Here is a 57,671-nt window from a genome sequence, read left to right on the forward strand (position 1 = left end):
GAATGGTCACTTGTAAAAGCTCTAAAAAAAGGGGTAGCATTTCATCATGGTGCCGTTCCAAGATATATTCAAACCGAAATAATTGATTCATTTAATAATCAAGAAATCGACATTATTGTTTGTACAACAACAATAACTGAAGGGGTAAATACATCTGCAAAAAATGTAATTTTATATAGTAATGTTCTAGGAAAGAAAGATAAACCTTTAACTGGATTTGAAGTTAAAAATATTAAAGGTAGAGCGGGTAGATTTAGAGTTCACTTCATAGGTAGAGTCTTTTATTTTCATAAAAGTGTTGAAAATGATAAAACAATAATTCTGGTTGATTATTATGATAAAGAAAATTTAAGTTCAGAGGATATTATTCAAATTGATAAAGAAGATTTGAAAGATGAAAATTTAAAAAGAAGGAACAAAATTGAAGAATTATTACATGCTAATAAAATTCCTTTATCACTCATTAAAAAAAATAAATATATACCTATAAACAAGCAAATTACATTTATAAATTTTTTAAGACAAAACCCGATCCTTTTGCAATTAGTTTATTTCAAAAATAAACCTGATAAACAACATTTAGATGAAATTTTCACTCTAACAAGAAATTATTTATTTAGTGATAGAGATTTAAATGATAAAAGTTTTATTTATTGGGAATTAAATAGGCTATTAAAATATTATATCTACTACAATCCAAGTATAAAACAATTAATAACTGAGCAAAAATATTCAAAAACTATTGACGCCAAAATTCGTTCGGCATTTAAATTAATCACTCATTATTTTGAATTTGCTTTCCCTAGATATTTTAGAGCTTTTGAAAATATATATAATTTTGTATATAATGAATATCACAATAATATTCAGAACGGTGGAATTAGTTTGCAGTATATTATTACATTATTAGAATTCGGTTTTGTTAAAGAAAATGAAATTGCTCTTAAAGAAGCTGGTCTTCCAAATGATATTGTCAGAAAGGTATCCGAAAGATTTGGTGATTGCAATTCTCTCGAGCAAGTAAGAAGCAAATACCGATTAAATCCTAATATTATAAATAACCTGACATTGTTCGAACAAAAAATGTTTAGAAAGTATATTTAAATATGACCATCCAAGACTTAAAAAACCAAAACCTCCTCCTCTTCGAAGCTATTTCCGGAAGCCGGGCTTTTGGGCTGGCAACGGAGAATTCTGATACGGATATCCGTGGGGTGTATTATCTGCCGAAGGAAGATTTCTTTGGACTGAATTATATTCCGCAGATTTCCAATGAAACGAATGATATTACGTATTATGAAATCGGGAGGTTTATAGAATTACTGCAGAAAAACAATCCTAATATTCTGGAAATTCTGGCAAGTCCGGAAGACAGTATCCTGTACAAACATCCCTTGATGGATCTGCTGAAACCTGAAGATTTCCTGTCAAAATTATGTAAAGATACCTTTGCAGGTTATGCTGTATCACAGATTAAAAAAGCAAAAGGTCTCAACAAAAAGATCTTAAATCCTATTGATAAAGAAAGAAAATCGATTCTGGATTTCTGTTTTATTCTTGATGGTCAGGGTTCTGTACCGTTGAAAAAGTGGCTGCATGAATTCCCTTCCACTGGCGGGGGAAATGGTCTTTTGCAGGAAAAATGCGGATTGATGGGTATTGATCATACCAAGGGAATGTATGCTTTATTTTATGATGAAGCGGGAACATTGGGATATAAAGGTATTATTCAAAATGAAGAAGCGAATCAGGTTTCCGTATCCTCTGTTCCCAAAGATGAAAAACCGACTGCTTATCTGTTTTGCAATCTGGATGCCTACTCTGTTTACTGTAAAGATTACAGGGAATACTGGAAATGGGTTGCTGAGCGCAATGAAGACCGCTATAACGTCAATCAGCCCCACGGACAAAATTATGACAGCAAAAATATGATGCATACCATCCGGCTGCTGCAGTCCTGTGAACAGATTTTTAAAACCAATTCACTGACGATCCGCGTAGAAAACCGCGACGAACTGTTAGATATCAAAGAAGGAAACCGGTCTTATGAAAGTGTTATGGAAAAGGCAGAAAACCTGATACAATCTGTAGAAAATCATTATTCCAAGTCAAATCTTCCTGATGCTCCGGATTTAGAAAAAACCACAAAAATCCTGATTGAGATAAGGGAAAAACTGTACAATAATGATGAGTTATGAGTGGCAGTATTGATCAATTCCAGCACTTCCACTCTCTGACTCTCAAACTCTCCCACTCTAAAACACTCTTACGCTCAAACTCTCTCACTCTCTCACTCTCAAACCCAACAACTCACCTCTTCGACACCTTTGCCACCGGATTATAATCCAGACAGATCTTGATCCAGTATTCAAAATCATCAGCTTTTTTAAAACCAATGGGTTCTACATAACAATACCCTGTAAGCTGTTTCCCTTTCATGATCATCGGCAGAAATCCCTTCTTTTCCGAAACCTCATCTTCCAATTCAGGATCATAACGGCACATCAGATTGTCATGACTGATGTTGATACACATCTTTCCGTTCACCAAAAAAGACAGTCCGCTGAACATTTTCTTCTCTTCGACCTCAATATTTTCTACTATTGAAAGCCGTTCACGTACCCGGTCGGCAAGTTCAGTGCTATAAGCCATGATTTCAATTTTTATGTTATTTAAAATTAACTAAAAACTGTGATTATCACACTATTTCTTCCGTTTAATTAATAGATTCTTATTTTGAAAAATAAAATTTTATTTAAATTAATTATTGTTTTACGATAATTAATTATACATTTGCAATATCAATTATTATTCATGCCATGAACCAGACCAAAATTATTTCAAGGATTTTATTTTATATCTGCTCCATACTTTCGGTCGGATATCTGATCACTTTTGTGTATTCTCTGTTCTGTCTTATCACCGGATTTTCAGTTACGCCTTATAAAGAAGGACAGTTCCTTCATATCAATTATCCGTTTACAGAACAGCCGTTTCTGAATATCGAAAACAATTATCCCTATATGATCTTCTCGTTTATGTTGGTGCTTATTACTTATGGAATTTTTTTCTGGCTGTCTGCCAGGGTTTTCAAAGTATTTTTCCAGCAGAAACTGTTTACTCAGGAGAATATCATTCAGCTTAAGAGATTTTACCTGTATAATATTTTCATCCCGCTTCCATTAGTGATTATCGCGAGTTTCTCTGTGGAAGTAGAAAGTATGATATGGGGACTGGTGTTTATTCACTTTATGCTTGGAATTTTCTGTTTGTTTCTTGCGAATATCTTTAAGCAAGGACTACATTTGCAAAACGAACAAGACCTATTTATTTAAAATGCCAATTATAGTCAACTTAGATGTGATGCTTGCCAAACGAAAAATGCAGAGTAAAGAATTGGCCGAAAAACTAGGTATCACCCCTGTCAACCTCTCTATCCTTAAAACCGGAAAAGCCAAAGGAGTTCGTTTTGATACTCTGGAAGCCATCTGCAAAATCCTGGAATGCCAGCCGGGAGATATTCTTGAATTTAAAGAGTAGCTGGGCGTGTGAGTGAGTTTGAGAGTAAGAGTGTTTGAGAGTGGGAGTGTAAAATTTCACTTCTAACTTCTAGCCTCTATCTTCCAGCCACTAACTTCTAACTTCTAACTTCTAACTTCTAAATCAGCTGCCGAAAGGCCGCCTGTCCTTCTATTCCCTAAACACAACACTATGAATACATTATCAATCAGCAATCTTAGCCTCACCTACAAAAATGGTTTCCAGGCTATTAAAGACATTTCACTGGACATTAAAAACGGAATGTTTGGGCTGCTTGGACCCAACGGAGCCGGAAAATCGTCTCTGATGAAAACCATTGTAGGACTTCAGAAACCCACGTCAGGAACACTGTTTTTCAATGAAGTGGATATTATTAAAAATCCTGATTATATCAAGCAGAATCTGGGATTTCTCCCTCAGGATTTCGGCGTATATCCGAAAGTCTCAGCCTATGATCTATTGGAACATATTGCTGTATTGAAAGGCATTACCGATAAAAACAAGCGTAAAAATCAAATTCTGAGCCTGCTGGAAAAGGTCAACCTTTCTGATTTCGCTAAAAAAGAAGTTCATACTTTTTCAGGAGGAATGAAACAGCGTTTTGGCGTTGCCCAGGCGTTATTGGGGGATCCGAAAATCATCATTGTAGATGAACCTACCGCAGGATTGGATCCTGAGGAACGCAACCGCTTCAATACGCTGCTCAACGATATCAGCCAGGATGTTATCGTCATTTTGTCTACCCATCTCGTTGAAGATGTCCGAAATCTCTGTTCGGAAATGGCAGTAATGAATCATGGGCAGATTCTCAGAAAAGGAAATCCCGGAAAACTGATTGCTGAACTGGAAAACAGAATCTGGTCAAAACCTATTGACAAAAACGAACTGGAGACTTATAGTTCCAGCAATGAGATCATCAGCCGACAACTTCTCGAAAGAGAACTTCACATTACCATATTTTCTGAAGAATCTCCCAAAGACTTTAGTTCCGTAACGCCTTTACTGGAACACGTTTACTTCCATACACTCACCCAAAAACCTTAATCATGAACACTCTATTTTTATTCGAAGCCAGACGCAGCACCCAGCACTGGCTCACCTATCTTGTGGCCTTACTCTTAGTAGGGATCGGCATTTTTTGCGGGAACCAGTTTAATCTTTCGGTAGGAGAAGGAATTTATTTAAACTCACCCTACACCATCGGTTTTATGACCGGAATGCTGAGCCTTGCCGTGATTTTTTTTGCCACTGTGTATGCCTTACAGCTGTTGTTTAAAGATCATGATTCAAAATTTGACAGCATTCTATTTTCATTTCCATTTTCAAAATCCACTTATCTGAAAGGGAAATTTATCACTTATTTCCTACAGACATTTGTAAGTTTTTCTTTCTTAATGACTGGATTTCTCATAGGCCAGATGATGCGTACCGGAACTGAAATGCAGGAAAGTTTTCATATCATCCATTACCTCTATCCATTATTACTTTTCGGTTTTATCAACAGTTTGTTTGTCTGCAGTTTTCTGTTTCTCATTGCTGTTATTGTAAAAAGAAAATTGTTGGTTGTAGTGGGCGGGCTGCTTCTGTATGTCCTCTATATGATTATTTTGCTGTTTTCCAACTCTCCTTTTATGGCGGGAAGTCTGCCTCAGTCATTGGAAACACAGCAGTTTTCAGCTTTCATTGATCCTTTTGGTCTATCTGCTTATTTCATGCAGGCTCGTGATCTTAGTTCGCATCAAAAAAACATTCAGATGGTTCCTTTTACAGGATATCTGTTGTTCAACAGGCTTCTGTTTTTCTTTATATCAGTGGGAATTATTTTCTTTTCGCTAAGATTATTTTCTTTTTCAAACACCTCCGGGAAGAAAGTAAAAACAGTAGGAAACGTTCATATATTATCTGAAACAATTTCTTCAGAATACTCCACAGTTACTCCAAGCTTTAATCGGTTGAACTCTTTCCGGTCTGTACTCTCTTTTACAAAAACTGACCTTACATACCTGTTTAAGAGCGTTGCTGTTCCTGCTGTATCCATCCTTTTGTTATTTTGTGTCGGGATGGAAATGTATGCCGAAATTGAAAAGGGAATCCGTCTTCCGCAGAAGTATGCAGGTTCAGGACTTATGGCTGTAACGATCTCAGAAAACTTTCATCTTCTTGGATTGCTTATTTCAGCTTATTTTCTGAACGATGTCTACTGGAGAAGCCAATCTTCCGGGCTTTTTCTGATTGAAAACAGCACTTTTTTCTCAAAAAACCGGTTAACCGGACATTTTATTTCAATCAGTTTTCTGTTGTTTTTCTTTACCGGAATTTTAATTATTCAGGGCATTATTTTCCAGGCGGCTTATCAGTATTTTCATATCGACTGGAATGCGTATCTCGGTGTTTTCCTTTTCAATACTTTCCCTTTGATCCTGTTTTCCGGATTGATCCTTTTGATTAATGATAGGATTCCTCATAAATTCATTGCCCTTGGATTTTCCATTCTCGCAGTGTTTGTATTGTCAGGACCGGTTTCCGGGAAATTGATTTCTTATCCTCTTTTCAGAATATTTTCAGATTTTAAAGGAACTTACAGTGATTTTAACGGCTATGGAATCTATGAAAAGGCTTTTGCCCAAAGACTTCTCTTCGGAGTGGGTATCATCAGTATTTTGTGGGTATCTAACAGTATTATAAAAATTAAAAAAGTCCCTGTAATTGCATCTTGCTTCAGTATAATTCTATTAATTTCAGGAATCTTTGCCGGAAAATTGTTTATGAAAGGATATGTTCCTAAAGATAAAGAGCAGGCTATTTTAAGCTCCGTAGAATATGAAAAGAACTACCGGAAATATGAAGCTCTTCCACAACCTGATATTTCTGACGTTACCACAGAAATTAAACTTTATCCTTCGGAAAACGCTTATCAGATCGTTGGAAAATATACCCTTAAAAATCAAACAGACCAATCCATCAACAAAATTCTGATCAATTTTAATGATGATTTACAACTGGAATCTGCTGTAATGACATCAGGAACTGAAACGATAAAAATTCATCAAAACGTCACGGAAGTTTCATTAAAACAGCCTCTCCTACCCGGTAAAACGGCTTTCCTTGATTTCACATTGTCTTATCAATGGTTCGCAGTAAACGGTCATCAATCCTTTAATGCCATTATTGCAGACGGATCTTTTATGAGAATCAGCAGATATTATCCATCCATCGGTTACCAAAAGGATTATGAAATTCAGGATGAAAAACAGCGAAGCCAATTCAAGCTTGGAAAACTCACAGAACTGAAGAAACCGGAAGCTCCTGAAGTTTCAAAAAAGGATTTTATCAATCTGAGTATGATTATTTCCACTGAAAAGGGCCAGACAGCGATAGGAACGGGAGATTTAATAAAAAAATGGTCATCATCCGGCCGTCATTATTTTGAATATAAAGCAGACCAGATCCCTTTCCGGTTTGCCGTTTCATCAGCAGAATATGAGTTAAAAAGCACTAATTATAAAGGAATTACCATCAATATCTTTTATCATCAAAAGCACAATGAAAATGTTAATCATCTTCTTGAAAATGCCAAACTTACTCTAGATTACTGTCAGCAGAATTTCGGGCACTATCCTTTTAAAACGATCAATTTTGCAGAGATCTCTTCTTTTACCAAAGGTTTTGCTGCCACGGCCTATCCTTCTGCCATCTTTATGCCTGAAGATATGGTTTTCCATGCCAATATCCAGGCGGATAAGAAGCAGGATGTCATCAATGAATTGGCCGGACATGAGCTTTCACACCTTTGGTGGGGAAACAGCCAGATCAACCCTGATGACAGAGAAGGTTCTGTAATGCTTACCGAAACACTGGCTATGTATACGGAAATGATGCTTTACAAACAGATGCACGGCAGAGAAAAAATGATAGAGAGAATCAAAGTGCATCAGCAGATCTACGACAATGAAAAAGGTTTGTCCGAAAATGTTCCGATCTATAAAGCGACCGGAGATGCCCCTCATATTTCTTATTCAAAAGGAGCAATGGCCATGGTACAATTGAGTCATGTGATGGGCGAAAGCAGACTCAATACAGCATTAAAAAGCTTTCTCAACAATAATCAATATCCAAAGAAACCTACTTCACTAGATCTGATCAATGAGTTTTACAAAGCTACTCCTGATGCTTCAGCCAGAAAAGAGATTGACAGATTGTTCAAAACCATAGACAATATAACTGTTACTAATGGCAAAAAAAACTCTTCTGTAAGGGCAAAATCAAAGTAAGAGATCAATAGTTTTTATTTTTTTTGAAAATATTTTTCAGGAGTTGTAACAAAATAAAATGATGATTTACTAATTAGTTGATATATCAATAATTGATACATCATTTTAAATCTGAAAATATGGAAAAGTTAAATTCAATTATATTCTACAATATAGACAAAGCGATCAGAGCTTATAGAAACTATGCCCAGCGTCAGCTGAAAGCCCATGGTTTTACGATTACGATTGATCAATGGCTTATCATCAAAGCGATTCTGGAAAACCCGGGAATTACTCAGAATGAAATTGGTGATCTTGTTTTCAAGGACAATGCTTCTGTCACCAGAATTATTGATTTAATGGTAAAATCAGAATACATCACAAGACATATTCATTCCGAAGACCGCAGGAAAACCAATCTGGAAGTAACAGATTCCGGAGTAAAGGTGATCAGAGAGGTTCAGAATATTGTGGAGAAAAACCGTGAAACGGCTTTGGAGGGGGTTAGTAAGGATGAAATGGAAGTCATGTATTCTGCTTTGCTGAAAATTTCAGAAAACTGTCTTAATCCTAAAAAATAAATACGATGATCAGAATATTTACATTTATTTTTGTCTGGCTGCTGATTTTTTTCAGCAGTATGCTTTCTGCACAGACATTGCAAAGCTTATCATTGTCCGGAAGCATCAATTCCGGCAAAGCAGAGCAGATGGAGATCAACCTCTTCGATACCAATCAGAAATTAATCAAAACAGAGATTGCTGATGACAATGGTAAATTCAATTTCAATGATTTAAAAGAAGGAACCTATCAATTAAAGATCAATAAAAACGGTTCTGAAGTCTATCATTCTGAAAACATTGTGTTGGCAAAAAACACTGTACTGTCTTCTATTGACCTGAATGTAAAATCTATTGAAGGGGTAACGATCACCAAAACCAAGCCTCTCATTGAAAGGCAAGACGGAAAAATGATCATGAATGTTGAAAACAGTATTGCCAGCACTGGAAATTCTGCGTTTGAAGTACTGGAGAAAGCTCCGGGAGTCAATATAGACAACAACGATAATATCAGTCTCCGTGGAAAGGGAAATCTCCTGGTTCAGATTGATGGTAAAAATACACCTATGACCGGATCTGATCTTGCCAATTATCTTAAAGGAATACCATCTTCTACCATTGAAAAGATAGAATTCATAACGAATCCTTCTTCCAGATATGATGCATCGGGATCTGCTATTATCAATATCAAACTAAAAAAAGAACAGAGAAAGGGAACCAACGGAAGTATTTCCACTTCTCTGGGCACGGGTAAATATGTGAAAAACAACAATAGTTTCAGCATTAACCACAGGAATAAGAAAGTCAATATTTTTGGCAATTACAGCTTTGCTTACAGGGAAGCCTACAACGGTCTGGTACTGGACAGAAATTTCTATGAAGCCAACAATTTCAAAAAAGCATATGTACAGGACAATTATTTGAAATTCAAATTCAACAGCCATATTGCCAAAGCAGGAATGGATTATTATCTGAATGATAAAAATGTGCTTGGCTTTTCTGTAGGGCTGGTTTCAAACAAGTTCAATATCAACGGAGATAATTCTAACGTGACCCTGGGCAGCAATCATCTTCCTGAAAGCTCTTTCACAACCGTCAACAGATCAAATGACCGCTGGACCAATCTTTCATTTAATCTTAATCATAAATATACGATAGATTCTTTAGGTTCTGAAATATCAACCGATTTTGACTATATCAATTACACGAATTCTTCTTTACAAAGTTTTGATACCAGTACTCATGAAATCGCCAGCGGTATGAACAATCTTGACATCATCAAAGGGGATATGGACGGAAAATTGAATATTTATTCTTTAAAGTCTGATCTGACGAAAAACTTAAAGAACGACTGGAAACTGGAAAGCGGCGTTAAAACAAGTTTTGTAAAGACGGACAATGATCTAAAATTCTTCAATGCAAGCTCAGGAGTTTCCATTCCCGATCTTTCTAAAACCAATCATTTCATTTACGAAGAAAACATCAATGCAGTCTACGGAAATGTCTCTAAAAAATGGGAGAAGTTTAAAGCTAACGCAGGGCTGAGACTTGAAAACACAAACGTCAAAGGTACCCAGATTACAACCAACCAGGTCAACAAAAGAAATTATACCCAGCTATTTCCAAGTGCTGTTTTTTCCTATGACCTTACAGATAAAAGTAACCTGGAAGTCAATTTCAGCAGAAGGATTACAAGACCAAGCTACAATCAGCTGAATCCTTTTAAGTTCTATCTTGATCCTACCACGTTAAAGGCCGGAAACCCAGACCTGAATCCGCAGATCACGATGAATTATGAATTGACATATAGTCTTAGTAATAAATATTTCGCCACATTAAGCTACAGCAAGACTTCTGACAACATTACAGACATCTTAAAACCCGTCATAGAAAACGGGCAGATTGTAACCGTACAGACGATTGAAAACCTAAGTTCTGCTTCTTATTTTGGGCTAAACCTGATCGCTCCGGTAAAAGTGACCCCATGGTGGGAGATGAACAACAGCGCCAATTTCTACTATGGTTCATACACTGGAAATGTTTCCGGAACCCAGATCAATAACCAGGGGAATTTTACCTTTAGCATCAACAGTATTAATTCCTTTAAACTAGGAAATGGTTTCTCCGCTGAACTTACCGGAAATTATAAAGCCAGAGAAGTCTATGCCTATCTGAATGTGAGCCCTAACTGGTATTTGAATATTGGTGCACAGAAAAAATTTAAAAACAACAGTGTACTGAAGCTCTCTTTCACAGATATTTTCTTTACCAGCAACATCAAAGGACAGACTGTTTATAATGATTATATAGAAAACTTTGCGGTAAAAAGAGATACGCGTGTCGCTACAATCTCCTATACTTATAATTTTGGTTCTTCTAAAAACGGACAGCCCAGAAAAACAGGAGGTGCTGAGGATCTTAAACAGAGAATCGGAAGCTAGTTATAATAAGTTGGAAAACACAAAGGCGCGAAGAAAGAGGAATAAAATGTTGGATTTAGAGCGCAAGGATTTTATCTTCGATAAAATTGAGTACTGCTAACGATACTTTATTTTAATCTCTCGGTGATCTATCAAGTAAAGCAAATGAAAAAAAGCAATTTGCTTGCTGAAAATCTTCGATTTTCTTGCGCCTTAATCAAAACTATATTATTCTTTTTGCGCCTTTGCGTTCTCCAACTTTATGACCTAAAAAGCAAAAATCCCTCAAATTGAGGGATTTTTTATATCTAAGAATGAATCTTATTAAGCTTCGTTAGAAGGTGTTTCGTTTTCCACTTGGTTTTCTCCTTGTGGCTTTTCTCCTTCAGGTCTTCTTTGTCCTTCTGGTCTTCTCTGTCCCTCAGGTCTTCCTTGTCCTTCCGGTCTTCTTTGACCTTCTGGTCTTCCTTGTCCTTCTGGTCTATTTTGTCCTTCTGGTCTTGCAGGTCTTGGTAAAAGAACTTTACGGGAAAGTTTCATTTTCTTACGGTCATCGTAACCCATGAACTTCACTTCTACTTCGTCACCTTCTGCATATGGAACTTTGTCTAGACGAGCCCACTCAATTTCAGAAATGTGAAGAAGTCCTTCAGTACCTTTAGCAATAGCAACAAAAGCACCGAAATCCATTACTTTCACAACTTTTCCGTTGTAAACTTCGCCTACAACCGGTACGAAAGTAATTTCGTTAATTTTTGCAACAGCAGCATTGATTTTCTCTCTGTCTTTTCCTGCAATTTCGATACGTCCGATCTCTCCTACTTCTTCAATAGCAATCACTGTATCAGTATCTTTCTGCATCTGCTGAATGATTTTTCCTCCAGGTCCGATTACAGCACCAATGAAGTCTTTAGAGATCTCCATTACGACCATTTTAGGAGCGTGAGGTTTCACATCTGCTCTTGGTTCAGAAATAGTTTCAGTGATTTTATTTAAGATGTGTAATCTTCCATCTCTAGCCTGCATCAAAGCTTTTTCCATGATATCCATAGAAAGACCCTGAATTTTGATATCCATCTGACAAGCAGTGATACCGTCTGCAGTCCCTGTTACTTTGAAGTCCATATCTCCCAGGTGATCTTCATCTCCTAAGATGTCAGAAAGTACAGTGAATTTACCAGATTTTGTATCCGTGATCAATCCCATTGCAATACCGGAAACAGGTTTTGTAATCTTTACCCCAGCATCCATTAATGCTAATGTTCCTGCACAAACTGTTGCCATTGAAGACGAACCGTTTGATTCTAGGATATCAGAAACAATTCTGATGGTATATGGATTTTCTTCAGGAATAACTGCCTGTAATGCTCTTTGAGCAAGGTTCCCGTGTCCTACTTCTCTTCTTGAAGTACCTCTTAAAGGTCTTGCTTCACCTGTTGAGAAAGGAGGGAAGTTATAATGTAAGAAGAATTTTTCGTCGTGTTGAGAAATAACACTGTCTACCATGTTTGCATCTTTCACAGAACCTAAAGTTACCGCTGTTAAAGACTGAGTTTCACCTCTTGTAAACACTGCAGAACCGTGAGCTCCCGGAAGGTAGTCAATTTCTGACCAGATTGGACGGATCGTCTGAGGATCACGACCGTCAAGACGGATATTGTCTTCAAGGATCATCTGACGCATCGCTTCTTTCTCTACATCATGATAATATACTTTTACGAAAGGAGTTACTCTTTCCAATTCTTCTGCATCTTCAGCATATTGAGCTAAAAATTCTTCACGAAGTGCTTTGAATTTTTCTCCTCTCTCTTCTTTACCAGAAGGAGTTCTTGCTACTTCATATACTTTATCGTAAGTCTCTTTCCAAACTTTTGCACGAATTTCTTCGTCGTGGTTTTCGTGAGAGTACTCTCTTTTTGGGAAAGCCTTACCTACTTTTTCTGCTAATCTCTCCTGAGCTTCAATCTGCTTTTTAATTTCAGCATGACCGAAGATGATCGCTTCTAACATTTCCTGCTCAGAAATCTCCTTCATCTCTCCTTCTACCATTACGATTGAATCTTTAGTAGCTCCAACCATAATATCCAATTCAGAATTTTTCAGTTCTTCGTAGCTAGGATTGATAGAAAGTTGTCCGTCAAATCTTACTACTCTTACCTCAGACATTGGTCCATTGAAAGGAATATCAGTAATTGCAATAGCTGCAGAAGCTGCTAAACCTGCTAAATCATCAGGAATCGTTTCTCCGTCATAAGAAATTAAAGAAATCATTACCTGTACTTCAGCGTGGAAATCTTCAGGAAAAAGCGGACGTAATACTCTGTCTACTAATCTCATTGTTAAAATTTCCTGATCTGAAGGTCTTGCTTCTCTACGGAAGAAGTTTCCAGGAATTCTTCCACCTGCATAGAATTTTTCTCTATAATCTACTGTTAATGGTAAAAAATCTACACCAGGATTTGCTTCTTTATTGGCTACAACAGTTGCTAAAAGCATTGTTCCACCCATTTTTACTACCACAGATCCATCAGCCTGCTTGGCCAACTTCCCTGTTTCAATAGTGATTTCTCTGCCATCAGCAAGAGTAATCAGCTCTGTAAACGCTTGAGGTATACTCATAAATTTGTCTTCTTAATACTCCGTATTGAGTATGAATTAATATTTAAACTCTTTAAATTTCGTGTGCAAAGGTACTATATAATAATGATATATTAAATTTTTCAATTGCATTAATAGGCTCTGAAAATACAAAAAATTGGCTATCAATTGATGAAAGATTCAAAAATGTGTATCAGTAATCTCAACTTATTCATTATTCGTGAAAATAAAAAAGTGTTTTTTTAAAAATAATGCATGGAAAAATCCTCTTGTTTTTGTATTATTGTCTCAAAAAGTGAAAATAACAATCTGATTAGAAAAAAGATATCCATTTCATTATAAAAACAATTAAAATTATTGCAAAAATATAGGCGGATTCCTATATTTGCCCTACTTCACCAATTACAATGCTGTAGGAAAAAAGTTAAGGGCCTATCCTTATACAGATAAATAAATGTTTATGACTAATAAAGAAGTACAACCGCAAAGCAGGAATTATACGGTTCCGTTGATTACCATCACCCTGCTGTTTTTTATGTGGGGATTCATCACCTGTATGAATGACATCCTGATCCCCTATCTGAAGCAACTTTTCAATCTTACCTTTTTCGAGTCCATGCTGGTACAGTTCTGTTTTTTCGGAGCTTACTTTATTGGATCCCTGATTTATTTTCTGATTTCTATTACGAAAGGAGATCCCATCAATAAATTAGGGTATAAAAAAGGAATCCTGTTCGGAATTTTCCTTGCCGCTTTTGGCTGTGTTCTATTTTACCCGGCAGCTACTTTTTCTTATTATCCTTTGTTTTTGGGGGCTTTGTTTATTTTAGGACTTGGCTTTACGGTACTGCAGATTACCGCCAATGCCTATGTTTCATTACTGGGAAGTGAAGAATCCGCATCCAGCCGACTGAATATGACCCAGGCGTTCAATGCATTCGGAACAACCATTGCTCCGGTGTTGGGAGGTCACCTTATTTTTGAATTTTTCTCTTCTCCGGACGGATCATTCAGTGCAGTAGCAACAAGAATTCCTTACTTAATTTTTGCAGGTATTCTTTTATTGGTCGCTTTATTGATTTCCAGAGTGAAGCTTCCGTCATTCCAGATGGGTGAAGAGGAAGTGGTAAAAGGCTGGGGAGCTCTTGAGTTCAGCCATCTGAAATTCGGAGTATTTGCGATGTTCTGCTATGTGGGTGGAGAAGTTGCTGTGGGAAGTTTTATCATCAGTTTCCTTGAGCAGCCTCAGATTATGGGCTTTAATGAAATCATCAGTAAGAATTATCTTTCTCTTTACTGGGGTGGGGCCATGATCGGGCGTTTTCTTGGAGCCATCTCTTTAAACCAATCTTTAAGCCAGAGTAAAAAGGCTCTTTATATGCTGGGTGCAGCAGGAGCTGTTTTCCTTGTGATCTTCAGTATTGTGAATCTTACCTTTGCTCAGATCAGCTTTTTCCTTGTATTCATAGTTCTTAATTTCATTGCCTTTTTCATTGGTAAATCAGCTCCGGCGAGAACGCTGTCAATCTTTGCAGCTGTCAATGTTGTATTATTGATTTCTGCTATGGTAAATCAAGGAGAACTGGCGATGTACAGTATTCTGGGAATTGGGATTTTCAACTCCATTATGTTCTCGAATATTTATACATTAGCGATTTCAGGACTGGGGAAATATACCAGCCAGGGATCTTCCTTAGTGGTAATGGCGATTTTAGGAGGGGCTATCGTTCCTATTTTCCAGGGATATCTTGCGGACCAGTTTGGAGTACAGCATTCATTTATCATTCCTGTATTCTGTTATCTGGTTATTCTGATCTTTGGTGCTTACTGTACCAAATATCTCGGTCATGTGGAAAGCACGGAAGCCAAATCAGGGCATTAAACTATATTAGATTAAAATATACAAAGCGGAATATCTCAAAATATTCCGCTTTTTTCGATCTTATAGTGTAACTTTCTATTAAAATAAGGATAGACCAGCCCAATTACAATGAAAATACAATTAAAGCTTGAATACGCAGCGTTTCTATTGTTAGGAATATATGCTTTTGCCCAAACAGAATGTTCATGGTGGTGGTTTGCAGGACTTTTTCTGGCTCCTGATATTTCCATGTTGGGATATACGGTCAATAATAAAATTGGAGCTGTTTCCTATAATGTCTTCCATCATTTTGGAGTAGCTATTATCGTTTATCTTGCCGGAACCGCTCTTTCTCTACCCTATTTACAAATGATTGGAGCGATATTATTTTCTCATTCTGCTTTTGACAGAATATTAGGCTATGGATTGAAATATCCGGATAGTTTTCAGAATACGCACTTGGGGAAGATTGAGAAGAAAGTGGAGAAGTTATAATTGCAGACTGTTAAAACCACCCCGTCAAAAATTCTTTGAATTTTCGCCACCCCTCCGGAAGAGGGGAATTTTCGCTCCTTCAGTTCGAGTATTGTCATCATTGTAATTCCCATCAATACTATTCTTTTAATATCACATGAAAATCAAAGACTTTTAAGAACTTAAGTGCTCTTCTGAAGCATTTAGTTGTTTCTAAAAAAGCTTTTGTGACTTTTGTGGTTAAAGATTCCCCATACTGCAAAAACAAAAAAGCAACCTCTTTTGAAGTTGCTTTTTATTTTGAAAATCTTTATAGATTATTTTCTTAAACCTAGTTCAGCAATAATTGCTCTATATCTTGCGATATCCTTGTTTTTAAGGTAATCTAATAAACTTTTTCTCTTACCTACCAATTTCACTAGAGATCTCTCTGTGTTGAAATCGTGACGGTTAGCCTTTAGGTGTTGAGATAAGTGGTTGATTCTGAAAGTGAAAAGAGCGATTTGTCCTTCAGCACTTCCTGTGTCTTGTGCAGATTTTCCGTGTTTTGCGAAAATTTCCTGCTTTTTGTCTGTTGTTAAGTACATTCCAATATTGTTTAATGATTATTATGTAACGGGTGCAAAATTACGACTATTTTTTGATTCTGCAAACATTATTGATTTCATAAATCAAAATTGATAGAAAAAAATGTTAAAAATTTCTTAATAAATTATATGCAATCCAACGAAAAGGCAGTAATTTTGCATTCGAATTACAAATGAAAAAAATTATATTCTTTACAGCGGTTGCTACTTTTTTATTGATCGGCGTTACTTCGGTAAAAGCTCAGAAATCTGCTGATGATAAAATAAAAAAAGTTCTCTACTTCAATCCCCAGGTAGAGCCTGATGTTGATGAGATAAAAGATCCTACCAACACGGCATTCTTTGATGTTATTACTGATAATTTCAGCAGCAGAAGAAATAAAATGCTCCGGGCAGAAGTTCAGGTTCCCTTTGACAGCATAGACAAACAGACCATTGTAGATTACTGCCTCAATAACGACGCAGATTTTGCCATTGTTTCCAAAGTAAGATATTTCAAAGTAGGTTTTGGAAAATATGTTTTCTCCAATCAGGTAGTGGTCAGTATGAAACTTTTTGGTGCTGACGGAAATCTTGTGACTGAAACGGATCATGATACCTATAGAAAAAATATGCGTTTACTGGGATCTACAGTAAATTCTGTTAAAATAGGAACTGAAGGAGCTATAAAAGGGATCATCAAAAAACTGAGAAAACTGAAGCCAACAGAAGCTGAGCTTTAAGTTTAAAGTTGAATATAGGACCTTTGATTCTCAATGGTCAGTTTTACTTCGCAAGTGAAGCGTGAATTTTGGGATGCAGAGTAATGAGCATATCAGGCTAATTCATAATTCATTCATAGACTACTTCCTGTAGAATATATACCCATTGATCGATAATATAAAAACTTTCATTAGCTTAGTTTCATAATTAAATCTAGCTCGTTAGGAGGATTCAAATTTAAAGAGACTGAGCGGAAAGAATTTTAAGAAATATTATACGTTTTCAAAAATGCAAATTCTTTAGAATATGCAGGCTGATCATGTTCTCATAGAGTATGTGTAAATGATCCGTGTCCTGAATTACAACACTTTTCATGTTAAATATTTGAGCGCTTGTTTTATTTATAAACAGGTGCTTTTTATATTAAAAAACGTTATAAACAACTGATTGATAGTTAAATATTTTCACCAAATAAGGAATTATTAAATATTTTTTACTATTTTAGTGTACCATTAAAACTAAATCATATGAAAAATTTAAAGAAACTCAGTAGAGAAAAAGCAAAGCAAATTAACGGCGGATCTTTTGAAAGATGCAGTGATATCAATCCATGTTCTGTAGGATGGTGCTGTAATGGAATTTGCTCACCATTCATCTGTATTGAATAAACTTAACACTTAACTCTAAAATAAAATCACATGAAAAATCTAAAAAAAATCAGTAGACAAGCGCAAAAAGAAATCAAAGGCAGCGGACCTTTCAAAAAATGTACAGAACATTACCAATGTCCGGGCGGATCATGCTGTCATAACATATGCGTTTTAAATCCTTGTCCTTTGGAATAATATATGATCATTACAGACACCTATTTCTAATAGGTGTTTTTTATTTAATTTTTAAATAAAATACCAACTTAAGGTAAAATATTTTCACCAAACGATGAGTAATATAGAAATATTTATTATTTTAGTTCAACATTAAATCTAAATTATATGAAACATTTAAAGAAACTCAGCAGAGAATCTGCCAAACAAATTAATGGGGGTGTCGGACCATTCAGATGCAGCATAACAAGACCTTGCTCCGTTGGATATTGCTGTAACGGAGAATGTATTGATCATGACTGTATGATAGAGCCTTAATCTTAATATATTGATGAGTATGAGAAATTCAAATCTTAAAAAGCTAAACAGACAGGAACAAAAGGGAATTAACGGGGGCGCAATAAAGAAATGCGGCAGCAATGAAGATTGCGGTCCATATCTCTGCTGTACCAATAACGTCTGTGTATTTATTCCTACTTCAGAATGTGAACCCATTTAAAAGTATATTGGAATTTTAAAATTTAATTTTTTAACATCCGCTTCGGTGGGTGTTTTTTTGGCCTTATACTGAAGGACTAAACTTTAATTAATCCTTAAATTTCCCACTTTATGGCTTAGTCTTAAAAATTTGAATTATTTTTGCATATCCAAAAATTTCACGTTTTGAATTCTAGAGACGAACTTATCTTTAACCCTGCCGATATTGCCGAAACTCTCAGCGAACTTCATGCTGACGAGAGGCTGCTCGCGTTCCTGAAGGTTCCGAAAGAGTACAAAGCAGAAGTTTTTTCACATCTTGATCCTGATTTCCAGGAAGATACCATCAGAAGCATCGGAAGCGATGAAGTTTCTGAAATTCTGAATGCAATGACTCCGGATGACAGGACTGCTCTTTTTGAGGATTTCCCGGATGAGCTTATCAAGTATTCCATCAATCATCTTAATCCGCAGGAAAGAAGAATTGCTTTAAAGCTTCTTGGCTACAACTCTGATTCTATTGCCCGTCTGATGACCCCTTATTATATTCAGATCCGTAAGGAATGGACGGTAAAAAGATGTCTTCAGCAAATCAAAAAGGTAGGAAAAAGAGTAGAAACCATGAACTATCTGTATGTGGTGGATGAAAGAAACCGTCTGATTGATGATTTAGCTGTAGGAAGTTTACTGTTAGCCGAAGAAGATACTTTAGTGTCCGATCTTATGGACAACCATTTTGTGGCGATCACCACGATGACTTCCAAAGAAGACGCTGTTACTTATTTTGAAAAATATGACCGTTCAGCGCTTCCTATTATTACAGAATCGGGAGTTCTTGTAGGGATTGTAACGATTGATGATATTCTTGACCAGATTGAGCAGCAAAACACCGAAGACATTCAGAAATTCGGGGGTCTTGAAGCCTTAGATTTACCGTATACCCAGACTTCTCTTATCGAAATGGTAAAGAAGAGAGGAATGTGGCTTATTATATTATTCTTTTCCGAAATGCTCACCGCATCAGCCATGGGATATTTCGAAGACGAGATCCAAAAAGCAGTAGTGTTGGCACTATTTGTTCCGTTAATTATTTCCAGTGGTGGAAACTCAGGTTCACAGGCTGCAACGCTTATTATTAGAGCAATGGCACTTCAGGAAATCGGTTTAAAAGACTGGTGGTATGTCATGAAAAAAGAAATCTTCACCGGATTGTTTTTAGGAGGAATTTTGGGAATTATCGGTTTCTTAAGAATCATGATCTGGCATGAGGCAGGCTTCTTCAGTTACGGTGCCCACTGGGTTTATGTAGGACTAAGTGTAGCCGTTTCTTTAGTATTGATCGTACTCTGGGGAACTCTTTCAGGGTCGATGGTTCCATTTATCTTAAAGAAATTAAAACTAGACCCTGCTACTTCATCTGCTCCTTTTGTAGCTACTCTTGTAGACGTTACGGGACTTATCATTTACTTTTCTGTAGCCGGACTTTTCTTAACGGGAAAACTTTTGTAATTTTAGGCATCATCTAACATGCCAATATGAAAATCGTTTCACTTGTACCCTCTATTACTGAGGCATTATTTGACCTTGGACTTACTGAAAATGAAGTCATCGGGAGAACAAAATTCTGTATTCATCCTCAGGATAAAATAAAAAATGTACCTGTAATCGGTGGGACCAAAAACATCAATATCGAGAAAATCAAAGCACTGCAACCGGATCTTATTCTTGCCAATAAGGAAGAAAATGTAAAAGATCAGGTGGAAGCTTTAATGGATGATTTTAAGGTAATGGTAACCAATGTGGAAACAATTGAAGACAATTATTACCTGCTTAAAAATCTCGGAAAACTTCTCGGAAAGGAAGACAGAGCACAACTTTTCAATCTCAAAATTTATGATATCCTGAATCAGGCAAAACTGGACACGCCTATCAAAGCAGCCTATCTTATCTGGAAGAATCCTTATATGACAATTGGCTCAGATACCTTTATTCATAAGATTTTATCAGAAATTGGTTTCGAGAATATTTTTAAGGATAAAACCCGTTATCCTCAAATTACCACTGAAGATCTGGCAGATGCAGATGTAATTATGCTTTCTTCCGAACCCTTCCCATTTAAAGAAAAACATATTGAAGAACTGCAGGCTTTCTATCCTGACAAAAACATCATGATCGTAGATGGTGAGGCATTTTCCTGGTATGGAACGCATATTGCGAAATGTGAGAACTACTTTAAAGAATTGCTGGCAGAGGTACACCGTATGCAGCTCTGATTTTTAACCACAAAAGACACAAATATTTTACAACAACTTAGTTATCTTTAAGTTGCTGGCCACTGCTTGAAAAATACATTTACGTTTTTGAAAATTTTCGGTTTTCAAATTTTAAATAAGAATCGTTTAAATTCTATGGAATGGTAAATGCTGCCTTTATATAGCGTCTCTGTCACAAAAATCGTTAATTTTGTTATTGTAAAATTTCTGGTACATTGATCTGTACTATTTATCCATTAAATATTTAATACACATGGCTGATACGGTTATACTATCTGAAGGAGCAGAGTTTGATCACGTTATACAAGAAGTCTCAAAATATATTCACCTTTATGTAATGGCGTTTGAAAAGAATGAACGGACCATAACACAAATAGATAGACGTGAAAATATGTATGGCGGAAACGGAACCGTATATATGATACAGATGTTTGATCAGAAAGAACTGGCTAATAACCGCCTGGCAGCTTATATGGTTTTATTGAATAAGGGTGATGAATCCGGGTTTCACACGCACAATCAAAGAAATGAACAAGAGCTGTACGTGGTCATGCATGGAACCGGAGAATATCGTGAAAGAACCGGAACTGAAGGGCCAATACGAAAAAAAATTCTTCAGAAAGGAGATATTACAGCTATCAATTCTATAGGCTATCATTCTATTGAAAATACAGGAGACGAGCCTTTAATTATGTTTGTTATTACTACTTATTATTCATAATCTATGAAGGGTAAGGCTGGAAATTTCTAACTCTACATTCTGCTTCAATGCTCAAAAAAACTCCGACTATAAAAGCCGGAGTCTATATTATATTCGTATTGAAATTCAATTACAAAATCTTGGAAACTTCCTTACAAAGCCATTCCAGCAATTCACGATCTTCGCTGGTGAATGGGTCAACTGTATGAGAATCAATATCAATTTGACCAATATTTTTTCCGTCTTTAAAAATAGGAACCACTATTTCTGCTTTTGTATCGATTGAACAGCTTAAGTAGTTGCTTTCTTCATGCACATCAGGAACTACGAATGTTTCATTGGAAACCGCAACCTGACCGCAAATTCCTTTTCCGTAAGGGATAATGGTATGATCGGTAGGAGCTCCTACGTAAGGCCCTAAGATCAATTCATCTTTATCTCCGTTTTTGAAATAGAAACCTGTCCAGTTGAAGTAAGAAATCTCCTGGTCCAACAGGTGGCATACTTTTTCAAGTTTTTCTTCTGTATTATGCTTAGGACTTTCAAGAATTGAGGAAAGTCTTTTCTTTAATTCTGACATTGTATATATTTTTTAAGAGAATTGTTTTAACGAAAGTTCTTCTTTATATCCAAACATTCCGCGCTCTTTGATCATTTCTGCAACTCCTTCCGGAACCTGGCTTTCCCAGCCTTTCACACAACATGCTATTTTTCTCAGTATTTCTCTGGAATAAATTTCCAGGAATTCCGGATTATAGTTCGTAATATCTACAATACGATTGTTGTGTTTGAAATATTTGTATAATTCTTTCAGATTTTCTTCTACTTTCAGGTTTGAAGAATCCAGTAACTGGTGCGTTTCAGGATCTTTATAAGGATACAGATACACTCTCATTCCGTTTCTGAAAAACTTCCCGAATGCTTCAAGAATTCCTCCTGACATGTTTTTATAGTATTTCTCGTCAAATACCATCAATAGGTTATTTACCCCCATTGCGACTCCAATATCCCCACTTGTGTAAGAAGCGAAATAATCGATCAGCCTGTAGTATTCAGAGAAATTTGAAATAATAACCGTGTATCCCAATTTACCTAAAATATCTACTCTATCCAGGAAATCCCTTTCATCAATGTCTCCGTCTGCTCTCAGATTGGAAATCGTGATTTCGATAAGGACTTCTGTTTCTTCATGAGTACAGATTGCATCTTTGAAAAACATATCCATACCATTTTTAAGCATATCAATGTTTACTTTCGTTACCGGTCTGAAACTTCCTCTTACCGCGAAAATATTTTTCTTGTACAAAACATCTGCCGGAAGCATATTATTCCCCTCTGAATTGAAGATCACTGCATCAGTCATTCCATTTTTTACCAGTTGAAGAGACATCAGTCTGTTATCAACATAGGCAAAAGCAGGTCCGCTGAAGTCTATCATATCAATTTCAAGGTTGTCTTTTGCAATATCGTCGTATAGAGATTCTACTAAAGTTCTTGGATTGTCAAAGTAATTGAAAGCACCGAAAATAAGATTTACCCCAAGGTTTCCTAAAGTTTCCTGCTGAAGGGTAGCATCATTTTCTTTGAATTTTACGTGAATTACGATCTCATTGTAATCTTCATTTTCTTTGGTCTGAAAACGGATTCCTACCCAGCCGTGGCCTTTTACAGTTTTATCAAAATTGATTGTGGTTACCGTATTCGCGTAAGAAAAGAATTTTCTATCAGGATTATTATCTCTGGAAATTCTCTCTTCAATCAAAGCGACTTCATATCGAAGCATTTTGCGAAGCCTGTTTTGGGTAACGTACCTGTTTTTTACTTCTTTTCCGTAGATGGCATCACTAAAATCCTTGTCATAGGCAGACATTGCCTTTGCAATCGTACCGGAAGCTCCCCCTGCTCTAAAAAAGTGGCGAACAGTCTCCTGCCCTGCTCCAATTTCTGCGAAAGTACCATAAATAGCAGGATCTAGATTAATTGTTAATGCTTTTTGTTTAGGAGTTAGTTTCTGATACATTAGGACGTGAAATTTTTCGTAAATTTACCAAAATTAAACCAACCTCAAAAGAAAATGAAGTTGAAATTTTTAGGAACTGGTACTTCTCAAGGTGTACCCGTTATAGGCTGTACATGTGAAGTATGTACTTCCGAAAATCCAAAAGACAAACGTTTGCGCTCTTCCGTGATGATAACTACGGAAGAAAATAAAAAAATACTGATCGACTGTGGTCCGGATTTCAGGCAGCAAATGCTTACCAACCACGAACATAACGTAGATATTGCGCTGATTACTCATGAGCATAATGACCATGTAATCGGGTTGGATGATATGCGTCCATTGATTTTTAAAAGTGGAAAAGATGTTCCACTCTACTGCTATTCAAGAGTTGCTCATGAAATAAAAAACAGATTTCCTTACGCCTTTGCTGATGTAAGATATCCCGGAGCGCCTGCTTTTGAGCTTCATGAGATTGAAAACAAACCGTTTCAGGTTCTGGATACAGAAATCACCCCTGTGGAGGTGATTCACTATAAAATTACCGTTTTCGGATATAAGTTTAAAAACCTTGCTTACATCACAGATGCCGGCTTTATTTCAGAAACTGAAAAGGAAAAACTGAAGAATCTGGATGTCCTGATATTAAACTGCATCAGGAAATTTGATCCCCACCCTGCCCATTTTATCCTTCCGGATGTGATCAGGCTGTTTGAGGAACTAAAACCTAAGCAATTATTCCTTACTCATATCAGCCATCATTTGGGACTGCATGATGTTGAAGATAAGGAGCTTCCTTCCGGAATGCACCTTGCCTACGATGGTTTGGAACTAAATTTTTAAAAAAAATTCTTCAAAAAGCTTTTGAACATTGAAAAAAGTTTATATATTTGCACACCAATTTGAAACAAACATCACGTTTGAAGTAAACATCAAGCCCAGGTGGCGGAATTGGTAGACGCGCTGGTCTCAAACACCAGTTCTTAGGAGTACCGGTTCGATCCCGGTCCTGGGTACAAAAAGCCTCTGAAATCATTTGATTTTCAGAGGTTTTTCTTTTTAGGGTAGTCAAAAGGGTGGCTGTTTTTTTTATCTAATTTATAAATCAAAATAAATTTTATATTAGTAGCATAAATAGCTTTACGAAATGCATAAATTTGAAAGTTATCTGCAATATCACAAAACCCTTATTCCAAATGAGATTTCCACTATTTTTATTGATGTTATTTTTAATATTTTCTTGCAAAGAAAAACCAGAATTAAAAATGGATATTAAAACCGTGAATATAAATTTAAATCGAAATAATAGTCAATATTTAAAAGAATACCATCCTGAAAAAATTGGCCAAGAAGTCGAAATTCAATTTATAAAAAATAAAAGTAATAATAAATTATATGGAATTATGAGTTGCTCATACAATAGTAACTTCATACTTGACAACGATGATTTTTCGTTTGAAACTTTTAAATGTGATTCTAACTTTCCTGTATATATAGAGTTTGAAAAAAACACTTCTGAAAAATATAAATTACTGGTGACAAAAAATCATAATTCAAAAAGTAATTATTTCAAAATTGGATACAAAAAAATTATTTTTCCAAATAAATATTATTCTTTTAAATCTTACTGGGAAAAAGTCAAAAACAAAAAATATGAAATTCTATGGAGCGAACCAATAAAATTCGAAAATTAAATAATAAAAAATACTGCAGATAACAGTATATTGACAAAATGTGAGGTTAAATACAAAATTGAATTATTTGAAACATTTACATGCCTCTAATTTCATACTGTTTTATTTAACTTTAGCAATCTTAAAAAGCATCGGCTTCATTTGTTCGAAAATTGAACTACCACTTATTTTTTATCCCATACTTCGACAATACCTCTTCCGTTTAATATGAATAAAAACTAAGTCTCAAAAAACGATTGATTTAGTTAGTAGCTTCAGAAAAGCTGAGTACCAAATCTTGTTAGCTTATTTTTCTTGTTGATATGTCGTTTTATCCAGATCTGATAAAAAATACGGTTTTCTTTTATTTTCGAGTAATATTTTTTTAAAACTCCATATTTTTCTTTTCTTATTTTAATCATTTTAATTCTCTTAAAAACAATAAATGGCATGTAATGTATTTTATAGAAACTTTTCCCCGATTGTATTTTACTAATACACTCAGATAGAATATTTTCTATTTTATTTCTTTTAGTATATGGAATTCTCAAAAGATTTTTGGTTTCCTTTCTAGCAAACCGGTTCTTTATTTCATCTCTTTTTACAGCTTCTAAAAATTTATTCAAATCATAATGTGGGGGTTTGGGTTTAAAATGATAAAGTCCATCATATTCAATAAGTAATTTTAAACTTTCAATGTAAATGTCTGGTCTTAATTTTTTCTTGTGTTTTAATTTAGGAAAAACAGCAATATTATTAACAAGATCCAATTTGTATTTTTGTGAAATTATTTCTACAATTTTTTTTTCATAATATGAACTATTCTTACATTCCTTACAAAAGCCACCTTTAGAATAAATATGCTGATCATAGCTTGTAAAAAAAACACCATGTTCCGGACATATCACAGGAATCTCTTTAAAGTTCTCTAAAATGGCATTATTTATATCGGTTAAGTTATAAAGATATTCAGGATGAATCTCTTTCCCTAATTTTATAAATTCTTCTCCAGTATGTTTTATTTTTAATTTTTTTAAAAATAAACTTCTGCATTTATCACAAGGAATTGTATTTGTTTTACTTTGGATAATATCAAATTGTTTAGGCTTTATTCCTTGATTTATATGGGTTTTGCAACTAAAGAAAATAAATATTCTTCCTTTTCCTCTTTCAATTTTATGAATTGGGAAGTTTTCAAAATTTTGAATTTTTTCTTTTATTTCTGAAATTATTTCTTCGTCAGTTTTTCTGGGAGATCTAAACTCTTGGCATACTTTACACGGTTTTCTTCTATGCAGATCTTTTGTTCTAAATATGTTTTCTTCTAGTAAGCCATGCTTAATACACTCAACATGAGCATAAGTTCTTTCTTCATCATCATTATAAATTATATCCCGAATAAAGTACAAACCTTCATACTGTTTATTACTATTAATTTTTTCTTGAAATTTTTTTATTTTCCCTGGTTTCTCCTTTTCTCTTTTTCTTTCTTTACCACAATCCGGACAAGCATCATTTTCATGTAGAAAGTTACTTAAGTCTTGCGAAAAAGGCTTTTTATGCTTAAAACAAAAAACTTTCACTTTTATACGTTTTTCCGATTTAAAGGTATCGTCCACTCGAAATCTATTCGGTGTTTTTTCATCAATTCTAATTTGTATTTCTTGAACTGTAAGTGCTTTTCCCATATCTTACATTTTATAATTGGCAAATTAACTTTTCTAACCAACTTAATTAATTTTTGTCAAAAAAGATTTCAATTATTTTCTGTAGTTCCCAATAAAGCCTTGTCAAGTTCTTTATAATCTACTCCCGGCTTTTCTGCTTTTATTTTAACTGAATCTTTTCTTATAGCAATTGAGATCAAAAAGATCATTGCTATTAAATAGGATTACAATGCCCTAAACTGAAATTTTGCTCTGTAATATTTTCATAACTTTTTTTTACAATTATTTAATGATTGTTTGATTTACAGACTCACGCTTATTGATTGATTAACAACTATTTAGTCACACCCTTGCTTTAACAGAACCAATGAAACAAGCTACACCTTTACAAAAGTTCAGGTAAAATAATGACATTCAACATCCTGTTTCCGCAAATTTGGCAGCTGGCCATCATAAACGGAAAACTCAAAAACTTCTCTTATCCTACTCTATTCCCATTATACTTCTGTAGATATTATTGTATAAAAATGCAGTATTTCTACGTATCGCATAAATTTCAAAATTAGAATAAATTTGTACCCTTGATTTACAGATACTTACTGAAATACATTTTCTAAAAACACAATTCAATTAAAAATAATTACAAGAAAATTAAAAACTAAATAACCAGCGACATGAAAATCAAACAACTTTATTCCCTGATTGCATTATCAAGCATAGCAGTGATTGCACATGCACAGGTAGGGATAAATACACCTAATCCACAGGCCACTTTAGATGTTACCGGATCTACAAATACAAGCATGAAAGATGGTATCCTGCCTCCTAGAATTTCTAAACAGCAGTTAGCAGATAAGGATCCGGGAACTTACGGAATTGCACAAACAGGGGCCTTCGTTTATATCACAGACATCACTGATCCTATCGGTGTACCCCCACCCCCAAGTGTAGCAGAGGTTGGCAGTATTCATAATATTGGATACTACTATTTTACAGGATTCCAATGGGTTCCCTTTTCGATGAACCTTTATAATATAGACGGGAGTCTTTCAGGAAACAGAGTGGTGACACAAGACGCCCATTCTCTGGCATTCACTACGACGGCTACTAACGGTTTTTCAGTTGGCGGATCTACGTTTTCTGTGGATGGGGCCAATGACAGAATAGGGATAGGAACTGCTGCCCCTCAGACAAAGTTTCACGTAGTTTCTACTCTCCCAAGTTTAAACCGATATAATCTGATTGATGCTACAGCTGGAACAAACCAATATGGAATTGTAGCTTTAAGAAACACTTCTCCTTTGGCTACGGGAAATTATTCGTTGCTTGGTTTTACCAATAACGGGCCTTCCTCGGGAGGAGCCAATTGGGCAGTAGGATCTGTCCGTACAGGGGCAACACTCACCAATGGTTCAGAAGAGCATTTCTATATTGGAAACTCTGTTGGCGGAGGTTTAGTCGAAAGAATGAGAATCAATCCCATATCAGGAAATATTGGAATCGGGACTTCCGCTGCAACCAATAAACTTCATATCAATGCTATAAACCCTATAAGACTTGAAGGGCTGCAGCCCGCTTCAGGAACTACAGGCAGTTTAACAATAAGTGGTACCGGTGTTGTACAATTACAAAACTCAACGACCATCAGTGCTGCAAGAGGTACCGGAACAGTATCGATTACATCAAACAATACTTTTACCAATACGGTCCCTTCAGCTAAAAATTTTGACAATCTTAGTGAGATGATGGGAAATAGTTTCATACCGTCTGCTACGGGATTGTATAAGGTTGATTTTAGCATTAATTATCCTCAAAGAGCAGCATCAGAAGATGATGGAGATGGCTATTTAGGATATGCCCAGATTAGTTTGGACGGAGTTCAGCAATCATTTACCAATACCAAAGTTACTTTACCTGAAGTCACCGGAGCTCCGTCATTTGTTACCTGTATTAATTCTACTTTAGTAAAAATGAACGCAGGCCAGGTTCTTTCATTTCAAGCCTTATCTTTCGGGGCAACACCAAATCCAACGAATATTTTAGCTCCTTTTACAATTACTGTAGTTCGTATTGATTAATCATTCAAGCTAAATAAAACAGGTAAAAAAGTTCCTGTTACCTCTTATCAGGCAAAATTCTATCAACACAAATAAAAAAGTAAGAACACTTGCGCTTTGTAAGTGTTCTTACTTTTTTATGTAAATAATCTGTGTAAACAGAAATATCCTTTTTAATTTTCTTATTCTTCGTCTCTCTAGTCAAGCCCTTTCAAAACCCTCTCAAGTTCAAGATCCCTTTTCTGAATAATATCATCATCAGAATACTTTATATATTCATTGATTCTTACTCCTACTTTCTGGGTTTGAGAGCCATCATAATAGAAAATACCATTTCCCGTAAATTCAAGATCATAGCCTCCGGGAAGTTTTATCGTTTTGATATCCCCATCTGCTCCTGCTGTTCTTTGACCAATAGTTTTGGCCTGAGGAAAAACATTCTGAAGGTTCATAGTATTCCACTCACTCATGCTTAAGGTTTCAGGATTAACAATCATAAAAACTTTCCCTTTATAAGGATGAATTGTTTTATTTTTAAGATCAGGATAGTAAGTTCCAAATTCTTCATAGCTGATGGGAATATAAGTTCCAGTATTTTTTGGATTGGGTTTATAGTATTTTCCAAAACGGTTTTCCACAGGGGAGAAATACTTGTAAACATAATGAAATACAAAACCGCCCCAGTCCGGATATCCTCTCATATCAAAAACAATAGCCTTTTTTGATGATGCTTCTTTGAAAATAGAATCCATATGCTCATCCAGCTTATCATCAGGAATATTATTGGTGAAAGCAAAAACATCATGGATTTTAAAGTAGGCAATATCTTTATGCTCTATTTTATACTGCTGCTGCAAACGGATTTTGTTCTGAATATATTCCGTCACAATGGCTCGCTGTTGTTTATCTGAAAAATTAACAAACTCTGTGTCTGCAAGATGGGTTTTATTACCCTTTGACTGTATCTCTAAATTTTTACGAGCCAGATCATCAGGCCAGATCAGGTTTTTCTGAAAATCCGAAATCAGATACAAAAACGTTTCAGGGTTGGACGTGGAAAATAGTTCTCTTTTTTCTTTAATAATCTCACGGATGCTTTTACCATTGACCTTCGTTATTCTATCTCCCACGTGGATATTCGCTTTGGAACAGATTTCTGGTAAAATAAGCTGGGTAACCAATACATGATCATCCATCAGCACATAATCGAAAGGAGGAAAATATAACCGGTGGAAAATTGCATTTTTATAATTCAGCTGATCATAAAATCTGAAAGAATGGGTGTCTTCCATTTTAGAAACTACTTTTGCCAAAATGATCTCAAAATCTTTTCTTGAAGTACAACGGATAGTCTGATCCACCAAATCCGAGAAATAAGATTCAGCATTTTTATCCATCAGATATTTGTGGGGATACAAATAGTCAATAGTTCCCTGTAGCTTTGCTAATGCCAGCAAGCGGTATGCTAATGGCAGATTTTCATCTTTTTTGAATTCGTTTGTTTTAGAATCAGCTATTTTATCTTTCTTTTCAACCTCAGCAATGAACCTATGATGGTAGATATCATTCAATAATGTCCTATTTTCCGGACTGATCTTTTTATTTTTTTGATACCATTTGAAGTTTTGATTGACAGACAGTATATCTTTTGGATTATCAGTAACTGGAGTGCTGGAAAACTTATTATTCAAGCCTCCTGACAAAAGATTAATGATTGAATTTTCATTTGTTTTTTCGTTCACTTTCCCGACAGTTTCCAAAAACAGACTGTCAGCATCCTTTTTGCCACCAGCAACGTCAGGGTGATAATATTTTATGAAATTCCAGGTCTTCATAAAATAGGTGTAATTTTCCTTTTGGGCATATATCGTCGAATGAATAGCCATCACAAAAAACACTATAAAAACATTCTTCATTTACTTGAATTTGTGATGTAAAATACACTTTTAAAAGAATATTTTTAACATTTAGTTTGAATTTTAAAAGAAAACAGTATTAAAAGGCTTTATAGTCTTTTTGAGTTTAATTTTATGGAAATTTTTTTCATCTTTTTTGTACTATTCTCGCTTGATATTATTATTGTATCAATCTCTTTCTATATTGTGGTGCAATAAATTTCTCAATTTCTTTCCATGTGAAATAAACTGAATATCCAGGATAACCGCTATTGGTTCTATTTTTCTGATCATAAAAAATAAAGTCTATACCCGTTATATTCCCTGTTGCCCCTGTATCCATTTTGTATTGATTGAGATTCTTTATCAGAAAGGACATGTCATTATTTTCTTTATTTTTTTTACGACACAGCTGCAGAAGTATCTTTTTGTTTATGAATAAGTTTTCTCCAACTTCTGTATCATTCTTTTCATCAAAGAAATAATAGATGGTATCTTCCCACGGGGAACCATAAGACTGAATGTGTACCGATATGTTCAGCAATCCATTTTTATTCAAAAAAATCTTATATTTTTCAAATCCAAATTGGTTTTCCCGTAACGAGTTTGTTGAAATTAAGTTTTTTAAAGTATCTTTTTTTGCATTCAATCTTTTCTCTGGACTGTTGAAAAAAGTACCATTAAAAAGGTCATAGCTTTTCTGAATTTTCTTATAAATCCCGGTACTCTTAGTGTCTATTTTTAATTCCTGCAACTCAAAGCATTCTTTAGAAATACAGACCGAATCTTTTAAAACAGAGACATGCTGAGCATATGAAGATAGGCTAAACAAAAAAATAAATAATATATTGAATAGGTATTTTATCATTTTATTCTTTCCCCAACATATTTTGGAATTTTGTTAAGATCTTTCTTTTGAGATTTCATTAAAGAAATATATGTTTTATAATTTTCTATAGCCTTTTCTTTTTTACCTGTACTCCAATAACTATTTGCAATATTAAGATATGCTACGACTCGATCTGGATACTTTTGAATTATCTTTTGAAGCACATTAATTGATACCGAAGGATTAATACTTTCAAGATTAAAGGCAAAATCATTTATTTTAGCAATGTTATTAGTTGAAATAATGATATAATCCAACCAGCTTTTATCCGCAACCCAGTCATAGTAACTAAATTTTGTCTTAGAAACATCTTTAGCATCTAATAGTATTGATGCATTATTGTCTGCTTCAACTGAAAAATAGTTCTCTTTATATTTAAAGAGATTAAAGGTATTTTTTGAATATTTTAATGTAAAATCAATAACAGAATATTTATTAGAAGCAAAAGGAGCAATACAGGTTGTGTAAGAAAGTAAATTATTTTCAAACTTCAGATTGTCAATATTCACATCAGATTTACCGCTGCACTCTTTGCATGGAAAAATAGTATCACTTTCATAAGTAGATAGTTCGGTATTATTTTTATTATTAAAAACAATAATTAGCTTTCTTTGGGTAAGTTCACCAGTCTCTTTTATATCTTTAGCATTCTTTAATGTTAAAACATATAAATCATCACGAGTACCATCATTGTTAAAATCATTATGAAGTTGAGCTGCAATTTCATTTGATTGTAACAATGACTCTAATTGAGATGTTTGGGAATTACAACTTATCCCTAAAAGTAGGGTTAATAAAGAAATTTTATTTATCATCTTTAAATATTTTAACAGTTCTATCAAAAGCATCCCTTCTGTTAACATTGATACAAATAGAATTTCATCAAAATATCACCTTACCATCATTAATCCATCTATTTTTTTTATCCCATTTCCCACCACAATCTGTTTGTAGTTCCATCACAACTTTTCTATTCACAACATCAACAATAACACATAAATAGTTCTCATATAATGTTTTATTGGTTCCATCATCCACATATCCCTTAGAAATATAATCCATAACTATAAATCTTTTATTAGGTGATGTGCTTAAAATTTTAGCTCCGGAATAATTGGCATTATCATAACCTCGTATTTTATATTTCTTACCGCCTTTCAGAATAAAAGGATTTTGATACATATTGAATTCTTTATCATACGCATTAAACCCTAATTTGCAACAACTTGAAATGGAAATAAGTGGTAAATCTTTTTTCGTCTGTGAATAAATTGTATAATTGATTAATAATAGAAGTACTATCAGAACTTTTTTCATAGTCTTGTTTTTAATTTTGTATATCTTCCAGATGCATCAGTCATTGTATAATTACCCTTTCCACGAAGAGGTCCGTAAATTTCTAAAACTTCTTTTTCGTAGATAGCATGATTTTCTTTCCAATCTTCCGGATTTTTCGATATTTTTTTATTTTTGGCAAAAAATTGATTTAAAGCATCTCTAAAACAATCAGAAACATGTCCTGGTCTATTAACATCATGATCTAAGACAGTAGCCTTTCCTAATTTTGATTTTACAAAATCCTTTATATTATTAGAATATCCTGTAGGCTTTTTATTGATTGCGATATTTAACCTTTTAATAAAATCTACAATCTGCTTCTCTTGAAAATCATCATCCTTACAAGCATTAATAAAAGGCTCCATAGGTGAGCAAATAACTTTTTGTTTATTTTTTTTTGCTTCAAAACCTTTTCGTATTAGTGCTTTTAAATCTTTCCCTGTTTTATCATTATAATGAGATTGATATTTCTTTATAATTGTCTTATTTTTCTGAGGAATTTCTATTTCTTTTACTGTCCATCCACAGTTTTCAAAAAGTTCTTTAAATTTATCAGGATAGCTTTGTTTAAATTCCCATAGTTGTATCGACAATTCTCCATAACCTTGTGGATTTATTGTCTTCTGCATAGCTCCAGCTGTTAAAATTTCACTATCATAAGATTGTACGGCATCCATATTTCCTTCATTTTCAGACATTGCTAAAATTATTTCCTTTTCTTCTAAACTTACTTTACCTGAAGAAACAATTTTGCTCCAACTTTTATAAGAAGCTAATTTTAAAGAACCACTATATAGCGGTCCATACACAGGATTTTTAGCCCCATACTTTACACAAGTAATATCATTCCTATACTGAATTCCACAAGTTTGTTTCTCCTTCTGCTCTGGCACCGGCGCCCCCTTCGGATCAATACTTTCCGGAGCATTTACCTGCCCGGAGGTTACAAATTCTATTTTGCCTGTTTCGGGTGGTATATTTCCCGGCATTTTACCTGTTCCTGGTAAAGTAGACTTTTTTAGCAGCAGATAGTTTTCCTGAACTTTTGCAGTTCCAAAATCCTGCCACTCTGTAAGGGAAATCATCTGAAAACCATCATCAAAGATAAAATTGGGTATTTGTTTTTCTACTATAGTTCCTGTAAGCTTATCCTGTGTTGTCGGTACATTATTTAATACTTTAAATTTTCCCAAATGGGCATTGAATTTTATTCTGGCACCGTCTATTGCCAATAATAAACCTTCGTCTTTATTATCTTTTTCTTCATTTTCAGCACGCTTCTCCTCCATCTTCTGCTTATTATCAGCCTTCATTTTGTCAGTATCCTGTGCTGTATTTTGAGTTTGAGTTTCCGGAGCATTTCCTTCTCCTTCGTTATTTAACCTATCCATAATAATGAATGTTTTAAATGAAAATTTTGTTTCTTTATTTCTATAAAACCTTCTTCATATTGGTTTCCTTTGCAGATAAATATTCCTTTGAAATCATCAATTTCTGATTGTTCCAGATTTTGGGCAGAGACTTTTAAAATCATTTTCTCTCCATCCTTTTCAGGAGTCATGATCTCTGTAAATCCGTCCGGAGATATTCTTTTTCTTTTGGTATCGAATGACTCCAGCAAACCATTGAAGAGCAAACCGAACATATTATAACCTGTCAGAAAATCAATTAGTTTTGTTTCATCTTCTAATATGCTGCTGATCTGATTGAAATAATTATCTATAGCTTCCCCTTTATGCGTTTTTGATAATTCAGACTGAATTTTGCCCCATCTTAACCGCAGGAAAAGCAGATTATCTACTGCGGTAATGTTCCCTTCGTTATCAACTCTGCATTCCAGTTCATCAAACAGATAGCTTATTTTTTTTATAAATTTCCCCATGGCAGTATCGCTATCCGAAAAATCGAAGTCTACAGCCAGAATCTGAAATTTATATTCTTCTTTAGCTTTTCCAAGATAATACACTTCAATCTGTCGGGCATAACTTTTTGTAATGGCATAAACCCGATTTCTTTGTTCCTTTACAATGGTTTCAAGCCTATATATTTTCTGATGAAGATTTTCCAATAGAGTAAACATCATTCCGGATATATTATTCTTTCATAATTACTATTGGGATCCATTCCCATCCAGTCTCTGTTTGCCGACCAATGAAGATATTTGTTACGCATAATTCTCAATAAGGTCTGAGGATGATAGGCGGTAACCACAACCTCCTGTAGCGTTTTTGTTTTAATTTTATTACCGTCTTTATCAATCACTTCATCGGGTATTGGCGCTTGTACCGGCTCTGGATTTTCTAATCTTTCTCTTGCCCTTTCCTGTTTTTCTTTTTCAACTACTTCGTCTGTTTTAAAATTCCATTTTTTACCATTTTCAAAGACATAATGATGCAAAAGATCTTTTGCTGAAGGCAGATATTGGTCGTGTTCTATAGAATAGCTTATTTCTGTTTTTGCAATCATCTGATGGTCATAATGGTCTTTACCTTGTTCTTCCATGAAATGAAGCGGAATATAGCTGTATTCTTTCCTCAGGAAACGGATTCCTGTAATTTTACGGTATACACTTCCCATCGTAATAACATTGAGGAAACTATTATTAATTTCAATTTGGTCCTCATTATACCAATGTTCATCAATCAACTGCTGTCTGCGCTTGTTTAAGAACCACACGGGTTTATGATTAGACGTTTCTATTTCATCTACTGTTTCTTTTCCGCTTTCATAAGCTCCGCCGATATCACAATGTACTCCCGGAAATTCTTTTTCAATACTGCCCGGAAATCTGGTTAATGAGAAATTTTCCCGATGTTCATTGCCTGCTGTAAAGTGAACTGCTCTGGAATAAGGTCCAGGATTCAGCAACTGTAGCTGTTCTACATCATCTCCGAAATTGTAACTAGATCCTAACGTAGAATGCTTCATTCCTTCCCATCCCACACGTCTCAATCCTCCCATATCACCATATTCTTCATAAGAAGATACGGTATCATACGCTCCAATAAAACGGACATACAGCTCTAACTCTTCCAATTCTTCTTTGGTCACTACATCTTTGCTTAAAAGATAATACCCCAGAAAACCAAATTTCGGAAGCTTTCCATCAACAAGATAATTAGGATCTACCTCTATTTTATCCTTATCTATCCACATATCTCCATATTCGGGAATTGTAATCGGCCCTTCGGAAGAATCCATCTGAGTATATCCTACTATCTTTCGGGATTTTTTTATCTCAACATCTACTGTTCTTTTTTTACCATTGATTTCGTAAGCAAAATTCCTTGCGGCTGCAGCTCCACGGCTGAATCCGAAAGTATCTATATATATTTTTGTGAATTGTTTATCCGCATTTAAACTATCTCTGATTATTACTTTAATTCTATCCGCCAGCTTTTCACATCCTTTTCTTACTTTTCCCCTTACCCCTGTTATACCAGATCCATATTGGAAGCCGTCATCTACATCTCTGCGGTTATCCAGCGTCCCAATACCTTCTATATAAATAGCATAATTCGTCTGTTCACAACACTTATACAATCTGGCAACATTGGTAAAGTCGTTGCTAAAACTATTATCAACCCCCATTTTATCTAAGCGGCTCCTGTGAATCCCTTTAAGATACTGTTCATATTCGGAACCGGCATCTGGTTTTTTTTTATCATCTAAATCATCATACTCATCCTCCTGTTTTTCAGTCGTATCTTCTATTGCTTTTTCTTTTCGTAAAACTTCCTCTTCAGAATCCGTGCTTTCAATTTTGTTTTTGCCATCTTTATATTTTTGACGGAGCTCAGTATTTTTAAGATTATTCAAAGTTCCGTCAAAGAAAACACCTACCTCCAAATGCAGTTCGTCAATAGGAGGTGCATAATTTCCAGTATTGTACACAAATGTTTTTCCCATAATCCTAAATTTGAGGCTTCTCTTAATTTTTCTTTTTCGACTTAAATATTTCTAATTTATCAGTCTTAATAAAAGCTTCTTTCCCATTTTCACCTTTTAGCTTTACCGTAAAAAAGCTAAACGCCTCATTCACTTTTATGACTAATTCTGCTTTGGTACTTTTGGGATTATCTCCAAAAACACTGTTAAAAGCGTCAAAGCTGGATTTTTCGTCCAAGTTACATGCTGCTCCGTATCTATTATTATCTTTATCTAATACTGACATTGAGATTGAACCTGGGATTGTTCTAAAATCATAGTCTGACAAAGGATTTTTTGCAGCATCAAATTGTTCTTTTTCGCCATTTATCATAGTAATCCCAACATCTCTTAGCGGGTTTAATTTTGCATTTTCCGGGAGTTCAAAAACAGCTTTCCAACTAAACCTTGTTCTATAAACATCCCATAAACCCAATGGTATAGGCTTTCCTTTGTTTTCTTCCTGTATCTTTTTTGGAATAATCTGTTCTCTTGTATGTATCATTTCCAAATAATCTTTACGCCAAAATCGGTTTTCATGGCTGTCGAGCTTAGCAATTTCTGATTCCGGAATGGTTACTTTTTTACCCTGATACCTCCCTATTTCTTTTTGCCACCCAATTCCTGCCACCCAAACAACGACCACTCCTCCGGGTGCCATACCTACAGAAATAACATCGTAGTTTAAATGTTGTCCTTTTCCGCTCGCTCCTTTTATTTCAAATCCTTTGCTAAAATATTTTCTTATCATTGCGGTATCAATATCGGCATCTATCTGGTAAAACTGATTTTCCATATAAGACATCCAGATAAAATCTAACCGCTTTGGCAAGCTTTTGAAGCCGTTGCTCATACCATTATTAATGGATCCCCAACCATGATTTCCAGGTACTATCCCAAAACTTAATCCTACCCATTCTCCGCCTTCACACTCTATTCCTCCTTTGTATACTTCCATAGGATATCCTAAGGGGGCAGAAGTTCCTTCGGTCCATTCGTATTTTGTCATAGTTTTAGTTTTTTGATGTTCTTTCTTTTCCTGACACGAGATCTGGGTGAAAAATAAAAAGCTTAACAGGTATTTTATTATTTTATTCATTATTAATATCTTACAACCTTAAAAAAATTACGGATCATTACTCCTACATCGCTAATAAAGATGAAAAAAGGGAAATCAGCGATTTTTTCAGCATCCTTATCCTTTGTTCACTTTAGCATCTATTTTACCCAGCATTTTGGCTACCCCTGAACTCTGCAGTAAAATATCTCCGTTTTTCGCTTTATGAGTAGTTGTTGAAGTGGTTTCTTTAAGATCACCTGTCACATTGATCGTTTTATTTTCATTGACCGTCTGCTTATAGTTTTTTGAGGAAAACTTATGATCATTGATAATATTAACGGCATTATCATTTCCTACGCTTGTTTTCATATCCTTCCCTACATTGATCGCCAGGTCTTCTCCTACATTAAAGGTCATATTCTTAGGAGCAGTAACGGTAATATTTCCTTTTCCATCCATAAAATAGTTGTTCCCACTTGGGTCTATAATGTTTACACTTCCTTCGGTATCATTCATTAAGATTCGGATTCCGCTTCTGGTTTGTATTGATTTCAAATGGTTATCTACCCCGCCTCCCAAAGCAGTATCTCCATGAAACATTCCTCCCATTACGAAAGGACGGTCCGGATGGTGATGAACAAAACCTACCATTACCTGATCTCCCACCTCTGGTATTGCTACATATCCTCTGTTTTGAGTGATTTGATCTGTACCTCCCGCATCTGGGGACATCATTCTGATAAAATTGGTTGTATCATGCAGCTGCCAGTCGAATCTTACGGTAATCCTGCCCTGCCCCAGCGGATCAGTATTAGAAATTACTGTGGCGATCTGCGGCTGTGCAATGGGCATGGTAAAATCGGGGGTTGGAATATATCCCGTGTCTGAAGCAATAGCCTCAAATCTTCCTGTGTAACGACCCAGAGTATCCACTTCATGGATTACTTCCGTCATCATTAGTTTGGTGAAATAAGCGGTTTTATTGGTATCAGTTCTCCGCATATTGATATCAGCAACACATCCGGGATATAAAAACGGAATAGTAGTTCCTCCGGAAACCGTAAAAACCTCTACAGCCTTGCTGCCGGCAGTACTCGTTTGGGAAATGACTACATCCATATCGGTTGCTGCTTTCATAGGAGCGACCTGCAATGAAGGCGTTTTGAATATTCCTTCATTATTTTTATAAGCGGTTTGGGCAAGGTTGCCGACATGTTTTATAGGAGTCTCTCCGGAAATCAGTTTCGTATTGGAGCTGCTGTTATATCCGTAAAAATGGGGCTTGATGTGTACAGCTTTCAATTCTACGCTCACATCAGAAACATTGCTTCCGTATATTAATTCAAGGGATTTATTCTGAGGGGGCATATTCCCGAAATGCAGTATTTCACCGTCATAGTAAAACTGCTCGCCATAGGCTTCTGCCATTCTGCAGAGGTAATTGTAGTGGGTCTCATTATACTGGGCGCTGTAGAGAATCTGGGAGGATGCTTTTGCATTCACCTTTACATCAAACTTACTGCTTTCTATCCCCTGCTTGATAACCTCCTCAGCAATGATGCCCATATTGACCGGTTTATCACCGCCAAAACTTTGAGTATGCAGCGCGGCATCCAATAAAATAGTAGGACTGTACCCTTTCAGTACGATATTTCCAAGATTATGATTCTCCTGGCTGAATCCTACTTTTGTAATGACTCCTACAAAGGTCCTTTCTGGGCTTCCTTCAACGTTTTTATATTTAAAAACAACAGTTAATCGTTTTCCTAAAAACTGCTGAGCCTCTTCCAGATCATGATTTTGTACTCCGTCTAGAGTATCATGGGCTAATGTAAGTTCAAAATTATGGTGTTTCTTTACGCTTTGCTGTAAACGGAAATGCTTGAAGTGCTTTATCATCTTGCCTTCAATCACAATATCCAGTTTCACCACACGGTTGATTCCAGGAATATGATTCTCCGAAATCTTCTCGGAATTCGAAATGTTTTTATTCATATTATGCAGAGTGTTTGGTGATCGTTTTAATTTGAAAAAAATCTAAAAATAAATGGCTTCCCTATAAAGTTATCAATTTTTCACAATATAAAATTCACATGATCAGCTTTATTTTTTAATCTTAGTGTAATCATCATTCCTTAATTATAGGAAACAATCATTGACGAAAAAACAGAATAGCGATCCTTATGACGGATGTACCATTCTGTTTTTATAGGTGGGAATGTTAAAGGATTTTATCCCTGAGATCCAGGCCAAGCTCCGTCATAAGATGAATTTCCAAGCTCGATCTGTTCTGCACTTATAACAAAACTGATGTACATACTGTTTTCATCTACAGCATCGAAATCTACTTCATGCTGAATTACATACCCGTTTGTCCATTTCAATGTCGTTAAAGTACCTTCTTCGTGGGATTTATTGAAAGTTACCTCTCCTACTGTAGGTTTGTATTTTCCGTTCAATAAACTTTCAAGGATATCAGATTTTTCAGTAGCTTCTACTGTAATTTTGATAAGAGCATTGGAAGGATCTGATGCTACACGTCCTGATACGTCAGTAGCTCTTGATACGCTGTAGTTCAGTTTTAACAGCTTTTGTCCTTCGCCGTTGTTGAATTTTAAGATTCCTCTTGAATTTCTTTCTGCCATGATGGTAAATTTTAATCGTTAAATATTTATGATTTGATGTTTGTTATATCACCAAATTTAGAAGTATTGATCATAACAAAATAAAATTTAAGCATAAATCTGAAAAAGTGTAGTACTTTTACGACTAACACTTGTTAGGTGAAATACAGGCTGTAAATCAAAACATTACCATTCACAAAGCAAAAAGCCGAGCTATTAAAATAGAGAAAAAACTCCCTATTTTTCAAACAAGGAGGTGATTTTATTCACAAGAATACTGTTACAATTTTTAGGCTAAATTCACTCCAAAAACACGTCCTACAAGAGCTGTAATTCCCATGGCAACGGTTCCCCAGAAACAAATTCTTAACACCGCTATTTTAATACTGGAGCCTCCTGCTTTGGCAGAAACAGCTCCTAAAAGCATTAAAAATATGATTGAAAATCCATATTGAAAGTACACCATCTGTTTAATAGGAGCCAAAAGAGAAACAGTAAACGGCAATAATGCTCCCACTGCAAATGAACCGAACGAAGCCATTGCTGCCTGTAAAGGTTTTGCCTGTGTGATTTCATTAATTCCCAATTCATCGCGGGCATGCGCTCCCAATGCATCATGTTCTGTAAGTTCAATGGCCACCTGCATAGCGGTTTCTTTGGTACAGCCCCGTTTCTCGTATACTTTGGCAAGTTCCTTAAGCTCAATTTCCGGCATTTGTTCAAGCTCATATTTTTCACGAAGCAGATCTGCTTTCTCCGTGTCTTCCTGTGAGCTTACAGAAACATATTCACCTGCTGCCATAGACATTGCTCCGGCAATCATACCTGCCAGTGCGGCAAGAATAATGATATGACGTTCCGGAGCTGCCGCAGCAACCCCGATAACAATACTTGTGGTAGACAATAGCCCGTCATTCGCGCCCAGTACAGCCGCCCGAAGCCAGCCTATCCTGTTTACATAATGCTTCTCCAGCTGATGATGCATAACTTTTGTTTTGGTAATAGGCTAAAGTTACCAAATGTTTCATCAAGAATCATTTTAAATTAATGGTGTTTTTACCGCTTTAGCTTATAGCCGATACAGGATATTCGTTTTTGAATCTGATAAAATCTTCTAATGAATATTCAGGGCATGCTCCTTCCTGTGAGGTAATAAATGCTCCGAGAGAAACTGCCTGAGTCATCATTTCATGAACTGTGCTTCCTTTTTCTAATTTTTTGGAAAGAAATCCTGCTAAGAATGAATCTCCGCTCCCCACCGTATCTTTTACTGTAACTGGTATGGTAGGATACAGATAAAAATCATCACCATGAGCGTATAAGGCACCTTTACTTCCTTTTGAGACCATAATTTCCTTAAGATCAAACTTATCCTGCAGATATTTTATGCTGTCTTCTTCGGTGGTATAATCTTTTCCTAAAAAATCCAGCATCATTCGCATTTCTGCTTTATTGAATTTGGCAAGATGTGTTTTGTGAAGTAAATCTTTTATCATTCCGACCTCATAATAAGGTTCTCTGAGGTTGATATCAAAAACATTATAATCGCTGAGTTCAAGCAATTGGAATAATGTGTTTCTGGATTTTTCATTTCGGGCTGCCAATGTTCCGAATACGAAAGCATCTGTTGTTTTGAGGATCTCCTGGTTTTTCAAGGTTGTCTCAATAAAATCCCATGCTACCCCCTCCACAATATCATAATGAGCATCATTATTTTCATCTACTGTCGCAATTACTGTACTGGTGGGATATTCCGTATTGATCTGAACATAATCTGCAGGAATATTCCAGTTGTTCATTTTATCCAAAAGGTCATGCCCGAGCTGATCATTACCAACACTGCTTATCATATTGACCTCTACCCCCATTTTGGAAAGGTGATAAGCTACATTAAAAGGGGCACCTCCCATTCTTCGCTGTTCTCCCGGAAAAATATCCCAGAGAACTTCACCGAAACAGACTGCTTTATTTTTTTTATGTTCCATTATATAAAAGTAATTAAATGTATTGAGTTTTTAAAAGGTTAAGTAATTTGAATTTCCTTGCTTCAGAATGAATAAGCCTGCACAGAGAACTGAAGAAATGCATTATTATTGACCGGATTCCACATTCCCCAAATCCCGATGGGAATTTTATAGCCTTCAATGGTAAAGCTTTTTGAAATGATAAGGCTTATTTCATTGAACCCTGATTCTTTAGCAAAGAAATTATTCTTTTCACCATGGCTGTCTAAAGTAAAAGCATAGCCTATTCTTCCTCTTACTTCAAGATCATTCTTTCTGTACACTGGATATTCTCCCGAAACAAAAGACGAATATTTATTTTCTGTATTTTCATTGTTTCTGTCTCTTCCGAAAACCACAGTATTCCAACTGAGCACCAGAGGAAATCTATCGCTTATGGTATAGTAAGATCTTAGGTCCCAAAAACGTCCGGTTTCTTTCGCTGAATAGTTAAAAAATTCCTTATTGTTATAGGTCGCACCGGGTGAAAAGTTATAAATATCCCATAATTCCAGTGTAAGATGCTTGTTTTTGTATCCTATATAGTTATTGAATTCTTTATAGGAGCCATCAAAATTGCCACCCGCCCAGAATCCGGCATAAAAGTTCTTATAATCAAGATGCAGGTCTCCGGTGTAAATAAATCCTGCAGAGACTTCAATTCCGCGCCACAAATGGCTGTTCCGAAGTTGCAACGCAGAATGCAGTTCCTGCGCACCTAAACAAGTTCCTATAACGGAAGAAAAAAGCAATAAGTAGTTTTTTAACATGATTCAAGTGTTTTTTAAGGCAGTAAGTATCCTGTATCCAGCAATAGTCTACAGGATAATTACATTGATTAAAAGAAAATATATGATTAGTGAATAAGGTCTTTTTCTCTTATACGTGATCCAAAAAGAGCATAAGTAAGCATGAGCAGTTCGCAAATTACCGTAAGCCACCACGTCCATCTCCACGAGCCTAAAATATCTGCCAAACCTCCCTGAATAAGGGTAAATACCGCTCCACCAAATACGGCAGAAATAAAAATACCGGACGCTTTTGAAGTGTACTTGTTCAATCCTTTTATGGAAAGCGTGTAAATACAGCTCCACATGGATGAATGCAGAAGACCGATGGCGACAAGAAACCATAGATTTTGAGTAACCATAGACGTTACCGCAAGCACTGTGGCCAATATTGTGGTGGTTATCAACTGATTTCTTGCAGAAATATTACTGAAGAAACTGGATACTGCTCTTCCTACAAGAAAACCTCCCCAATAGAGTGTAGATAATAGGGCATGAATTCCCAGATCCATTCCTCCTACAATGATATCTGTTTTTCCGAAAAATGTAATAGGATGACCGGAATCTACCAGTTCAAAAGCATACAGATTAATATTAGCGCCTATGGCAACTTCGGTTCCTACATAAAAAAAGATAGCCACCACTCCCAATACAAAATGCCTGAATGACCAGACGCTCCTGTCGAGCTTTTCCTCTCCTACGGCCCTTGTATGAGCAAGATCAGGAAGGTTAAGCCTTTTAGTAATTATCATCACGGTAAGTATACAGATGATGAGTACAGAAAGCGGAAGCAGCAACTGTCTGATTTCTATGTTTTCAATGGAAATTCCGCTGAACATGACTACCGTGACAAAAAAGGGTGCAGAAGTAGTTCCGATAGAGTTGATCGCTGTCAGAATATTCAGGCGCTGTACAGGCTGTGTTCCTTTCAGTTCGTATGAAGCTGCATAAGGATTTACAACTACCTGAATGATGGCCGCTGAGGTCCCCATTAAATAAGAACCAATAACAAAAACGATAAATCCAACAGGAATAACGGCATCTTTTATACTGAATTTCAGATCGGGATAATGATCCCCAACCCATGATGAACACAGATACATGAAAAGACCGGAAATCATAAAGAAAAGCCCTCGTAAAATCGTATTTTTATATCCAAAGGCATTTACCCATCTACTTCCCAGTGTTCCATTCAGAAGATATCCTAAAAAGAAAAAAAAGGAAATCAAAGTAGTAAATGTGTTTTTAAGACTGCCTGCATGGCTCAGAAAAGTAAATTTCAGAGGTGCCTGCAGCTGTTCATTCACTGTAGTTAGAAAACCTACAATAAAATAGATAAACGTAATGATCGCAAACGGCAGTATAGGATTGTTTGTCTTATTGTCTGAAGAGGTTATACCTGGATTGATCTGCATGGCCTAGTTATTTTATGATTGATTGTAAAACCGAGGCGGTTCCTGAATTTTTTATGTCTTCTACAAAACTGTTGTATAATTTTATGAACTGTTCAGAGTTTTTTAACTGAACTCCTTTAAAAGCTGACAATTCCAGGAAGTCCTGTGGATTTTCACTGGCAATAAGCTTCTTGTCGGTCTCCATAATCCAGGGTTCTGCTGTTTCAAAAGTATTTCCCTGATCATCTGTTTTATATTTAAGATAATGTCTGTAGGAAGCGATAAGAAAAGCCGGTCTGGTAAGGTCTTTCGCTCCTTTTATCATTTTATCAAGATTAGGGACGATATATACCGGGAATTTTGAAATTCCGTCGAAACACAAACGGCTTACCTGATCACTTACACTATGATTGGCAAATCTTTCGATCAGTGTTTGTTTATATTTTTCCAGGTCTGTATTTTCTGGGGCAGGAACAAAAGGGGTAATGTCTGTATCCATAAAATCTCTGATGAATTTCACAAGATTTTCATCTTCCATTGCCTGATCCACTTTACGGTAGCCCATTAAGAATGCCGGATACGATAATAAGGTATGGGAAGCATTCAGCAGGCTTAATTTCATATTTTCAAATGCGGTTACATCATCCGTGAATTCTACGCCTACTCTTTCCCATGCCGGTCGTCCTGCGATAAAATTATCTTCTATCACCCACTGTGTAAAGTCTTCACAATATACAGGAGCGCGGTCATCTGTACCATTCCGTTTATTTAATCTTTTAATATCTTCCGGAGTTGTGGCTGGTGTAATACGATCCACCATACTATTTGGGAAGGTTACATTTTCCTTTACCCATGCTGCCAGTTCTGCATCCTGCGCTTCTATAAATGATGTAAAAGCTCTTTTTGCTGTATTTCCGTTATGCTGAAGATTATCACATGAAAGTAGAGTCAATGCAGCTTCATTTTGTGTTTTTCTCTGGCGCAATCCTTCTGCAACAAAGCCAAAAACAGTTTCAGGAATGGAAGGATTCTTCAGATCATGCTGGATTTTTTCATCATCAAGTACAAATTCTCCGGTCTCTTTATCAAGATTATAACCTCCTTCTGTAATTGTCAACGTGATGATTTTAATAGAGGGGTCTGCTATTTTCGCGATCACAGCCTCCGGATCTTCTATTCCCCAGATCAGCTCCTTTAAAGAGCCTATTTTATAAACCTCATCTTTTCCATTTCTTCCGCAAACAGTAAGAGAATACTGAAGATTCTGAGCTCTTAAATTCTTTACGGTTTTTTCATCTGACGGCAGGAGACATACTCCACAAATTCCCCAATCTCCCTGTCCTTCTTCATTGAGCAGCATATTGGTATAAAACTGCTGGTGAGCTCTGTGAAAGTTTCCTACTCCGATATGTAAAATTCCTGTGCGGATTTTCGATACATCATAATTGTAATAAATCATACTCATAAACATAAAATTGTTATCATATTAACCAATTCGTTAAAACTATATTAACAAATGATTAACAGGATACTTTTTTTACAAAATTCAAATTGGGAACGTTCCCAAAAATCAGGGAACGTTCCCAATTGACTATTTTTTTATTATTTTTAGCCAAAAAACAAGGCTGATGAGACGTATTACGATTAAAGATCTGTCCAAATTTTTGTCATTATCTACCTCTACCATCTCCAGAGCGCTGCTTCATGATAAAAATGTGAATGAAGAAACAAGAAAAAGGGTGTTGGATGCAGCGGAAAAATTGGGCTATAAACCTAACCTTACAGCTTTGAATTTACAATCCGGACAATCCCGGACAATAGGGTTTGTGGTACCGGAAATGATTACTCCTTTTTCCTCGAGTGTTCTGAAAGGAATTCAGAATATTCTTTATCCGCTGGGGTACCGTATTATCATCACTCAGTCTGATGAAGATCCTCTTATAGAAAGGAAAAACCTTCAGCTTATGGAAGAATTTAATGTGGATGCCATTATTATTAATCTCTGTCATGAAACCCACAATAATGATCTCTATCAAAACATTATGGATCAGGGAACTCCTTTAATATTCTTTGACAGAATTCCTCACAAGTCTCTGGATGTATCGAAGGTAATTATTGATGATTCTATTAAAGCTTCATTGATGGTGGAATACTTGATAAAGACAGGAAGAAAAAGAATTGTCCATATTATGGGGCCTTCCACGATCCGAAATGCTGTAGAAAGAGTAAACGGTTATAAACGCATTCTCATGAAATACAATATTTTTGACGAAAATCTGATTATTCAGACGGATGGAATGACTTTCGAACATGGAAAAAAAGCAGTTAAGCAGCTATTAAATAAGAATATAGAGTTTGACAGTATTTTTGCTTTTAGTGATACCTTAGCCATGGGAGCGATGAATTTTCTTCTTGAACAAAAAGTAAGAATACCTGAGGAAGTAGCTATAGCAAGCTTTTCGGGCACGGAGTTATCATCTATGGTATATCCTCAGCTGACCAGCGTACAGCAGCCATTGGAAAAAATGGGTGAAGAAGCTGCAAAACTGGCATTGGAAAAAATAAAAAACAGCACAGCCCCAAGCCAATCTATTCTGATGGATGCAGAATTGGTTTATAGGGCTTCTACCTAAGTGAATTTACATTTGGGGTATCATGGTTTTACTACAAATACACCATGATGAATTACACAGAAATATTCGTAACCCATTAAAATTCAGTTAATAAATTTTCAAGACTATACCATCCTGTTCAGAAAATCCTATTTTCTTATCTTTGCGGCAATGAATTTATTATATATCAACTGGGACGTTAATCCCGAAATCGTCAATATTTTAGGACTTCCTATAAAATATTACGGCTTGCTTTTCCTTGCCGGACTTGTTTTATCATTAAATATTTTAAAAAGAATTTATAAAAAAGAAGGGCTTAGTTCACAGGCCCACGAAGCTTTATTCTCCTATGCGCTTATAGGAATTCTGGTGGGAGCCAGGTTGGGACATTGTCTTTTTTATGATTTCGATTATTACTCCCAGCATCCGATTGAGGTATTTTTACCCATTCAGAAAGGCGCAGATGGAATCTATCATTTTACCGGGTTTGCAGGACTTGCCAGCCACGGTGGTGGTATCGGATTGGTCATTATGCTTCTTTTGTATGCGAGAAAATTTTCTATCCCGTTTATGACGGTATTGGATGCGATAGCCATTGTACTTCCTTTAGCTGGTACTTTTATCAGGCTGGCGAACCTTATGAATTCTGAAATCATTGGAATTCCTACAGATGTTCCATGGGCGTTTGTATTTCGCCAGGTGGATGATCTTCCGAGACATCCTGCACAGCTCTATGAAGCCATCTCTTATGCTGTTATCTTCTTCATTATTTACTTTATTTACAAGAAAAATATTTTCAAAATCGGAAGAGGATTTTATTTCGGTATTAGTATTTTATTAATCTTCATCATGAGAATCCTGATTGAATTCATCAAAGTAGACCAGGTAGAATTCGAACACGGAATGAGCCTGAATATGGGCCAGCTTCTCAGCATTCCTTTTGTTCTTCTTGGATTATTCTTTATTATCAAAAGTATATTGGAAAAAGGAAAGGTTAAAACCACTTAATTTTCTTATCCCTTCAAAAATAAAAACTCACTGAAAATAGCTTTCAGTGAGTTTCTTTTTATTCTATCTTACAATATATTATCTGGTTGTATATCCTCCATTGGCAAAGATCGTCTGCCCTGTGATCCACCATCCGTCTGTTACCAGGAATTCTATCAGCGGAGCAATATCTTTGATATCCGTAAGCCCTCCTAATGCTGATGCTGATTTATGATAAGCCACGGCATCATCACTTTCCTGTCCGTAGAAGAAAGGGGTATCCATTGGACCCGGCGCTACTGCAGTCACAGAAATTCCTCTTGCTCCAAATTCTTTGGAAGCAGCTCTTGTAAAATGCTCTACCGGCGCTTTGGCTCCTGCGTAGGTGGAATATAATCCGGTATAAGCTGCCAGCAATGAAGTAACAATCGTACAGATTTTCCCTTGATCGTTCAGTTTTTTACCGGCTTCCTGCAAAAAGAAGTAGGCTGATTTTGAATTGACATTGAACATCGTGTCATATTCTTCTTCCGTAGTCTCTGCAAATGGCTTTTTCAATACCATTCCTACTGTATTGATGGCAATATCCACGCCTCCGAAACGGGAAATTGTTTCATCAAAGAACTTCGTGATATTATCTACTTTGGTAAGGTCTCCCTGAAACAAAAATGCTTCTGCACCTAATGCCTGTACCTCAGCAAGTGTTTTTTCACTTTCTGCCTTAGAGCTTTCACTGTTATAATGGATCGCCAGCTTTGCTCCTTTTGCAGCAAAATCTCTGCTTAATAATCCTCCCAGGTTTTTACCTCCTCCGGCAATCAAAACTACTTTTCCTTTTACATTTTGTGTTGACATTCTTCTTATTTTTAAATGTTTATGAGACAAAGATGGATAATAAAAGTCATCTCAACATGGTGAAATTTTCGGAAATTCCATTAAAACTAAAAATAAATAGGGTCCTTATTTTTAATTCATCTGTATAAATTGAAACAAAAAACATTTATATTTTTAAATAAACAGTATTTTTTCAATAGAGGACTATTTACCAAACAGATACGGCTTGAGACATTCCTTTTTTATTAAACACAGGGATATAATTCCCAAACCCGCATTAATTTTAGGCATAACATTTGATACGTACCCATCCGTATTATACACCACTTCATTTTTATAATATATTTTTTTATAATCCTCAGCTTTCTGGGGATTTTTTTATAGGCTGACTCAATTTTTTTTAGGCTCTTAGGCTCAGAGCGTAAAACGTACTCCAAAACCATTTCTGATAATCAATCATTTAAAACCGGATTATTCATTTTATTGTTGTATATTTGTACATTATTAACTAAGTCATCACTTTGTTTTCTGTAACGACCTGAATATTTTTATTCAGTCTTTGCTTTCTGAGCAGTCATATTTTTAACTTTTATTTTTCTATTAAGAACAATACTTGTCGGAATTGTAAAGCTCTGTATGATTGGAAAACTCCAAAACAGGAAACATCGGCAGGCTTTATAAGGTCTACAACGGACCAGATTGAACCAATTAATTTATAGAAACTAAATACTAAAAATAATTTATGGCAGATTCTTTTTCTAAAAAGGAAAATTTCAAGAAAAAAATTCAAAAGCAAAAAGAAAAGGCGCTAAGACGCGAAGATCGTAAGACGAACAACAACAAAGGAGCGGAGGATGTCTTCATGTATGTAGATGAATTCGGAAGATTAACTTCTACTCCACCTGAACAAAGACAGGAAGTAAACCTTGATGATATTCAATTGGGAGCAGCTCCTATTATTGAGGAAGATCCAAGAAAAACTGGGATTGTTACCTTCCTTAGTGAAAAAGGGTATGGCTTCATCACTGAAGACAATAGCAAAGAAAATATCTTCTTCCACAACAACAACTGTGTGGAGCCGGTAAAAAAAGGAAACAAAGTATCTTTCGAAAAAGAGAAGTCTCCTAAAGGATTTTCAGCTGTTGAAATCCAGATTGTTAAATAATATTTACATCTAAATGATTCTGCCTATAAAGCAGGATTGTTTTAAGAAACATAGAAAGAGACTGTCCTAAAGGCAGTCTCTTTTTTGTTGATATACCTTACCATTCCAAAAATACGCAGAACTTGATTACAGTGTAAGAGGTAAAATAAAAGAAGCCATCTAAAAAGACAGCTTCTTTCATCGTAAAAAAAAGTAAAAAATTAATCCAGTTTCCCTCCCAGTGCTTTAAACAGCAGGACGTTATTTCTGGTATTCTGGTGCTGGAACTGTAATAGATCCAGTTCAGCAGTAAGTTTGCTCTTTTGAGAGTTGATCAGTTCAAAATAATTGGCGTATCCTGTCAGATACAGATCATTGGAAACCTCTACCCCGCGGTCAAGAAAACCTACTTCTTCTGATTTCAGTTTCAAAACACGTTCATAGATCTTTGTCTGTTTCAAAATAGACTGAAGTTCGTTAAAAGCAGTTGTAATACTTTTCTGATAGTTTAAAAAAGCAATCTCCTGCTCCGTGCTTGCTACTTTAAATTCATATTTCAGCTGTCCTTTATTGAAAACAGGAACCATTAATCCTCCCAACAACTGCCCTGCCAGTGAACTTGGCTTGAAGAATGTTTCTATAGAAAAAGAATTCATTCCAAAGCCGGCACCAAGGTCAATTTTGGGATAAAAAGCAGCTCTTGCAGCCTTTGCATCAGCCTGAGAAGCTTCCAATACATAATAATTTGCGGCTACATCCGGTCTGGAGTGAATCACATTTTCTACATTAATGGTTTTATTTAAGACCTCCATATTAGTAGACATCAGTATTTTCCCGCGTTTCACATCTCCGCCGTAACTTCCTGTTAAAGTAGTGATCGCCTGTTCTACCGTAACGATTTCTACTCTTATGTGCTCAATCTCTGCGAGCCAGTTGTTGTTCTGAGCCTTAAACTGCTGTACTGCCAATTCCGTAGCTTTTCCCACTTCACGTTGCGCCAGAACAATCTCAAAAGCCCTTTGCTGAAGCTTATAATTCTTCTGATAAATAGCAAGACGATTGTCTAAGGCTACCAACTGATAATACAGGTTTGCAATATCCGTGAAAAGCTCTACCTGCAATAGTCTCAATCCTTCCGTGGAAGCCAGAAATTTCTTCTGGGCAGCCATCTTTTTATTTTTCAGTTTGCCCCAGGCGTCAATTTCCCAGCTGCTTCTTGCTCCCAGCCAATAATTTGGGGTAAAATCCCTGTTGATTTTCTGGTTTTCTGTAATATTAGGTGAAAGATTGGTATCATAATTCCCAACCCCTTCCATCGTATACTTTCCATATCGGTTACCTGAAGCTTCTACTCCTACTTCAAGGGAAGGCAGCAGATCCATCTTTGATCTTTGAAGGAAACTGTTGGCAATTTCTACTCTCTGCTGGGCAATCTGGAAATCCGGATTAGCCTGAACCACTTTATCAAAAAGTTCAAGCAGATATGGGTCTGTAAAATATGCCTTCAGATTGATCTGCTGGAATTCATCCGGGTTTTTATTTTTATCCGTTTTGATCATTTCATCAGGGAATTCCTGAGCTTTTTTCAACGCTGTTACTTGGGGAACAGCACATGAAACCAGGCTCAATACTGCAATCCCATACACTATATATCTATGATTTAATCTTTTCATTTTTCTTCTTATTTTCAAGTTTTGCAAAGAATATATACAGTCCCGGAATCACAACTAATCCGAAGATAGTCCCAATCAGCATTCCTCCTGCTGCCGCTGTACCAATAGAACGGTTACCAATTGCACCAGCTCCTGACGCGATACACAACGGAATAAGTCCTGCTACGAATGCGAAAGAGGTCATCAGAATCGGTCGAAGACGCTGTCTCGCTCCTTCAATCGCTGACGAAATGATATCAAATCCCTGTTTGTTTCTTGCCACCGCAAATTCTACGATCAGAATAGCATTTTTGGCGAGAAGACCAATCAACATGACCAATGCCACCTGTGCATAAATATTATTATCCAGCCCTGCCAGCACCAGTGCGATATAAGAACCGAAGATTCCCATCGGAAGGCTTAATAATACAGGCATCGGAAGGAGGAAACTCTCGTATTGTGCCGCTAATAAAAGATATACGAATAAAAGACAGATCAGAAAGATATAAACGGTCTGGTTTCCTGATAAAATCTCCTCTCTGGTCATCCCCGACCATTCAATATCGAATCCTCTCGGAAGTGTCTCTTTGGCTACACGTTCTACAGCTGCAATAGCATCTCCGGAACTGTAACCGTCAGCAGGTTCTCCGTTGATCATGGCAGACATGTACATATTGTACCTCGTCAGCACTTCAGGTCCGTACACTTTTTCAATAGTGATGAATGTTGAAAACGGAACCATTTCTCCTTTGTCATTCTTTAAATATAGATTCAGAATACTTTCAGGGGTATCTCTGTGCTCAGGACTTGCCTGTACCATCACTTTATACATCTGACTGAAGCGAATAAAATTGGTGGCATAATACGATCCCAGCATGGTCTGTAATGTAGACATTGCATTATCTACTGATACTCCTTTCTTCGCTGCCATATCATAATCTACATTGATCATATACTGCGGGAAAGTAGCATCAAAACTGGTAAAACTGTTCTGCAGCTCAGGAGTCTCATTCAGCTTTTTAACAAAATTCTTGGTAATTTTATCTGTATTCTCGATGGTTCCTCCGGTTCTGTCGAGCAAACGCAGTTCAAAACCACTGGTATTCCCAAATCCGGGAACCGTTGGCGGTGCAAAGATCTCAATCTGGGCATCTGCAATACTTTTTGTTTTTTCTGAAAGGTCTGCAATCAGATCGTTCACTGAAATATCTCTTTCTTTCCAGTCTTTAAGGTTGATCATTGCCATTCCATAAGATGAGCCTGCGATTTCCGTTACAATGCTGTAGCCGGCCAGCGTGGTCACGTTTTCTACTCCTTTAATTTTCTTCGCAATACCTGTCACTTCATCCAGCACTTTTTCTGTTCTTTCTACCGTTGCCCCTTGTGGAGTGGTTACACTTACATACACCATTCCCTGGTCTTCCATTGGAATAAACCCTGTTGGCAGGAATTTACTGGTCACAAAAGTCAGTCCGACAAATAAAAACAACAGTCCAAAAGTAACCGTAGTTCTAGTCGCGAATTTTGATAAAATATCTACGTACCCATTAGTCAGTCTTTCAAATCCTGTATTGAAACTCTGGAAAGCCCTGTCTATGATTGTTTTCTTCTTCTGATGATTATGAGGTTTTAAAATAATCGCACAAAGCGCCGGAGTAAGCGTCAATGCATTCACCCCTGAAATTACAATACTGATGGCCAGCGTTAATGAAAACTGACGGTAGAATACTCCTACCGGGCCATCAAGAAATGCTACAGGAATAAATACGGCAGACATTACGATGGTAATAGCCACTACCGCTCCTGCAATTTCTTTAGTGGCACTGATAGTCGCATCCATTGCATTCATGCCTTCTTCCATTTTAACATGGACGGCTTCAACGACGACAATCGCATTATCGACGACAATTCCGATGGCAAGAACCAGGGCAAAAAGCGTCAGAAGGTTTACTGAGAAATCAAGCATATTCATGAAAGCAAACGTTCCTACCAATGCTACCGGAACTGCCAGTACAGGAATCAATGTGGAGCGCCAGTCCTGAAGGAAGATAAACACTACGATTCCTACCAGAATAAAGGCTTCAATAAGAGTCGTGAGTACTGCACTGATGGAAGCATCCAGGAATCTGGAGACATCATAAGCCATATTGTACTCCATTCCGGGAGGGAAGGAAGTGACTTTTAATTCATCCATTTTTGCTTTTACGCTTTCAATTACTTCGGAAGCATTGGAACCGGGACGCTGCTTCATCATGATGGATGCAGAAGGCCTTCCGTCTGTTTTGGAAACCATTCCGTAGTTCATCGCTCCGAATTCTACTTTAGCAATATCCTTCAACTTTAAGATCGTCCCGTCAACATCAGATCTGATGGGAATTTCCTCGTATTGCTTAGGCTCAAAAAACTTCCCTTTATATTTGATCACATATTGAAGCTGGCTGGACGTTTTTCCGGATGTTTCTCCTACTTTTCCAGGTGCTGCCGAAATATTTTGTTTTTGCAATGAAGCAATCACTTCGTCTGCCGAAATATTGTAAGCCGCCATTTTCTGCGGATCCAGCCATACTCTCATCGAGTACTCTTTCTGGCCCATGATCTCAGCACGTCCTACTCCATCAATACGTTTTAGCTCCTGAAGAACATTAATATCTGTAAAGTTATAGATGAACTGTTCATCCTGGCTCGGATCTGTACTCGTGATGTTGAGGTACATCAGCATACTGTTTACCTCTTTTTCAGTGGTAACTCCGGCCCTGATTACCTCTTCGGGAAGCTCATCAAGGATTGTTGTCACTCTGTTCTGAACGTTTACCGCTGCTACATCAGGATCTACTCCTACTTCAAAGAAAACCTGAATAAGGGTAAGACCGTCATTTGATGTTACTGTAGACATATACGTCATCCCTGGCACTCCATTGATGGCACGTTCCAGAGGAAGGGCTACAGCATTGGCAGACACTTCAGCATTGGCACCGGTATATTTCGCCGTAACAGTTACTGACGGTGGTACGATATCGGGAAACTGGGTAATTGGCATCTTCAGTAACGCCATAATTCCCAGCAGGACAAATAATATGGAAATAACCAACGAAAGAACCTTTCGTCTTATAAACATTTCTACCATAGTAAATTGATTTAAAGATTATGAAAGGTTAATACTTCTTTTTGATTTTGATAATATCACCATCCTTTAAAGACTGAGTTCCTTCATAAATGATTAAATCTCCTTTTTTAAGACCACTTTCTACGATATAAGAATCTCTCAGTGTGGCCCCGATCTTAATGTTGGTCATTTTCACTTTATTCTGCTTATCCACTGTAAAAGCGTAGGTCTTATCCTGGATAGAGAAAGTAGATTTTTGTGGAATAAGGATCGCATTAGCCTGATGTTCGGAAATAATAAGCTTCCCCGAAGTACCGTGTTTGATCAGACGGTCCGGATTCGGGAAAAGCACTTTATAACGAATAGAACCTGTCGCCCTGTCGATTTCCCCTTCTGCAGTTTTTAAAGCTCCGTTGAACTGATAATTGACGCCATTAGGCAGCGTAAGTTCGATCTTTTGATGACTTCCAATCTTATCATCAGCTAAAAGCTCAAAATATAAGTTTTCAGGAATCGAGAAGTATGCATAGACTTCATTCAATTGAGACAGTGTGGTCAATAGGATTCCATTTTCCACTAAACTTCCGTCCTTAAGAGGAATTACGTCAATGACCCCATCAAAAGGTGCTGTGATTCTCGTAAAGCTTATTTTCTGGAGAACAGTTTGTTTTTCTGCATCAGCAAAGGCATGTTTTGCTTTCGCGGAAGAGAGCTTTGCCTTTACCAGTTCCAGTTCGTTGTTGGCTACAAATTTTTTAGCATGAAGACTCTGAATCTGCTTCAGTTCCACTTCTGCAATACGTACATCTGCTTCGGTTTGCTTTAATGCCGCATTTGCCTTCAAAAGTTCCATCTGCAGCTCGGCATCATTGATTTTAAATAAAGCCTGCCCCTGATGTACAAATTGTCCCTCGTTCACATAGATATGCTGTATAATGCCTCCGATTCTGGATCGCATTTCAACATTCTTTTTAGCCTGGATATCGGTGACAAACTGGTTGCTCACCAATGTATCTTTTTCTTTGATTTCCAGTACGGGAACTTCTTTTTCTTTTGGGCTGTTTTTTTCCTTGTCTTTACTGCATGACACAGCGAATAATGTTGCAAGAATGCAAATTATTACGTTTTTAAAATACATTTATAAATGTTTAAGTTATAAGATTTCCGTTAAAATGATTTGGTTTTCAGAAACTTAAACTTAGTACAACTGGAGGAGATGGAGAAAGGACTTAACTCCGCAAATAGTGGATAGAGCAATCTTCGGAAGGGTAATTTTCGGGATCACTTTTAAAATCCCTGAAAAATCCGAAGTTGAATGGTCGTTTTTTCTGGCTAATTGTTTTACAATTTTGGAAACAGAAGGCAACGCATGCGTGTTCATGTCTGCTTCTTCGTAAACATCCAGAACATGAATGTTATTTACAGGAGGAATATGAGGAATATTATGCAGCGATTTTTCTGCCCAATTCGAATTGAAAAGGGTAAAAACCAGTATAATATAAAATAAGAAAAATGACCTCAGACCTGCCATGTCAATCAGAACACATTAGTTTTTCAGTAAAAAACGATAATCCCGCAAAAATAGCGATTTTTACTGGGAATTCAGGTCGTTGAACTGTTAAAAAAACTTAAAGAATGGATGAATAACTCTACCAATTGGTATTTGGATTCCTACGGAATGACAAAGAGAATGCGAAGTCTATTGATGCATTCTGTTATCCCGAAGGCATCTAGCTAGAATCGTTAAAAGTTTTGGCTAAAGCCAATAGGATTTTGGTTATCGTTTTTAAACGGGCTAAAGCCCGTTTCTATTGAATTATTAAAACAACTTACTCAGGACCCTGAAACGGTAATCGAAGATATATTCCAGTTTTTTTCTGATGAAAACGCGATGTGCAATTTCGCCTAAAAATCCCATTGGAAGTTCATAGTCTATGGTATCTCTCATCAGAACACCTTCTTCGTTGGGAATAAATTCATGATGATGATTCCACAATTTGTACGGACCTTTTTTCTGGAAATCGATGAAACTTTTCTGAAAGTCAACGTGGATGATCTCGGTCTGCCATTTCATTTTAATTCCGAATAACGGAGAAACGTAATAATCAATGATCATTCCTTCATAGATTTCATCATCTTCCATTTCCGTCAATACAATAAAGCCCATGTCTTTCGGGGTAATTTCTGAAAGGTTATTGGCTGAAGAAAAGAATTTCCAGGCGGTTTCTATATCACAGTTGAGCTGCTGTTCACGGAAAAGCGTATGTTTCATAGGATGAAATCAGTTTACATAATGATTATGAAACAAATGTATGACAAAGATTTAATTATAGATCCACATCAGTACAGGTTTTCCGGATTTCTGAATCATCGGATCTATTTCTTTCATTGCATTGTTGGAAACCGTAGGACATCCCCAGCCTTCGGGTGAACCTTTGGGAAATACTTCAGTATCGCTCATCATATTCCATGAATGAAAGACAATAAATCTTTTTAACGCATTGCTATTGGTTTCTTCAAGGCCGTGCATCAGGTATTTTATATTAATTCCCCAGTCACTGTAGCCTCTTCCTTCGAGTTTATATTTTCCCAGAGATGAAAGGTGGCTTCCATCTTCGTTACTGAATCCCGGATTTGCTTTAGAATTATCTTTACTCCATGAATTGGAGCCACAACCATGCCCTACGAGATATTCTTTTGATATCTTATTATTTTTAAAATCCCAGACAAAAAAGCGCTTAATTCCGGAATGAAGGCTC

At 36.2% G+C, this 57,671-nt stretch carries 52 protein-coding genes and 1 tRNA gene (2 of these 53 cut by a window edge); 25 read left to right on the plus strand and 28 right to left on the minus strand.

Going from position 1 to position 57,671, the window contains the following annotated elements:
* Both DBR39_RS00830 and DBR39_RS00835 read left to right on the plus strand, forming a co-directional pair.
* Nucleotides 1–1,104, plus strand: the 3' end of a protein-coding gene (locus tag DBR39_RS00830) for a DEAD/DEAH box helicase (RefSeq protein WP_124530430.1). The gene continues 1,140 nt to the left of window position 1, outside the view; 1,104 of the gene's 2,244 nt are visible here — the last part of the coding sequence; the start codon falls outside the window, past its left edge; the stop codon is at nt 1,102–1,104.
* A 2-nt stretch (nt 1,105–1,106) separates the two neighbouring features.
* The gene (locus DBR39_RS00835; protein WP_124530431.1) at nt 1,107–2,198 is read left to right on the plus strand and encodes a DNA polymerase beta superfamily protein; all 1,092 of its coding nucleotides are present in this window, start codon (nt 1,107–1,109) and stop codon (nt 2,196–2,198) included.
* 112 nt (nt 2,199–2,310) lie between these two features.
* Here the strand turns inward: DBR39_RS00835 and DBR39_RS00840 are convergent, their stop codons facing one another.
* The gene (locus DBR39_RS00840) at nt 2,311–2,652 is read right to left on the minus strand and encodes a TfoX/Sxy family protein (protein ID WP_124530432.1); all 342 of its coding nucleotides are present in this window, start codon (nt 2,650–2,652) and stop codon (nt 2,311–2,313) included.
* A gap of 167 nt (nt 2,653–2,819) precedes the next feature.
* Here DBR39_RS00840 and DBR39_RS00845 point away from each other — a divergent pair, with 167 nt between their 5' ends.
* The 6 genes from DBR39_RS00845 to DBR39_RS00870 all read left to right on the plus strand — a co-directional run bounded on the left by DBR39_RS00845 (nt 2,820) and on the right by DBR39_RS00870 (nt 10,791).
* Nucleotides 2,820–3,335, plus strand: coding sequence for a DUF2975 domain-containing protein (locus tag DBR39_RS00845; RefSeq protein WP_124530433.1), 516 nt, complete (start codon nt 2,820–2,822; stop codon nt 3,333–3,335).
* Nucleotide 3,336: 1 nt separating this feature from the next.
* Nucleotides 3,337–3,540, plus strand: coding sequence for a helix-turn-helix domain-containing protein (locus DBR39_RS00850; RefSeq protein WP_002980904.1), 204 nt, complete (start codon nt 3,337–3,339; stop codon nt 3,538–3,540).
* A gap of 171 nt (nt 3,541–3,711) precedes the next feature.
* The gene (locus tag DBR39_RS00855) at nt 3,712–4,584 is read left to right on the plus strand and encodes an ABC transporter ATP-binding protein (protein ID WP_124530434.1); all 873 of its coding nucleotides are present in this window, start codon (nt 3,712–3,714) and stop codon (nt 4,582–4,584) included.
* A gap of 2 nt (nt 4,585–4,586) precedes the next feature.
* Entirely contained in the window at nt 4,587–7,811 is a 3,225-nt protein-coding gene (locus tag DBR39_RS00860; protein ID WP_124530435.1) for an ABC transporter permease/M1 family aminopeptidase, read from the plus strand.
* A 119-nt stretch (nt 7,812–7,930) separates the two neighbouring features.
* Complete coding sequence (locus tag DBR39_RS00865; RefSeq protein ID WP_124530436.1) at nt 7,931–8,371, plus strand: MarR family winged helix-turn-helix transcriptional regulator; 441 nt, start codon at nt 7,931–7,933, stop codon at nt 8,369–8,371.
* Between the two features lie 5 nt (nt 8,372–8,376).
* Nucleotides 8,377–10,791 (plus strand): TonB-dependent receptor, encoded by a 2,415-nt coding sequence (locus DBR39_RS00870; RefSeq protein WP_124530437.1) that lies wholly within the window; start codon nt 8,377–8,379, stop codon nt 10,789–10,791.
* Between the two features lie 303 nt (nt 10,792–11,094).
* Here DBR39_RS00870 and DBR39_RS00875 read toward each other — a convergent pair whose 3' ends face one another.
* Entirely contained in the window at nt 11,095–13,389 is a 2,295-nt protein-coding gene (locus tag DBR39_RS00875) for a polyribonucleotide nucleotidyltransferase (RefSeq protein ID WP_124530438.1), read from the minus strand.
* Nucleotides 13,390–13,828: 439 nt separating this feature from the next.
* On the opposite strand from DBR39_RS00875, the gene DBR39_RS00880 reads away from it, so the two are divergent.
* Nucleotides 13,829–15,250 (plus strand): sugar MFS transporter, encoded by a 1,422-nt coding sequence (locus DBR39_RS00880; RefSeq protein ID WP_228447732.1) that lies wholly within the window; start codon nt 13,829–13,831, stop codon nt 15,248–15,250.
* A gap of 108 nt (nt 15,251–15,358) precedes the next feature.
* Complete coding sequence (locus tag DBR39_RS00885; RefSeq protein WP_124530440.1) at nt 15,359–15,724, plus strand: DUF4260 domain-containing protein; 366 nt, start codon at nt 15,359–15,361, stop codon at nt 15,722–15,724.
* A 296-nt stretch (nt 15,725–16,020) separates the two neighbouring features.
* On the opposite strand, the gene rpsO is transcribed toward DBR39_RS00885, so the two are convergent.
* Nucleotides 16,021–16,290 carry a 30S ribosomal protein S15 gene (gene rpsO / locus DBR39_RS00890; RefSeq protein WP_034692246.1) on the minus strand — a complete coding sequence of 90 codons (270 nt, stop codon included), beginning with the start codon at nt 16,288–16,290 and terminating at the stop codon, nt 16,021–16,023.
* 173 nt (nt 16,291–16,463) lie between these two features.
* Between rpsO and DBR39_RS00895 the strand changes: the two genes are divergently transcribed.
* From DBR39_RS00895 to DBR39_RS00915, 8 genes are all read left to right on the plus strand, one after another.
* Nucleotides 16,464–17,012: a pyruvate decarboxylase gene (locus DBR39_RS00895; protein WP_124530441.1), complete on the plus strand. Its 549-nt coding sequence runs from the start codon at nt 16,464–16,466 to the stop codon at nt 17,010–17,012.
* Between the two features lie 507 nt (nt 17,013–17,519).
* Nucleotides 17,520–17,660 (plus strand): bacteriocin-like protein, encoded by a 141-nt coding sequence (locus tag DBR39_RS24110; RefSeq protein ID WP_185147105.1) that lies wholly within the window; start codon nt 17,520–17,522, stop codon nt 17,658–17,660.
* Nucleotides 17,661–17,690: 30 nt separating this feature from the next.
* Nucleotides 17,691–17,837, plus strand: coding sequence for a bacteriocin-like protein (locus tag DBR39_RS24565; RefSeq protein ID WP_410494243.1), 147 nt, complete (start codon nt 17,691–17,693; stop codon nt 17,835–17,837).
* Between the two features lie 147 nt (nt 17,838–17,984).
* Nucleotides 17,985–18,134: a bacteriocin-like protein gene (locus DBR39_RS24115; RefSeq protein WP_185147106.1), complete on the plus strand. Its 150-nt coding sequence runs from the start codon at nt 17,985–17,987 to the stop codon at nt 18,132–18,134.
* Nucleotides 18,135–18,153: 19 nt separating this feature from the next.
* Nucleotides 18,154–18,315, plus strand: a complete 162-nt coding sequence (locus DBR39_RS00900) for a protein with bacteriocin-type signal sequence (protein ID WP_124530442.1) — start codon at nt 18,154–18,156, stop codon at nt 18,313–18,315.
* Between the two features lie 164 nt (nt 18,316–18,479).
* A complete protein-coding gene (gene mgtE, locus DBR39_RS00905) occupies nt 18,480–19,802 on the plus strand; it encodes a magnesium transporter (RefSeq protein WP_124530443.1) in 1,323 nt (440 codons plus the stop codon).
* Between the two features lie 26 nt (nt 19,803–19,828).
* Nucleotides 19,829–20,566 (plus strand): ABC transporter substrate-binding protein, encoded by a 738-nt coding sequence (locus DBR39_RS00910; protein ID WP_124530444.1) that lies wholly within the window; start codon nt 19,829–19,831, stop codon nt 20,564–20,566.
* Nucleotides 20,567–20,819: 253 nt separating this feature from the next.
* Nucleotides 20,820–21,287: a cupin domain-containing protein gene (locus DBR39_RS00915; RefSeq protein WP_124530445.1), complete on the plus strand. Its 468-nt coding sequence runs from the start codon at nt 20,820–20,822 to the stop codon at nt 21,285–21,287.
* A 109-nt stretch (nt 21,288–21,396) separates the two neighbouring features.
* Here the strand turns inward: DBR39_RS00915 and DBR39_RS00920 are convergent, their stop codons facing one another.
* Together DBR39_RS00920 and DBR39_RS00925 are read right to left on the minus strand one after the other, a co-directional pair.
* Nucleotides 21,397–21,846, minus strand: coding sequence for a GAF domain-containing protein (locus DBR39_RS00920; RefSeq protein ID WP_124530446.1), 450 nt, complete (start codon nt 21,844–21,846; stop codon nt 21,397–21,399).
* Between the two features lie 12 nt (nt 21,847–21,858).
* A complete protein-coding gene (locus DBR39_RS00925) occupies nt 21,859–23,286 on the minus strand; it encodes a nicotinate-nucleotide adenylyltransferase (protein ID WP_109738820.1) in 1,428 nt (475 codons plus the stop codon).
* Nucleotides 23,287–23,340: 54 nt separating this feature from the next.
* Between DBR39_RS00925 and DBR39_RS00930 the strand changes: the two genes are divergently transcribed.
* From DBR39_RS00930 to DBR39_RS00940, 3 genes are all read left to right on the plus strand, one after another.
* Nucleotides 23,341–24,108 (plus strand): MBL fold metallo-hydrolase, encoded by a 768-nt coding sequence (locus tag DBR39_RS00930; protein WP_124530447.1) that lies wholly within the window; start codon nt 23,341–23,343, stop codon nt 24,106–24,108.
* A 93-nt stretch (nt 24,109–24,201) separates the two neighbouring features.
* Nucleotides 24,202–24,281, plus strand: a tRNA-Leu gene (locus DBR39_RS00935).
* Between the two features lie 180 nt (nt 24,282–24,461).
* Complete coding sequence (locus DBR39_RS00940) at nt 24,462–24,959, plus strand: hypothetical protein (RefSeq protein ID WP_124530448.1); 498 nt, start codon at nt 24,462–24,464, stop codon at nt 24,957–24,959.
* 254 nt (nt 24,960–25,213) lie between these two features.
* Here the strand turns inward: DBR39_RS00940 and DBR39_RS00945 are convergent, their stop codons facing one another.
* The gene (locus DBR39_RS00945; RefSeq protein ID WP_124530449.1) at nt 25,214–26,626 is read right to left on the minus strand and encodes a hypothetical protein; all 1,413 of its coding nucleotides are present in this window, start codon (nt 26,624–26,626) and stop codon (nt 25,214–25,216) included.
* A 653-nt stretch (nt 26,627–27,279) separates the two neighbouring features.
* On the opposite strand from DBR39_RS00945, the gene DBR39_RS00950 reads away from it, so the two are divergent.
* Nucleotides 27,280–28,683, plus strand: a complete 1,404-nt coding sequence (locus DBR39_RS00950) for a hypothetical protein (RefSeq protein ID WP_124530450.1) — start codon at nt 27,280–27,282, stop codon at nt 28,681–28,683.
* A gap of 176 nt (nt 28,684–28,859) precedes the next feature.
* Here the strand turns inward: DBR39_RS00950 and DBR39_RS00955 are convergent, their stop codons facing one another.
* From DBR39_RS00955 to DBR39_RS01025, 15 genes are all read right to left on the minus strand, one after another.
* Entirely contained in the window at nt 28,860–30,578 is a 1,719-nt protein-coding gene (locus DBR39_RS00955) for a S41 family peptidase (protein WP_124530451.1), read from the minus strand.
* A gap of 160 nt (nt 30,579–30,738) precedes the next feature.
* On the minus strand, nt 30,739–31,311 hold the full coding sequence (locus DBR39_RS00960) for a hypothetical protein (RefSeq protein WP_124530452.1): 573 nt from the start codon (nt 31,309–31,311) through the stop codon (nt 30,739–30,741).
* Nucleotides 31,312–31,421: 110 nt separating this feature from the next.
* A complete protein-coding gene (locus DBR39_RS00965) occupies nt 31,422–32,261 on the minus strand; it encodes a tetratricopeptide repeat protein (RefSeq protein ID WP_124530453.1) in 840 nt (279 codons plus the stop codon).
* Nucleotides 32,262–32,328: 67 nt separating this feature from the next.
* On the minus strand, nt 32,329–32,763 hold the full coding sequence (locus DBR39_RS00970; RefSeq protein ID WP_124530454.1) for a hypothetical protein: 435 nt from the start codon (nt 32,761–32,763) through the stop codon (nt 32,329–32,331).
* Nucleotides 32,760–34,175: a hypothetical protein gene (locus DBR39_RS24435; protein ID WP_228447733.1), complete on the minus strand. Its 1,416-nt coding sequence runs from the start codon at nt 34,173–34,175 to the stop codon at nt 32,760–32,762. The genes DBR39_RS00970 and DBR39_RS24435 overlap by 4 nt, the downstream gene beginning before the upstream one ends.
* The gene (locus DBR39_RS00980; protein ID WP_124530455.1) at nt 34,163–34,867 is read right to left on the minus strand and encodes a hypothetical protein; all 705 of its coding nucleotides are present in this window, start codon (nt 34,865–34,867) and stop codon (nt 34,163–34,165) included. The genes DBR39_RS24435 and DBR39_RS00980 overlap by 13 nt, the downstream gene beginning before the upstream one ends.
* Nucleotides 34,864–36,693 carry a phospholipase effector Tle1 domain-containing protein gene (locus DBR39_RS00985; protein WP_124530456.1) on the minus strand — a complete coding sequence of 610 codons (1,830 nt, stop codon included), beginning with the start codon at nt 36,691–36,693 and terminating at the stop codon, nt 34,864–34,866. The genes DBR39_RS00980 and DBR39_RS00985 overlap by 4 nt, the downstream gene beginning before the upstream one ends.
* 22 nt (nt 36,694–36,715) lie before the next feature.
* Complete coding sequence (locus DBR39_RS00990) at nt 36,716–37,810, minus strand: DUF2931 family protein (protein WP_124530457.1); 1,095 nt, start codon at nt 37,808–37,810, stop codon at nt 36,716–36,718.
* Nucleotides 37,811–37,906: 96 nt separating this feature from the next.
* The gene (locus DBR39_RS00995; protein WP_124530458.1) at nt 37,907–39,766 is read right to left on the minus strand and encodes a type VI secretion system Vgr family protein; all 1,860 of its coding nucleotides are present in this window, start codon (nt 39,764–39,766) and stop codon (nt 37,907–37,909) included.
* Between the two features lie 236 nt (nt 39,767–40,002).
* Nucleotides 40,003–40,416: a type VI secretion system tube protein TssD gene (gene tssD / locus DBR39_RS01000; protein ID WP_105702924.1), complete on the minus strand. Its 414-nt coding sequence runs from the start codon at nt 40,414–40,416 to the stop codon at nt 40,003–40,005.
* A gap of 268 nt (nt 40,417–40,684) precedes the next feature.
* Nucleotides 40,685–41,380 carry a VIT family protein gene (locus tag DBR39_RS01005; protein ID WP_124530459.1) on the minus strand — a complete coding sequence of 232 codons (696 nt, stop codon included), beginning with the start codon at nt 41,378–41,380 and terminating at the stop codon, nt 40,685–40,687.
* Nucleotides 41,381–41,459: 79 nt separating this feature from the next.
* Entirely contained in the window at nt 41,460–42,380 is a 921-nt protein-coding gene (locus DBR39_RS01010; RefSeq protein ID WP_124530460.1) for a carbohydrate kinase family protein, read from the minus strand.
* A gap of 62 nt (nt 42,381–42,442) precedes the next feature.
* A complete protein-coding gene (locus DBR39_RS01015; RefSeq protein ID WP_124530461.1) occupies nt 42,443–43,168 on the minus strand; it encodes a hypothetical protein in 726 nt (241 codons plus the stop codon).
* 86 nt (nt 43,169–43,254) lie between these two features.
* Nucleotides 43,255–44,601: an MFS transporter gene (locus DBR39_RS01020; RefSeq protein ID WP_124530462.1), complete on the minus strand. Its 1,347-nt coding sequence runs from the start codon at nt 44,599–44,601 to the stop codon at nt 43,255–43,257.
* Between the two features lie 7 nt (nt 44,602–44,608).
* Nucleotides 44,609–46,045, minus strand: a complete 1,437-nt coding sequence (locus DBR39_RS01025; protein ID WP_124530463.1) for a mannitol dehydrogenase family protein — start codon at nt 46,043–46,045, stop codon at nt 44,609–44,611.
* A 163-nt stretch (nt 46,046–46,208) separates the two neighbouring features.
* Here DBR39_RS01025 and DBR39_RS01030 point away from each other — a divergent pair, with 163 nt between their 5' ends.
* Together DBR39_RS01030 and lgt are read left to right on the plus strand one after the other, a co-directional pair.
* Nucleotides 46,209–47,213, plus strand: coding sequence for a LacI family DNA-binding transcriptional regulator (locus DBR39_RS01030; protein WP_124530464.1), 1,005 nt, complete (start codon nt 46,209–46,211; stop codon nt 47,211–47,213).
* Between the two features lie 150 nt (nt 47,214–47,363).
* On the plus strand, nt 47,364–48,200 hold the full coding sequence (lgt, locus tag DBR39_RS01035) for a prolipoprotein diacylglyceryl transferase (protein WP_124530465.1): 837 nt from the start codon (nt 47,364–47,366) through the stop codon (nt 48,198–48,200).
* 78 nt (nt 48,201–48,278) lie between these two features.
* On the opposite strand, the gene DBR39_RS01040 is transcribed toward lgt, so the two are convergent.
* The gene (locus tag DBR39_RS01040; RefSeq protein ID WP_124530466.1) at nt 48,279–49,034 is read right to left on the minus strand and encodes an SDR family oxidoreductase; all 756 of its coding nucleotides are present in this window, start codon (nt 49,032–49,034) and stop codon (nt 48,279–48,281) included.
* 721 nt (nt 49,035–49,755) lie between these two features.
* Here DBR39_RS01040 and DBR39_RS01045 point away from each other — a divergent pair.
* Nucleotides 49,756–50,178, plus strand: a complete 423-nt coding sequence (locus tag DBR39_RS01045) for a cold shock domain-containing protein (protein WP_109738810.1) — start codon at nt 49,756–49,758, stop codon at nt 50,176–50,178.
* 200 nt (nt 50,179–50,378) lie between these two features.
* On the opposite strand, the gene DBR39_RS01050 is transcribed toward DBR39_RS01045, so the two are convergent.
* The 6 genes from DBR39_RS01050 to DBR39_RS01075 all read right to left on the minus strand — a co-directional run.
* Nucleotides 50,379–51,830: a TolC family protein gene (locus tag DBR39_RS01050; protein ID WP_124530467.1), complete on the minus strand. Its 1,452-nt coding sequence runs from the start codon at nt 51,828–51,830 to the stop codon at nt 50,379–50,381.
* Nucleotides 51,811–54,933, minus strand: coding sequence for an efflux RND transporter permease subunit (locus DBR39_RS01055; protein WP_124530468.1), 3,123 nt, complete (start codon nt 54,931–54,933; stop codon nt 51,811–51,813). Before DBR39_RS01055 ends, DBR39_RS01050 begins: the two co-directional genes overlap by 20 nt.
* Before the next feature lie 28 nt (nt 54,934–54,961).
* The gene (locus tag DBR39_RS01060) at nt 54,962–56,050 is read right to left on the minus strand and encodes an efflux RND transporter periplasmic adaptor subunit (protein ID WP_124530469.1); all 1,089 of its coding nucleotides are present in this window, start codon (nt 56,048–56,050) and stop codon (nt 54,962–54,964) included.
* Nucleotides 56,051–56,110: 60 nt separating this feature from the next.
* Complete coding sequence (locus DBR39_RS01065; RefSeq protein ID WP_124530470.1) at nt 56,111–56,443, minus strand: hypothetical protein; 333 nt, start codon at nt 56,441–56,443, stop codon at nt 56,111–56,113.
* Between the two features lie 288 nt (nt 56,444–56,731).
* The gene (locus tag DBR39_RS01070; RefSeq protein ID WP_124530471.1) at nt 56,732–57,184 is read right to left on the minus strand and encodes an SRPBCC family protein; all 453 of its coding nucleotides are present in this window, start codon (nt 57,182–57,184) and stop codon (nt 56,732–56,734) included.
* A 51-nt stretch (nt 57,185–57,235) separates the two neighbouring features.
* On the minus strand, nt 57,236–57,671 hold the 3' portion of the coding sequence (locus DBR39_RS01075; RefSeq protein ID WP_124530472.1) for a murein L,D-transpeptidase catalytic domain-containing protein. 212 nt of this gene lie beyond the right edge of the window; the window shows 436 of its 648 coding nt (coding positions 213–648); the start codon falls outside the window, past its right edge; its stop codon occupies nt 57,236–57,238.

This window comes from Chryseobacterium sp. KBW03 (genome assembly GCF_003852415.1).
In the GTDB taxonomy this organism is placed as follows: domain Bacteria; phylum Bacteroidota; class Bacteroidia; order Flavobacteriales; family Weeksellaceae; genus Chryseobacterium; species Chryseobacterium viscerum.

Excerpts from the sequence above, each read along its gene's own strand:
- DBR39_RS00835 (WP_124530431.1), top strand. The coding sequence starts at position 1,107 with ATGACCATCCAAGACTTAAAAAACCAAAACCTCCTCCTCTTCGAAGCT.
- DBR39_RS00840 (WP_124530432.1), bottom strand. The coding sequence starts at position 2,652 with ATGGCTTATAGCACTGAACTTGCCGACCGGGTACGTGAACGGCTTTCA.
- DBR39_RS00845 (WP_124530433.1), top strand. The coding sequence starts at position 2,820 with ATGAACCAGACCAAAATTATTTCAAGGATTTTATTTTATATCTGCTCC.
- DBR39_RS00850 (WP_002980904.1), top strand. The coding sequence starts at position 3,337 with ATGCCAATTATAGTCAACTTAGATGTGATGCTTGCCAAACGAAAAATG.
- DBR39_RS00855 (WP_124530434.1), top strand. The coding sequence starts at position 3,712 with ATGAATACATTATCAATCAGCAATCTTAGCCTCACCTACAAAAATGGT.
- DBR39_RS00860 (WP_124530435.1), top strand. The coding sequence starts at position 4,587 with ATGAACACTCTATTTTTATTCGAAGCCAGACGCAGCACCCAGCACTGG.
- DBR39_RS00865 (WP_124530436.1), top strand. The coding sequence starts at position 7,931 with ATGGAAAAGTTAAATTCAATTATATTCTACAATATAGACAAAGCGATC.
- DBR39_RS00870 (WP_124530437.1), top strand. The coding sequence starts at position 8,377 with ATGATCAGAATATTTACATTTATTTTTGTCTGGCTGCTGATTTTTTTC.
- DBR39_RS00875 (WP_124530438.1), bottom strand. The coding sequence starts at position 13,389 with ATGAGTATACCTCAAGCGTTTACAGAGCTGATTACTCTTGCTGATGGC.
- DBR39_RS00880 (WP_228447732.1), top strand. The coding sequence starts at position 13,829 with ATGACTAATAAAGAAGTACAACCGCAAAGCAGGAATTATACGGTTCCG.
- DBR39_RS00885 (WP_124530440.1), top strand. The coding sequence starts at position 15,359 with ATGAAAATACAATTAAAGCTTGAATACGCAGCGTTTCTATTGTTAGGA.
- rpsO (WP_034692246.1), bottom strand. The coding sequence starts at position 16,290 with ATGTACTTAACAACAGACAAAAAGCAGGAAATTTTCGCAAAACACGGA.
- DBR39_RS00895 (WP_124530441.1), top strand. The coding sequence starts at position 16,464 with ATGAAAAAAATTATATTCTTTACAGCGGTTGCTACTTTTTTATTGATC.
- DBR39_RS24110 (WP_185147105.1), top strand. The coding sequence starts at position 17,520 with ATGAAAAATTTAAAGAAACTCAGTAGAGAAAAAGCAAAGCAAATTAAC.
- DBR39_RS24565 (WP_410494243.1), top strand. The coding sequence starts at position 17,691 with ATGAAAAATCTAAAAAAAATCAGTAGACAAGCGCAAAAAGAAATCAAA.
- DBR39_RS24115 (WP_185147106.1), top strand. The coding sequence starts at position 17,985 with ATGAAACATTTAAAGAAACTCAGCAGAGAATCTGCCAAACAAATTAAT.
- DBR39_RS00900 (WP_124530442.1), top strand. The coding sequence starts at position 18,154 with ATGAGAAATTCAAATCTTAAAAAGCTAAACAGACAGGAACAAAAGGGA.
- DBR39_RS00910 (WP_124530444.1), top strand. The coding sequence starts at position 19,829 with ATGAAAATCGTTTCACTTGTACCCTCTATTACTGAGGCATTATTTGAC.
- DBR39_RS00915 (WP_124530445.1), top strand. The coding sequence starts at position 20,820 with ATGGCTGATACGGTTATACTATCTGAAGGAGCAGAGTTTGATCACGTT.
- DBR39_RS00920 (WP_124530446.1), bottom strand. The coding sequence starts at position 21,846 with ATGTCAGAATTAAAGAAAAGACTTTCCTCAATTCTTGAAAGTCCTAAG.
- DBR39_RS00925 (WP_109738820.1), bottom strand. The coding sequence starts at position 23,286 with ATGTATCAGAAACTAACTCCTAAACAAAAAGCATTAACAATTAATCTA.
- DBR39_RS00930 (WP_124530447.1), top strand. The coding sequence starts at position 23,341 with ATGAAGTTGAAATTTTTAGGAACTGGTACTTCTCAAGGTGTACCCGTT.
- DBR39_RS00940 (WP_124530448.1), top strand. The coding sequence starts at position 24,462 with ATGAGATTTCCACTATTTTTATTGATGTTATTTTTAATATTTTCTTGC.
- DBR39_RS00945 (WP_124530449.1), bottom strand. The coding sequence starts at position 26,626 with ATGGGAAAAGCACTTACAGTTCAAGAAATACAAATTAGAATTGATGAA.
- DBR39_RS00950 (WP_124530450.1), top strand. The coding sequence starts at position 27,280 with ATGAAAATCAAACAACTTTATTCCCTGATTGCATTATCAAGCATAGCA.
- DBR39_RS00955 (WP_124530451.1), bottom strand. The coding sequence starts at position 30,578 with ATGAAGAATGTTTTTATAGTGTTTTTTGTGATGGCTATTCATTCGACG.
- DBR39_RS00965 (WP_124530453.1), bottom strand. The coding sequence starts at position 32,261 with ATGATAAATAAAATTTCTTTATTAACCCTACTTTTAGGGATAAGTTGT.
- DBR39_RS00970 (WP_124530454.1), bottom strand. The coding sequence starts at position 32,763 with ATGAAAAAAGTTCTGATAGTACTTCTATTATTAATCAATTATACAATT.
- DBR39_RS24435 (WP_228447733.1), bottom strand. The coding sequence starts at position 34,175 with ATGGATAGGTTAAATAACGAAGGAGAAGGAAATGCTCCGGAAACTCAA.
- DBR39_RS00980 (WP_124530455.1), bottom strand. The coding sequence starts at position 34,867 with ATGATGTTTACTCTATTGGAAAATCTTCATCAGAAAATATATAGGCTT.
- DBR39_RS00985 (WP_124530456.1), bottom strand. The coding sequence starts at position 36,693 with ATGGGAAAAACATTTGTGTACAATACTGGAAATTATGCACCTCCTATT.
- DBR39_RS00990 (WP_124530457.1), bottom strand. The coding sequence starts at position 37,810 with ATGAATAAAATAATAAAATACCTGTTAAGCTTTTTATTTTTCACCCAG.
- DBR39_RS00995 (WP_124530458.1), bottom strand. The coding sequence starts at position 39,766 with ATGAATAAAAACATTTCGAATTCCGAGAAGATTTCGGAGAATCATATT.
- tssD (WP_105702924.1), bottom strand. The coding sequence starts at position 40,416 with ATGGCAGAAAGAAATTCAAGAGGAATCTTAAAATTCAACAACGGCGAA.
- DBR39_RS01005 (WP_124530459.1), bottom strand. The coding sequence starts at position 41,380 with ATGCATCATCAGCTGGAGAAGCATTATGTAAACAGGATAGGCTGGCTT.
- DBR39_RS01010 (WP_124530460.1), bottom strand. The coding sequence starts at position 42,380 with ATGGAACATAAAAAAAATAAAGCAGTCTGTTTCGGTGAAGTTCTCTGG.
- DBR39_RS01015 (WP_124530461.1), bottom strand. The coding sequence starts at position 43,168 with ATGTTAAAAAACTACTTATTGCTTTTTTCTTCCGTTATAGGAACTTGT.
- DBR39_RS01020 (WP_124530462.1), bottom strand. The coding sequence starts at position 44,601 with ATGCAGATCAATCCAGGTATAACCTCTTCAGACAATAAGACAAACAAT.
- DBR39_RS01025 (WP_124530463.1), bottom strand. The coding sequence starts at position 46,045 with ATGAGTATGATTTATTACAATTATGATGTATCGAAAATCCGCACAGGA.
- DBR39_RS01030 (WP_124530464.1), top strand. The coding sequence starts at position 46,209 with ATGAGACGTATTACGATTAAAGATCTGTCCAAATTTTTGTCATTATCT.
- lgt (WP_124530465.1), top strand. The coding sequence starts at position 47,364 with ATGAATTTATTATATATCAACTGGGACGTTAATCCCGAAATCGTCAAT.
- DBR39_RS01040 (WP_124530466.1), bottom strand. The coding sequence starts at position 49,034 with ATGTCAACACAAAATGTAAAAGGAAAAGTAGTTTTGATTGCCGGAGGA.
- DBR39_RS01045 (WP_109738810.1), top strand. The coding sequence starts at position 49,756 with ATGGCAGATTCTTTTTCTAAAAAGGAAAATTTCAAGAAAAAAATTCAA.
- DBR39_RS01050 (WP_124530467.1), bottom strand. The coding sequence starts at position 51,830 with ATGAAAAGATTAAATCATAGATATATAGTGTATGGGATTGCAGTATTG.
- DBR39_RS01055 (WP_124530468.1), bottom strand. The coding sequence starts at position 54,933 with ATGGTAGAAATGTTTATAAGACGAAAGGTTCTTTCGTTGGTTATTTCC.
- DBR39_RS01060 (WP_124530469.1), bottom strand. The coding sequence starts at position 56,050 with ATGTATTTTAAAAACGTAATAATTTGCATTCTTGCAACATTATTCGCT.
- DBR39_RS01065 (WP_124530470.1), bottom strand. The coding sequence starts at position 56,443 with ATGGCAGGTCTGAGGTCATTTTTCTTATTTTATATTATACTGGTTTTT.
- DBR39_RS01070 (WP_124530471.1), bottom strand. The coding sequence starts at position 57,184 with ATGAAACATACGCTTTTCCGTGAACAGCAGCTCAACTGTGATATAGAA.